Origin of the sequence: Rathayibacter sp. AY1H2 (assembly GCF_002931985.1) — a bacterium.
Lineage (GTDB): Bacteria > Actinomycetota > Actinomycetes > Actinomycetales > Microbacteriaceae > Rathayibacter.
Map to the genome: position 1 here is coordinate 1 of NZ_PSUV01000024.1, position 50,678 is coordinate 50,678.

The window sequence follows — 50,678 nt, forward strand, 5'->3', positions numbered from 1 at the left end:
GTGGCCAGGGGCGTCGGGTCGGTCACGGAGTCCTCCGGTCGGGGCGGCGGAGTCCATGGTCGCGAATCTAGCCCGGACGGCCGACACGGAGGGGCCCGCCGCACCGCTCGCCGGCGCGAGTCGACCCCGCCGGCGGCGCCCGTGTAACGATCTGGTGAACCGTGCGCGACCCGGCGGAGTGGCGGCTCCGGCGCTCGGATACTCTCTCCCCTGGCGGGACCCGAGCCGCCGCAGGGAGAGTGGTGGCGTGCCCAGGGACAGGACCGGCGCCGTCGTGCGGGCTCCCCGTCACAGTGCCGTCCCGCTCCCGCCCGCGGTCTCCCGCGCAGCCGCCTCGAGCGGCGTCCTCGCCGAGACCGGCCCCGTCGAGCCGACCGCCGTCGCACCCTCGCGCCGCCGGCCGATGGGCGACTCCGGCCACGACCTCTTCCCCTTCGTGCTCGACGCGGCGGCCCTCGGCCGCGACGACGGTGCCGCGCTGCTCGAGCGCTACGCGGCGTGGGGCGGCAACGGCGTCGTCGTCACCGACTCGAGCCTCGCGGAGGGCGTCGGCGGCTGGCCCGCCGGACACCGCGACCGGGACCGCTTCCTCCTGATCGGCCGCTTCGCCGCTCCGGTCGGCGCGCCCGCGACGCCGCGTGCGCTGGTGGACCGTGTCGAGGGGGCGCTGCGCCGCCTCCGCACCGATCGCCTCGATGTGCTGGCGGTCCGCCCCGACGGGGCCGGACGCCTCGACGAGCTCCTCAGCGCTGTCGACGTGCTGCTGGCGCGCGGGCTGGTGCGGTCGGTGGTCGCCTCCGGGTTCTCCCCTGAGGAGCTGTTCGAGGCGCGCGTCCTGGCCGCCCACGGGCTGCCCCGCCTCGCCGGCGCGGAGGTCCGCTGGAACCTGCTCGAGCGGCCCGGCTCGGAGGGCGATCTCGGCCTCGTCGCCGCCGGCCAGGGACTCGCCCTGCTCGCGACCGTCCCCCTCGCCCACGGGTTCCTCCGCGGCGCCGAGCGCACCCGCCGCGAGCTCGGCCGCCTGCCCGACGGGGCACTCGCCGCCGCCCACCTCGGGCGCCGCGGACGCCGGGTCCTCGCCGTCCTCGACGCGATCGGTGCCGAGCTCTCGGCCGCTCCCGCCGCCGTCGCCCTGGCCTGGCTGCTCGGCCGGCCGCGGCTGACCGCCGCGACGGTCGCCCCGCGCTCACCCGCCGACGTGGACGCGCTGGTGCGCGCGGTCTCGCTCGAGCTCGACCCCGGACACCTGGCCGCGCTGGAGCGCGCGCGCCGCTGACCGCGCCCGTCCCCGACGCCCCCTGCACCTCTCCCGCCACGGCGCGACAGCCCGGCTCGGGCCGCCGTCGCGGTGGCCTAGGGTGGGCACGATGAATCACGGAGTCGCACTGCCCCTCGACCAGCCGGAGACGTCAGTCCGGGCCGCAGGCGGATCCACGGTCCGCCGCTCCGTCCTCCCGAGCGGTGTCCGCATCCTCAGCGAATCGGTGCCCGGCGCCCGCAGCGCCACGATCGGCTTCTGGGTCGCCGCGGGTTCTCGCGACGAGCGGCCCGGCCGCCCCGCGACCGCGGGCGAGCCCGCCGTGCCCTCCAACGTCGGCTCGACGCACTTCCTCGAGCACCTGCTGTTCAAGGGCACGCAGAAGCGGTCCGCCCTCGACATCGCCGTGTCCTTCGACTCCGTGGGCGGGGAGCACAACGCTCTCACCGCCAAGGAGTACACCTGCTACTACGCCAAGATCCAGGACCGCGACCTCCCGATGGCGGTCGAGGTGATCGCCGACATGGTGACCTCGAGCCTGATCGATCCGGACGAGTTCGAGACCGAGCGCGGGGTCATCCTCGAGGAGCTGGCGATGGCGGACGACGATCCGGCCGACGTGGCGGGCGAGAAGCTGTTCGAGGCCGTGTTCGGCGACCACCCGCTGGGCCGCCCGATCGGGGGCACCGCCGCGACCATCGGCGAGGCCACCCGGGACGCGGTCTGGGCTCACTACCGCGCCGCCTACCGCCCGCGAGACGTGGTGATCACCGTCGCCGGCGCCGTCGACCACGAGGCGCTCGTCGCGCTGCTCCAGCGGGTCCTCGTCGCCGACGGCTGGGACCTCGGCACGGCGGCCCCGCCCGTCGAGCGGCGCGTCGGCGGCCGTGCGTCCTACACCCGCGGCAGCGCCCTGTCGGTGGTGCACCGCCCCACCGAGCAGGCGAACCTGCTGGTCGGCTTCCCCGGTCTCGCCGCGGGCGACGAGCGGCGGATGACGATGGGCGTCCTCAACTCGATCCTCGGCGGCGGCATGTCCTCGCGGCTGTTCCAGGAGGTGCGCGAGAAGCGCGGCCTGGCCTACTCCGTCTACTCCTTCGCCCCGTCCTACTCGGACGCGGGCCTCTTCGGGCTCTACGCCGCGTGCACCCCGGCGAAGGCGGGGACGGTCGCCGAGCTCCTGCTCACCGAGTTCCACCGCCTCGCCGAGGACGGCGTCACCGACGACGAGCTCGCCCGCGCCCGCGGCCAGCTCTCGGGAGCGGCGGCGCTCGCGCTGGAGGACTCCGACACCCGGATGTCGCGCCTCGGACGCGCCGAGCTGACCTTCGGCGAGTTCGTCGACCTCGACGAGAGCCTGCGCCGACTCGCCCTCGTCGGCGCGGAGGACGTCCAGGCACTCGCGGCAGACTTGGCCCGGGGGCCGTCGTCGATCTCGGCCGTCGGCGCGGTCGACGAGTCGGCCTTCGCCGGGATCGCCGGGATCGAGAGCGCCTCCGCGATCTGATCCGATCGTCGAACGCCCGCTGACCGCGCACCGCCGCGCCGCACCAGGGAGGACCCCGTGTCCCACTACATCTACCTCGTCCGCCACGGCGAGCAGCAGGACGCCGAGCACGGCATGCCGGACGGCCCGCTCTCGGCCCGTGGTGAGCGCCAGGCGAGGCTCATCGCCGAGCGGCTCGGCGGAGTCCCCTTCACCGGAGCGTGGCACTCCCCGCTGCGCCGGGCCGAGGAGACGGCCGCACGCTTCCAGACGCTTCTGCCGAGCCTGCCGCTCCAGCCGTCCTCGCTGCTGTTCGACTGCATCCCCTCGGGGCCGACCCCGGACATGCCCAAGGCGTTCGAGCCCTTCTTCGGCAGCGTCACCGCGGCCGAGATCGAGGCGGGGCACGCGCAGATGCAGGACGCGGTGGCCGAGTTCCTGGCGCCGTCGCGCGAGGACCGCCACGACCTCCTCATCACCCATAACTTCGTGATCGGCTGGTTCGTCCGCCACGTGTTCGACGCTCCCGACTGGCGGTGGCTGGGCCTCAACCAGGCCAACTGCGGGCTGACGATCATCCGCGTCCGCTCCCGCAAGCCGCCGGTGCTCGTCGTGCACAACGACCTCTCGCACCTGCCCGTGGAGCTGCGCACCGGCCTGCCCGAGGCCCAGCCGTACTGAGCCGCGGGCTACGCTGAGTCGGTGACTACCTCCGTCGCCGTGGTCGGCGCGTCCGGCCGACTCGGCTCGTTCACCTGCTCGCTCATCGAGGCGTCGAGCGAGTTCTCGCTCGTCGCGCGGCTCGGCTCGCGGAGCGATCCCGCCGAGATGCTCGCGGCCGATGTCGTCGTCGACATGACCGTGCCGGCCGCCAGCCAGCAGATCGTCGACTTCGCCGTGGCCAACGGGAGGAAGGTGCTCGTCGGCACCTCCGGCTGGACCGGCGACCGGATCGCAGCCCTCCGGCGCAGCGTCGCCGAGCAGCCGGAGGCCGGCGTCGTGATCATCCCCAACTTCTCGCTGGGCTCGGTGCTCGCGACCGCGCTGGCCACCGTGGCCGCGCGCTTCTTCGACGCCGCCGAGATCGTCGAGACCCACGGCGCCCGCAAGGTCGACTCGCCCTCCGGGACCGCGGTCCGCACGGCCGAGCTGCTGCTGCGCGCCCGGGCCGAGCTCGGTCCGGTGCAGGCTCCGCACACCGACCAGCGGGCCCGCGGCCAGCAGGTCGCGAGCGTCCCGGTCCACAGCCTCCGCCTGCCCGGAGTGGAGGCGCGCCAGGAGGTCGTCTTCGGCGGCACCGGCGAGACGGTCACCATCCGGCACGACACCACCTCGCAGGCGTCCTACGAGCAGGGCGTCCTGCGCGCTCTCGACGCGGTCCGGACGACCACGGGCGTGGTGGTGGGCCTCGACGCGCTGATCGACCTGCGCGCCGCCTTCGACGCCGCGCCTCTCGCCGAGCGGCCGGTCGACGAGCAGCCCGTCATCGACCGGGCTCCGTCCGGCCAGGCCGCCGCAGCGACGAGCACCCCGTGAGGACCCGCGTCGGTGTCGTCCTGATGGCGGTCCTGCTCGCCCTCTACCTGTTCGTCTGCCTGCAGTACTCCGTCGTCGCCTTCGCCGCGGCGACGGTGCCCGGCATCGTGATGGGCGTCGGCCTGCTGATCCTCGGCGCCGTCGGCGTCTGGGGGCTCGTGCGCGAGCTGCTGTTCGGGCTCCGCGCCGAGAAGCTGGCCCGTCGGCTGGAGGGCGAGAACGCGCTGCCGCAGGAGGTCCTCGACTCGCGGGCCAGCGGGCGTCCGCTCCGGGAGGAGGCGGACGCGCTGTTCCCGCAGTACGCGGAGGAGGTCGACGCGCAGCCCGGGAGCTGGCGTGCCTGGTACCGCCTCGGCCTCGCCTACGACGCCAGTGGCGACCGCAAGCGCGCCCGAGGCGCCATCCGCCGGGCCATCGCGCTGGAGCACGAGGCTCCGGCCTGACCGCTCGGCCGCGACCCGAGCGCGGCTCTCCGGGCGAGGACCGCTCGGGCGGCCGGGATCAGGCGAGCACCCACTCCAGCGCCGCGCCGACCGTGCGGTGGCGGAACTCGAAGCCGTCGTCGAGCAGCCGCTGGGGGACCAGGCGCTGGCTCGAGAGCAGGAGCTCGTGCCCGGCGTCGCGCAGCGCGAGCTCGATGATCTTCTCGGGGACGGCCAGCTTGAACGGGCGGTGCAGCTGCTCGGCGAGGGTGCGCATCACGTCGTTCGCGGTCGCCGGCACCGGTCCGGCGAGGTTCACCGGGCCCGAGAGCGAGGACGTGAGCAGGTGGCGGATCGCCGCGGCCTCGTCGTAGAGGCTGATCCAGGGCCAGGCCTGGTTGCCGCTGCCGAGGGGTCCGCTGAGGCCGAGCTTCGTCAGGGGCAGGAGCGGCTTGAGCGCGCCGCCGTCGCCGAGGACGAGCCCGGTGCGAGCGGTGACCACCCGCGTGGCCTCGGGCGCGAGGTGAGCGGCCTTCTCCCAGCGGTCGACGACGTCGGCGAGGAACCCGTCGCCGCGCGAGGACTGCTCGGTGAGCTCCTCGCCCGGGCGGTCTCCGTAGTAGCCGACCGCGGAGGCGTTGATCAGCGTCGTCGGCGGGGTCGAGGACATCCGCATCGCGTCGGTGAGGGTCTGCGTGGACTGGATCCGCGAGTCGAGGATCTCCCGCTTGTAGGACGCGGTCCACGGCAGGCGGCTGATCGAGGCGCCGGAGAGGTTGATCACGGCGTCGACGCGGTCGAGCACGCTGAAGTCGAGCATGTGCGAGGTGGGCGCCCAGTGGAACTCGTCCGGGCTCGACGGCGCGTGGCGCACCAGGCGCAGGATCTCGTGCCCCTCGGCGCGCAGCTGGCGGGTCAGCTCGGAGCCGATCATCCCGCTGGCGCCCGAGATCAGGACGCGGAGCCGGGGAGCGGACGCGTCCGGCCGGGCCGAGGGCAGCTCGGACGGCGTCGACACGTGCTCGCCCGGCGTGCGCGCGGCGCGTCGCGGCGAGCCGGAGTCCGTGGTCCCGTCGTGGTCGGAGTGCCGTGCGGATGAGTCGCTCATGGTGCCTCCCGGAGCCGGTCGCGGGCCGCCCGCGAAGCGGACCCAGCCTAGAGCCTCACGCCCGGGAGCCGGCCGAGCGCCCGACCAGGCCGGCCCGCGCGAGCACGAGGTAGAGCTCGCAGCCCAGGCAGAGGCCGAACACGGCGTTGAGGAAGGCGGCGAGGAAGGCGACGGCCGCGGCGACCGGAACCGATCCCGGGACGCCGGCGACGTGCAGGAGGACGCCGGTGCCGGTCACCACCAGGCCGATCAGCTGGGCGAAGCGCGGCGGGCGGGCGTCCTCCCACTCGCGCGGCGGTGCCAGGTGCGGCCGGACCACCCGGCGGAACAGCACCGCCCAGGGGCCGGAGCCGACGCCGCGCGCGGCCGACCAGGCGAAGAGGGCGGCGAGCGCGAGCAGCAGGAGGAAGCCGGGCTGGGAGAGCCGGCCGTCGAGGTCGGCCCGGGCCGGGGCCGCGAGCCCGAGGCCCACGGCCGTGAGGAGGAGTGCGGCGGTGACTCCGGCGGCGACCCTCGGGCCGCGGGGATCGACTGTGCCGGACGGGGGAGTGGCGCCGGTGGTGGAGGGGGAGCGGGTGCTCATCATGTCTCCTGGAGTCGGTCGAGCTCGATGGTCAGGGCGGCCCGGGTCGGAGCGCCGCCGACGCGGCTGCGCGGCACTCCGTCTCGATCGAGCAGGAGGAGCGTGGGCGTCTGCCGGACGCGGAAGCGCGCCGCGAGGTCGGGGCGGTGCGTCAGATCGACGTCGAGGTGCGCCAGCCCGGGCCGCTGCTGGGCGAGCTCCCCGAGCATCCGTCGCACTGCAGGGCACCGCGTGCAGACGTCGGTCGAGAACTGCACGACTGTGGCCCGGGTCCCGAGCACTGCGCCGGGGACGAGCTCGCCGGGGTCGATCGCGGGGTCCTGGCGCGAGGGGGCGCTCGCGACGCGCCCGGAGCGGGCCCGATGGACAGCCCCGAGGACGACGCCCAGCACGACGAGGCCGAGCAGTGCGGCGAGGATCGTCACGGGCTCCATCCGGGAAGCGTAGGTCGGCGCGGGCGCTGCGCGGACGACTGTTTCGGGATGTGACGACGGCCGCGGTCGGAGCGTGGTCTAGGTTCGATCCGTGACCGAACAGAGCAGCCTCAGCGCAGACCCGAGTAGTCCCGTCTTCCGCAGTGATGTCGTCGTCGAGCTGGTCCGCGCGAGCGCCCACGACTCCGACGTGCTGTTCGCGGCCCGCGTCTCGACCCAGGGCGAGAAGACGCTCGCCGAGGCGCTCGACGGCGAGGAGTCCGACGCCGAGCTGCAGCGCAAGCGCGACCGCGGCCTGATCAACTACCTCATGCGCGACCGCCACGGCTCGCCGTTCGAGCACAACTCGATGACCTTCTACGTGCAGGCGCCGATCTTCGTCTTCCGCGAGTTCATGCGGCACCGCATCGCCTCCTACAACGAGGAGTCGGGCCGCTACCGCGAGCTCCGTCCGGTCTTCTACGTGCCCGGCCCCCGCCGCAACCTCGTGCAGGTCGGCAAGCCCGGCGCCTACTCCTTCGAGCCCGGCACCGCGGAGCAGGCCGAGCTCGTCGCCGAGGAGACGCGCCGCGTCAGCACGCAGGCCTACGAGTCGTACCGGCGGATGCTCGGCGAGGGCGTCGCCCGCGAGGTCGCCCGGATCGTCCTCCCGCTGAACATCTACTCGTCGATGTACGTCACGCTCAACGCCCGCTCGCTGATGAACTTCCTCTCCCTGCGCACCAAGCGCGAGGACTCGACGTTCCCCTCCTTCCCGCAGCGCGAGATCGAGATGGCGGCCGAGCAGATGGAGACGCACTTCCAGGAGCTGATGCCCCTCACGGCCGCCGCCTTCACAGCGAACGGCCGCGTCGCTCCGTAGCCCGCCGCCCGGCGAGGACGAGCGGGCCGTCCCGCCCGATCCGCCTGCTGCCGTCCGCGCGGGCGGCTCCGGGAACCTCCTCCCGGCGGCGCGGCGGCGACCCGCTACCCTGGCAGCGTGTCAACTCCGGAGAATCCCTTCGGCCAGGTCCTGGTCGCCCTGGTCACCCCGTTCACCGCCGACGGCGAGGTCGACTGGCCCGGTGTCGAGAAGCACATCGACGACTGCATCGCAGCGGGCGCGGACGGCATCGTGGTCACCGGGACCACGGGCGAGACCAGCACCCTGACCGACCCGGAGAAGATCCGCCTCGTCGAGGTCGGCCGCTCGGTCGCCGGGGGCCGCGCCAAGATCATCACGGGAGGCGGCTCGAACGAGACCGCCCACGCCATGCAGCTCGCCCGTCAGAGCGAGAAGGCCGGCGCCGACGGCAACATGATCGTCACCCCGTACTACAACAAGCCCACGCAGGCGGGCGTGCTCACCCACTTCCGGATGATCGCGGATGCGACGGACCTGCCGGTGATCCTCTACGACATCCCCGGCCGCACCGGCGTGCCGATCCGCTACGAGACGATCCTGCGGGCGGCCAAGCACCCGAACATCCTGGCCGTGAAGGACGCGAAGGGCGATCTCTCCGAGGTCAGCCGCGTGCTCAACCAGACCGACCTGATGTACTTCTGCGGCGACGACGCGAACGTGCTCCCCGAGCTCGCCATCGGCGCCACGGGGCTCATCGGCGTCACCGCGAACATCGCCGCCGCGCCGTACCGCACGATCGTCGACGCCGTGAACGCGGGCGACCTCCACGCGGCCACCCGCGCGCACCAGCAGCTCGAGCCGCTCGTGCGCGCCGTGATGACGCACGTCCCCGGGACCGTCGCCGCGAAGTACATCCTGCACGGCCTCGGCCGCATCTCCTCGCCGCGCGTGCGGCTGCCCCTGGTCGGCCCGGAGGAGTCGGAGGCGGCGCTCATCGAGGACGAGCTCGGCCTGGTCCGCGACATCCCGGGCGTCGACTTCCGCAACTTCCGGCCCGACCGCAACGCCGCGGCCGGCGGCGCCCTCCCGAAGGTCGCCGGCACCACCCGCTGAGCCCGAGCGGCACGTCCCGAGAAAGCACCGCTGGAGAAGGAGGGCGCATGCCCGGTCCCGTGATCATCCCCGCCCCGCTCGCTCCGGGAACGCTCCGGATCATCCCCCTCGGCGGCCTCGGCGAGATCGGCCGCAACATGACCGTCTTCGAGATCGACGGCAGGCTCCTGGTCGTCGACTGCGGCGTGCTCTTCCCGGAGGAGGACCAGCCGGGCGTCGACCTGATCCTCCCGGACTTCACGCCCATCCGGGACAGGCTCGACGACATCGTCGGAGTGGTCCTCACCCACGGCCACGAGGACCACATCGGCGCCGTCCCCTACCTGCTCCGCCTGAAGCGCGACATCCCGCTGATCGGGTCCACCCTCACGCTCGCCCTCGTCGAGGCGAAGCTCAAGGAGCACCGGATCACGCCGTACACGCTCACGGTGAAGGAGGGCGACGTCGAGAACCTCGGGCCCTTCGAGCTCGAGTTCGTCGCCGTGAACCACTCGATCCCGGACGCGCTGGCCGTGTCGATCGTCACCGACGCCGGCTCGGTGCTGCACACCGGCGACTTCAAGATGGACCAGCTGCCGCTCGACGGCCGGATCACCGACCTGCGCGCCTTCGCCCGCCTCGGCGAGGAGGGCGTCGATCTGTTCATGGTCGACTCCACCAACGCCGACGTCCCCGGCTTCACGCCGAGCGAGCGCGACATCGGCCCGGTCATCGAGAGCGTCATGGCCAGGGCGACCCGCCGCGTCATCGTCGCGAGCTTCTCCAGCCACGTGCACCGGGTGCAGCAGGTGCTCGACGCGGCCCACGCCACGGGCCGCCGCGTGGCGCTGCTCGGCCGCTCCATGGTCCGCAACATGCGCATCGCCGCGGATCTCGGCTACCTGCACGTCCCTCCGGGAGTCCTGGTCGACATGAAGAAGTCGGGCGATGTCCCCGAGGACAGGATCGTCTACATGTCCACCGGGTCGCAGGGCGAGCCGATGGCCGTCCTCAGCCGGATGGCCAACCTCGATCACCAGATCGAGCCGGGGGAGGGCGACACCGTGATCCTCGCCTCCAGCCTCATCCCCGGCAACGAGAACGCGGTGTACCGGGTCATCAACGGGCTCACCCGGCTCGGAGCGACCGTCGTGCACAAGGGCAACGCGAAGGTGCACGTGTCCGGGCACGCCGCGGCCGGCGAGCTCCTCTACTGCTACAACATCCTCAAGCCGCTGAACGTGATGCCGGTGCACGGCGAGTACCGGCACCTGGTCGCGAACGCGCAGCTCGCGCGCGAGACCGGGATCGCGGAGGAGAACACGATCATCGCCGAGGACGGCACCGTGATCGACCTGCTCGACGGCAGGGCGACCGTCGTCGGACGGCTCGACCTGGGGTTCGTCTACGTTGACGGATCGTCGGTGGGCGAGATCACGGACGCCGACCTCAAGGACCGGCGGATCCTCGGCGAGGAGGGCTTCATCTCGATCATCGTGGTGGTCGAGGCGGGCACGGGGCGGATCGTCGTCGGCCCCGAGATCCACGCGAAGGGCTTCGCGGAGGACGACAGCGTCTTCGACGAGGTCAAGCCGCGGATCGCGGCCGCGCTCGAGGAGGCGGTGCGGAACGGGGCGAGCGACCAGCACGCGCTGTCGCAGGCCGTCCGTCGCGTCGTCGGCCGCTGGGTCAACACCTCCTACCGCCGCCGGCCCATGATCGTGCCGCTCGTCATCGAGGCCTGAGCCTCCCGGCCGGCGGCGGATCGGCGCCGGCCGTCGCGGCGCGGGTCACCGGCCCTGACGGGGGCGGCGGGTACGGTGGCCTCATGGCGACCAGTACCAAGACGACCTCGCGCGGGCGCGGCAGCGCGACTCCGCGCTCCGGCGCGCCGCGATCCGGCCGGGGCTCGGGCAAGGCGGCCGCCGAGACGAAGGCGGTGGCCTTCGAGTCCGCCCCGCGCACCAACCCCGCCGTGCGGCTCTGGATGGCGCTGGCCCACCTCGCGGGCGGCGCCGCGCGCGCCCTCGGTCCCGAGCGGCTGGCGAAGGAGGAGCGCCGCGACGGCGTCCCCTTCCTGCTGCTGCTGCTGGCCGTCGCGGGCGCGGTCGTCGAGTGGTTCCTCGCGACCGACCCGGTCGCCCTGGTGCTCGACGCGTGGAGCTTCGGCGGCTTCTTCGGCCGGGTCGCCTACGTGCTGCCGGTCGTCCTTCTCCTCTTCTCCCTCTGGCTCTTCCGGCACCCCCGGTCCGTCGACGACAACGGGCGGATCGGCGTGGGCGTCATCACGCTGCTCGTCGCCTCCGCCGGCATCTGCCACGCGCACCTCGGCCTGCCGCAGCCCGGCCAGGGAATCGAGACCATGGCGGCAGCGGGAGGCGTCCTCGGCTGGCTGGTGGGCGCCCCGCTCGCGGCGATCGCCACCGTCCCCGGCGCGACCGTGCTGCTGTCGCTCGTGATCCTGCTGTCGCTGTTCATCATCACCAAGACCCCGCCGAACCGCATCGGCGCGCGCTCGCGGGAGCTCTACGGCTACCTCTTCGGCGCCCCCGTGCTCGACGACGAGGAGCGCGCCCGCCTCAAGGCCGAGCGGGCCGCCGCGAAGGCCGCGGCGAAGGCGGAGGCCGAGCAGGAGGAGGACGCGCAGCAGGACGGCGGAGAGCTGCCCTGGTGGCGGCGCACCGAGTCCGGGCGCGAGGACGAGCCGACCGTGCAGACCGAGCTCCCGATCGACTCCTTCACCGAGGTCATCGAGGGCGCCGCGCCGGCCCGCGGCCGCGCGAAGGGCTTCGACACCGCGCTCGAGGAGCGCGACGACGAGGCCCACCCGCCGACCCGCTCCTACGCCACCGAGGTGCTGGCCGAGGCCGAGACCGCCGAGGCGGCGCTCGCCCGCTTCGAGCAGACGGGCGCTCCCCGCGGCGCGACCGGCGTGGTCGACGACGACGCGACCGAGGTCATCCGGCTCGACCGCCTCGACGTGGCGCCCGCCGTCCCGATCCCGCCCGTCATCGAGACCGGCCCGATCGCGCCCCTCGCCGAGGAGGACCCGACCGCCGGTTTCGACTCCTCGTTCGAGGACGACGCGCCGTACCGCCTCCCTTCGGCGGCCGCCCTCTCGACGGGCACGCCCTCCAAGGCGCGCTCGGCGGCCAACGACGAGATGGTCCGCGCCATCACCGAGGTGCTGCAGCAGTTCAACGTGGACGCGACGGTCACCGGCTTCTCCCGCGGCCCGACCGTCACCCGCTACGAGATCGAGCTCGGCCCCGGCGTCAAGGTCGAGCGCGTCACCGCGCTCAGCAAGAACCTCTCCTACGCCGTCGCCAGCAACGAGGTCCGGATCCTCTCCCCGATCCCGGGCAAGAGCGCGATCGGCGTCGAGATCCCCAACACGGACCGCGAGATCGTCTCGCTGGGCGACGTCCTCCGCTCGCCGGCCTCGACGACGTCCACGCACCCGATGACCATCGGCGTCGGCAAGGACGTCGAGGGCGGCTACGTCGTGGCGAACCTCGCCAAGATGCCGCACCTCCTGGTCGCCGGCTCCACCGGCTCCGGCAAGTCCAGCTTCGTCAACTCGATGATCACGAGCCTGCTGATGCGCGCGCGCCCGCAGGACGTGCGGATGGTCCTGATCGACCCCAAGCGCGTGGAGCTCACCATCTACGGCGGAGTGCCGCACCTGATCACTCCGATCATCACGAACCCCAAGAAGGCCGCCGAGGCGCTGCAGTGGGTCGTGAAGGAGATGGACATGCGCTACGACGACCTGGCGTCGTTCGGGTTCCGTCACATCGACGACTTCAACGCGGCCGTCCGCGCGGACGAGATCAAGCTCCCCGCGGGCAGCAGCCGCGTCCTCAAGCCGTACCCGTACCTCCTCGTGGTGGTCGACGAGCTCGCCGACCTGATGATGGTCGCCCCGCGCGACGTCGAGGACTCGATCGTGCGCATCACCCAGCTCGCGCGCGCCTCGGGCATCCACCTCGTGCTGGCCACGCAGCGGCCGAGCGTCGACGTGGTGACCGGCCTCATCAAGGCGAACGTGCCCAGCCGCCTCGCCTTCGCGGTGACCAGCGTGACGGACTCGCGGGTCATCCTCGACCAGCCGGGAGCCGACAAGCTCATCGGGCAGGGCGACGGCCTCTTCCTCCCCATGGGCACCAACAAGCCGATGCGCGTCCAGGGCGCCTGGGTCCGCGAGGACGAGATCGCGAAGGTCGTCGAGCACGTCACCCGTCAGGCGCAGCCCGAGTACCGCCAGGACATCACCGTGCAGGCGCAGCGCAAGGAGATCGACTCCGACATCGGGGACGACCTCGAGCTGCTGGTCGCGGCGGCCGAGCTCGTCGTCAGCACGCAGTTCGGCTCGACCTCGATGCTGCAGCGCAAGCTCCGCGTCGGCTTCGCCAAGGCCGGCCGGCTGATGGACCTGCTCGAGTCGCGCGAGGTCGTCGGCCCCTCCGAGGGGTCGAAGGCCCGCGACGTGCTGGTCACCGCCGAGCAGCTGCCGGGCGTCCTCGCGCGGATGCGCGGCGAGGACCCGGGCGAGGCGCCGGCCGCGCCGTCCTCGGTCGCCCCGGACCCGTACGCGGATCCGCTGGCCGAGCCGACCGGGCCCGCCGCCACCGACTACCACGACGACGACGAGGGGTCCGGCGAGGACGCCTGGACGCTGACGGGACGCGAGTGACCGTCCCGGTCGCCCGCACTGCGAGGAACGGCGGAGCACGATGACGAACCCCACCGCACCGGCTCCGGCCGCGTCGGGCAACTGGAACCTGCCGAACGCGATCACGGTCGTCCGGATCCTGCTGGCGCCCGTCTTCTTCTGGCTCCTGCTGGCCGACGGGGGGCAGGACGGCGGGATCCGGATCGCCGCGGCGCTCCTCTTCATCGTCGCGATCGCCACGGACGGCATCGACGGGCACATCGCCCGGAGCCGGGGCCTCGTGACCGATCTCGGCAAGCTCCTGGATCCGATCGCCGACAAGGTGCTCACCGGCGCGGCGCTCGTCGGGCTCTCGATCCTCGCGGAGCTGCCGTGGTGGGTGACGATCGTCATCCTGGTGCGCGAGATCGGCATCACCGTGTTCCGGATGGCCGTGCTCTCGGACCGGGTGATCCCCGCGTCGCGGGGCGGCAAGCTCAAGACGATCGTGCAGTCGATCGCGATCTCCCTCGCTCTGCTGCCGCTCTGGGCCGTCCTCGGCGAGTGGGTCCACTGGCTGAACGGGATCACGATGACGGCCGCGGTGGTGCTCACGGTCGCCACCGGGATCGACTACCTCGCCGACGCCGCCCGCCAGAGCCGGGCCGCCCGGTCGACGCGGTGACGGCCGCGCAGCTGATCGCCGAGCTCCGGCGGCGGGGTGTCGACCTCGCCGTCGCGGAGTCGCTCACCGGCGGCGCGCTCAGCTCCGCCCTCGTGGAGGTGCCCGGCGCCTCCGCCGTGTACCGCGGGGGAGTGGTGAGCTATGCCACCGACCTCAAGGACCGGCTCCTCGGGGTCGACGCGCGCGTCCTCGGCGAGCGGGGGCCCGTCGATCCCGGAGTCGCCGTGCAGATGGCGCGCGGAGCGTCCTCGCGGCTCGCAGCCGACGGGCGTCCGACGCTCGGCCTGGCGACGACGGGGGTCGCCGGTCCGGATCCGCAGGGGGATGCGGCCGTCGGCACCGTCTTCGTGGCGGCCGTCCTCGGCGAGGACGAGCTCGTCCGTGAGCACCGGTTCGACGGCGACCGCGCCGCGATCCGCGCCGCCTCGGTCGACGCGGCTCTCGCCCTCGGCGCGGAGCTGATCTCCCGCGGCGCATGAGGCGGATACCCAGCGAGGGCCCTCCGGGAATCGGAATGCGCCGCATTGCGGCCCGGTTACAACTGGTGTCGCTCACACGCAAAGTCCAGTCATCCGGTATTAGAGTCGACACCATACGAACCGGGTAGTGAACAGCTATCCGGTTCTCTCGTCCCAGCCCCCCGATCACCCGCTCCGGAATCTCCGGCGCTCGTGCTCGCGGTGCAGGTGCACGACATGCGGTTGACGTGGAGAAGGAGGGTCCAGTGGTTCTAGTTCGTCAGGAGATCGGCGATGTCCTCAGGGACTTTCGCCTGCAGAAAGGTCGTACGCTCCGTCAGGTGGCGAGCAAGGCGAGCGTTGCGCTCGGCTACCTGAGCGAGGTCGAACGCGGTCAGAAGGAGGCCTCCTCGGAGATCCTCGCCTCTGTCGCCGACGCCCTCGACACCCCCATCTCGGTGATCATGCGCGAGGTCGGCGATCGTCTCGCCGTCATCGAGGGCATCGACACCATCCCCGACACCATCCCGGCCGACATGGTCGCCGGCTTCGACGCGGACCTCGTCACGCAGTAGTCGGCCCCCGTCCCCTCCACTCACCGCACCCGTTCCACGCGAAGGGCGCCCAGGCTCCGGCCGGGCGCCCTTCGGCGTTCCCGGGGGAGTGCGGCCTCCGGGCAGCGGCTACCGTGGACGCATGCGCTTGAGCGAGTTCCGGCAGCTGGTAGACGACGAGTTCGGCGGCGCCTATGCCCGTGTCCTGGTCTCGGACCTCGTGCTGACCGAGCTCGGGGGCCGCACCGCCGAGCGCGCCCTCGCGGACGGAGCGGAGCCGCGCGAGGTCTGGCTCGCCCTCTGCCGCGCCAACGACATCCCGGAGGCCCGGTGGCACGGCGTGGATCCGCGAAAGCGCCACCGCTGACGCTCCCGTCGCCGAAGCCGTGTTCGACACGCCGACGGCTCGTGCTCGAATCCGTGTTCGAACGGGACTAGGCTCCTCCACAGAAGCAGGAACGGCCCCGTCTCCACGGAGTCGCTCTCGCTCGGCCCCGATGTCGGTGGTCGGGCGTACCGTCGGAGACACCTGAACGGACCTGCTTCACCGCCTTGTCGCAGCCGGCCGGCACTGTCACTCCGACAGCCACCGGCATGTCGCGACAGCCTGTAGGCGACACCACCACGAACACGAGAGCGAGACGGCCATGCCCAGTTCCTCCGACCGCGAGAAGTCCCTCGAGACCGCACTCGCCCAGATCGACCGCCAGTTCGGCAAGGGCGCCGTCATGCGCCTCGGCAGCGACGACCGCGCTCCCGTCGAGGTGATCCAGACCGGTTCGATCGCGCTCGACGTCGCGCTCGGGATCGGCGGGCTCCCCCGCGGCCGCATCGTCGAGATCTACGGCCCCGAGTCCTCCGGAAAGACCACCCTCACGCTGCACGCGATCGCGAACGCGCAGCGCAACGGCGGCATCGCCGCCTTCATCGACGCGGAGCACGCGCTCGACCCCGAGTACGCCAAGAAGCTCGGCGTCGACATCGACTCCCTCCTCGTGTCGCAGCCCGACACCGGAGAGCAGGCGCTCGAGATCGCCGACATGCTCGTGCGCTCGGGCTCGATCGACCTCATCGTGATCGACTCCGTCGCGGCCCTCGTGCCGCGTGCCGAGATCGAGGGCGAGATGGGCGACTCCCACGTCGGCCTGCAGGCGCGCCTCATGTCCCAGGCGCTGCGCAAGCTGACCGGCGGACTGAACACCACGAACACCACGATGATCTTCATCAACCAGCTGCGCGAGAAGATCGGCGTCTTCTTCGGAAGTCCCGAGACCACGGCGGGCGGCAAGGCGCTCAAGTTCTACGCGTCGGTCCGCCTCGACATCCGCCGCATCGAGACGCTGAAGGACGGCACCGACGCGGTCGGCAACCGCACCCGCGTCAAGGTCGTGAAGAACAAGATGGCCCCGCCCTTCAAGCAGGCCGAGTTCGACATCCTCTACGGCGTCGGCATCTCCCGCGAGGGCAGCCTGATCGACTTCGGTGTCGAGCACGAGATCGTCCGCAAGTCGGGCGCCTGGTACACCTACGACGGCGACCAGCTCGGCCAGGGCAAGGAGAAGGCGCGCCAGTTCCTCATCGACAACGCCGATGTGGCCGCTGAGATCGAGAAGCGCATCCTGGTGAAGCTCGGCGTGATCGTCGACCCGAACGCGGCCGTCGAGGCCGCGCCGGTCGCGATCGAGACCAAGCAGCCCGTGCGCAAGGGCGCCTAGCCCGTGGCGGAGAAGGCCGCGGAGGGGGCGGAGGGCCGCCCCGTGGCCTTCCTGCCCTGGGTCGACCGGGGTGCGGCGGGCGACGAGGGCTGGGCTCCGGCGGCGCCGGCCGCCGACGGGGCCGGGTCGCTTCCGGATCCGTCCGGAGCCGGGACGCCGCGTACCAGTGCTCCCGGGGCGGCCGCAGGCGAGTCGGGAGGCTCCTCCGTCGGCGGCGCCGCGTCTCCGGCCTCCGAGCGGATCGCCGAGCTCTCGGCTCATGTCGCCCGGCGCGCGCCGGCGTTCGTCGAGAACGCGGACGACGAGGACGACGACGACGCGATCGAGATCCCGGAGGAGATCGATCCCGAGCAGGTCGCGGATCGGATCGTACGGGGGCTCTCCCGCAAGAGCCTCTCGGTCGCCGAGGTCGAGGCGCGCCTCTACACGGAGGGCGTCGCCGAGAAGGACGCCCTCGAGATCCTCGAGCGCTTCACGCGCTTCGGCTACCTCGACGACCTCCGCATGGCGGAGCAGCTGGTCGTCTCGCTCCGCGACCGCAAGAAGCTCGGCCGCTCCTCCATCCAGCAGGAGCTGCGCGCGCGGAAGATCGACCCCGAGGCGATCGCGTCAGCGCTCGACGAGCTGGACGGCGACGACGAGTACCGCACGGCGCTCGAGCTCGCGCGCAAGCGCCTGCCGAGCCTGCGCTCGCTCTCCGACGAGGTCGCCGAGCGCCGACTCACGGGATTCCTCGCGCGCCGCGGCTACGCCGGCGGACTCGTGCAGCGCGTCGTCCGCGAGACGATCCGGAAGCCGGGGTCGAGCGTCCGCTTCCGCTGACACGGCGGCCCGGGAGCGGTCCGACCGGAGCGTAGAATCCCACACCATGAGCACGCTCGGTACCGCCCCGTCCCCCGTCGCCGAGACCCGGCCGAGGACCTACGAGGTCCGTACGTTCGGATGCCAGATGAACGTGCACGACTCCGAGCGGCTGAGCGGTTCGCTCGAGGCGGCGGGCTACGTGTCCGCCGATGGAGCCGAGGCCGACGTCGTCGTGATCAACACCTGCGCGGTGCGCGAGAACGCCGACAACAAGCTCTACGGCAACCTCGGCCACCTCGCGTCGGTGAAGCGCCGACACGAGGGGATGCAGATCGCGGTCGGCGGCTGTCTCGCGCAGAAGGACAAGAACGTCATCCTCGACCGTGCCCCGTGGGTCGACGTGGTCTTCGGCACGCACAACATGGGCGCCCTCCCGAGCCTGCTCGAGCGCGCCCGCCACAACGACGAGGCGCAGCTCGAGATCCTCGAATCGCTCGATGTCTTCCCCTCCACGCTCCCCACGAAGCGCGACTCGACCTACAGCGGCTGGGTCTCGATCTCGGTCGGCTGCAACAACACCTGCACGTTCTGCATCGTCCCCTCGCTCCGCGGCAAGGAGAAGGACCGGCGTCCCGGCGACGTGCTCGCCGAGATCCAGGCGCTCGTGGACGACGGCGCGATCGAGGTCACCCTTCTCGGCCAGAACGTGAACTCCTACGGCGTCGAGTTCGGCGACCGCCAGGCGTTCTCGAAGCTGCTCCGCGCGGCGGGCACCATCGACGGGCTCGAGCGGATCCGCTTCACGAGCCCCCATCCCGCGGCCTTCACCGACGACGTGATCGACGCCATGGCCGAGACGCCGGCGGTGATGCCGCAGCTGCACATGCCGCTCCAGTCCGGCTCCGACCGCGTCCTCAAGGCGATGCGCCGCTCCTACCGCTCCGAGAAGTTCCTCGGGATCCTCGACCGGGTGCGCGATCGCATCCCGCACGCGGCGATCAGCACCGACATCATCGTGGGCTTCCCCGGCGAGACGGAGGCCGACTTCCAGGAGACCCTGCGGGTGGTCGAGGCGGCCCGCTTCGCCTCCGCCTTCACCTTCCAGTACTCCATCCGGCCCGGCACCCCGGCCGCGACGCTGCCCGACCAGATCCCCAAGGCGGTCGTCCAGGAGCGCTACGAGCGGCTCGTCGCCCTGCAGGACGCGATCAGCGAGCAGGAGAACCGCACGGTCGTCGGCCGAGAGGTCGAGGTCCTCGTCGCGACCGGCGAGGGCCGCCGCGACACGGAGACGCACCGGCTGAGCGGACGCGCCGAGGACAGCCGTCTGGTGCACTTCGACGTGCCCGAGGGCTCCGAGCAGCCGCGTCCCGGAGACCTTGTCTCCGTCCGGGTCACCCGTGCCGCCCCCTTCTACCTCCTGGCGGATTCGCCCGACGGCGCGCCGCTCCGCATCCGCCGCACCCGCGCGGGCGACGCCTGGGACCGGGCGCAGACCGAGTCCTGCGGAGTTCCGGCCGCCCCGGGCGGGAGCGGGGCGCCCCGGGTCTCGCTGGGCCTGCCGTCGCTGCGCGTGCGCGACGCCGGCACGCTGACGACGCCGATCTACGACGCCCTCGATGGCGAGCGCTGAGACCGGAGCCCCCGATACCGCGCCGGAGCTCATCGCGGTCGTCGGCGCGACCGGCACGGGCAAGTCCGACCTCTCGCTCGAGCTCGCCGAGGCGATCCGGCAGGACGGCGGCGCCGCTGAGATCGTGAACGCCGACGCGATGCAGCTCTACCGCGGGATGGACATCGGCACCGCGAAGCTGCCCGCCGACGAGCGTCGGGGCGTCCCGCACCACCTGCTCGACGTCCTCGACGTGACGGAGGAGGCGTCGGTCGCCCGCTACCAGAGCGAGGCGCGGCGCGTGATCGAGAGCGTGCTGGCGCGCGGGGCGACGCCGATCCTCGTCGGGGGCTCCGGTCTGTACGTCTCCAGCGTCGTCTTCGAGTTCTCGTTCGCGGGCACCGACCCGGCCGTCCGGCGCCGGCTCGAGGAGACCGCCGAGCGGGAGGGCCTGGGCGCCCTCGTCGAGCGGTTGCGCCGGATCGACGCCGGAGTGGCCGAGCGGATCGGTCCGCACAACGCCCGGCGCATCGTCCGCGCGCTCGAGATCGCGGAGCTCACCGGCGGGAGCACGCACAGCGCGCTGATGTCCGACGAGCCGGTTCGGTGGCGCCCCGCCTCGATCCTGTTCCTCGAGGCTCCGCGGGAGGAGCTGGTGCAGCGCCTCGACCGGCGGGTGGAGCGGATGTGGGCGACCGGGATGCTCGACGAGGTCGAGCGGCTCGTCCCCTTCGGCCTGGAGCGCGGCGTCACAGCCGGGCGGGCCATCGGGTACGCCCAGGCGCTCGCCCAGCGTGCCGGCGTCCTCCGCGAGGAGGAGGCGATCGCGGCGACGCAGGCGCTCACGCGCCGCTACGCACGTCGGCAGAACAGCTGGTTCCGGCGCTACGCCGGCGCCCACCGGCTCCCGTACGACGCGCCGGACCTGGTGTCGCGGGCGCACGCCGCCGCCCAGGCCGCCGCTCCCGCTCCTCGCTAGGCTGTGCGCCATGACGATCGAGCTGCACTTCACCAAGGGCCAGGGCACCGGCAACGACTTCGTGCTCTTCAGCGACCCGGACGGTGAGGTCGACCTCTCGCCCGCGCAGATCGCGATGATCTGCGACCGCCACTTCGGCGTCGGCGCCGACGGCGTCATCCGTGCCGTCCGCTCCCGCGCGATCCCGGAGGGCGCCGCGGCTCTGGCCGAGGAGAGCGAGGCGGAGTGGTTCATGGACTACCGCAACGCCGACGGCTCGATCGCCGAGATGTGCGGCAACGGCATCCGCGTCTACGCCGCGTTCCTGCTCGCGGGCGGCCTCGCGGCGCTCGAGCCCGGCGACACCCTGCCGATCGGCACCCGCGCCGGCGTCCGCGACGTCACCCGCAGCGGTGCCGGGTTCCAGGTCGACCTCGGCCGCTGGGAGCTGGCGGGCGGCGAGCCCCTGGTGCGGGCGAAGGAGCTCAAGGTCGCGCGCCCCGGTCTCGGGATCGACCTCGGCAATCCGCACGTGGTCGTCGCCCTCAGCAACGACGAGGAGCTCGACTCCGCCGACCTCTCCTACATCCCGCAGCTCGACCCGGAGCTCGAGGACGGCGCGAACGTCGAGTTCGTGGTTCCCGGCGAGCCCCTGGTCCACGACGGGATCGGGCGGATCCGGATGCGCGTGCACGAGCGCGGCAGCGGCGAGACCCTGAGTTGCGGCACGGGTGCCGCGGCGGCGGCACTGGCGGTGCGCTACTGGGCGGGAGCGCGCGCTCCGCAGGCCTGGCGCGTGGAGGTCCCGGGCGGCACGCTCGGCGTGACGATGTTCGCGGCGGAGGAGGGCGAGCACGTCGGGCTCTCCGGCCCGGCCGACCTCGTCTTCACCGGGACGATCCGGATCGACTGAGGACCCGGTCAGGCCAGGCGGGTCGTCCGCAGCACGCGGAAGCCCTTCGCCGAGGAGACGCGCTCCACGTCGAGCCGCCCGGCGAACGCGGCGCCCAGCCAGGTCTGGAGCGAGTCGGAGCCGAGGTTGCGCTGCACGACGAGCCAGGCGTCCGCGCCCTCCTCGAGCCGCGGCAGCCAGCGTTCGAGCAGGAGGTGCAGCTCCTCCTTGCCGATGCGGATCGGCGGGTTCGACCACACGGTGCGGAAGCGGACGTCGTCGGGAACATCCTCGGGCAGCACGGCGTTGACATTGAGGACGCCGAGTTCCTCGCAGTTGCGACGGACCAGCTCGAGCGCCCGCTGGTTGACGTCGACCGCCCACACCCGGGCGTCGGGGGAGGCGAGGGCGAGCGCGAGGGCGATCGGGCCCCAGCCGCAGCCGAGGTCCAGCAGGTCCCCGTCAGCGGGGGCGTCGGGCACCGCGTCCAGCAGGACGCGTGTGCCGAGATCGACGTGACCGGGGCTGAACACCCCTCCTGCCGTCGTGACCTCGAGGTCGCGGCCGGCCAGGCGGGCCTGGATCCTGCGGGGCCGGAGGTCGCCGTCGGGAGTACTCGAGAAGTAGTGCTCGGCGGCCATGAGAAGTGAACCTATCAAGACCTGAGGAGTTAGTGTTATCCGGATGACGGAAGACCTGAACGAGACCGACACGACCGAGGCCGTGGACGTCGTCTCGAGGGTCCTGGCGAACGCGCAGTCGCGTTCGGCAGGGTACTCGCGCTTCGTCGCGGGTGGAGCCCAGGCGCTGCAGAGCGCCGGCCACGAGGGCGAGAACAGCGACGGCGAGCAGTTCGACCGCGACGACCGGCAGGCGCTGCGACGCGTCGCCGGACTCTCGACCGAGCTCGAGGACGTCACGGAGGTCGAGTACCGCCAGCTGCGCCTGGAGAACGTCGTGCTCATCGGCGTGTACTCGCAGAATTCGCTGGAGGACGCGGAGAACTCGTTGCACGAGCTCGCCGCGCTCGCGGAGACGGCGGGAGCGACGGTCCTCGACGGCCTGCTCCAGCGCCGCCCGCGCCCCGATCCGAGCACCTACCTCGGCAAGGGCAAGGCCCAGGAGCTCGCGGGGCTCGTCGCGGCCCTCGGCGCGGACACGGTCGTCGCCGACACCGAGCTCGCACCGAGCCAGCGGCGTGCGCTGGAGGACGTGGTGAAGGTCAAGGTGATCGACCGCACCGCGGTGATCCTCGACATCTTCAGCCAGCACGCGAAGAGCCGTGAGGGCAAGGCGCAGGTCGAGCTCGCGCAGCTCGAGTACCTGCTCCCGCGACTGCGCGGCTGGGGCGAGTCCATGTCCCGCCAGGCCGGCGGCCAGGTGGGCGCGGGAGCCGGAATGGGCTCGCGCGGTCCGGGTGAGACGAAGATCGAGCTCGATCGTCGCCGCATCCACACCCGCATGGCGCGCCTGCGCAAGCAGATCACGGCGATGAAGCCCGCCCGCGAGGCCAAGCGCGCGAACCGCAAGCGCAACGCCGTCCCCTCGGTGGCGATCGCGGGGTACACGAACGCTGGCAAGTCGAGCCTGCTGAACCGGATGACGCACGCGGGCGTCCTCGTCGAGAACTCGCTCTTCGCGACCCTCGACGCCACCGTTCGCAAGGCCCAGACGAAGGACGGGCGCCTCTACACGCTCGCCGACACGGTCGGCTTCGTGCGAGCGCTTCCGCACCAGCTCGTCGAGGCCTTCCGGTCGACGCTCGAGGAGGTCGCGGACTCCGATGTGATCGTCCACGTCGTGGACGCCTCCCACCCCGATCCGGCCGGGCAGATCGCCACCGTGCGCGACGTGATCGGCGAGATGGGCGCCCGCAGCATCCCCGAGATCATCGCCTTCAACAAGGCCGATCTGGTGGACGAGGGCACGCGGCTGGTGCTGCGCGGTCTCGCTCCCGACGCGGTCTTCGTGTCGGCGCGCAGCGGCGAGGGCATCGACGAGCTGGAGGCGCGGATCGCCGAGATCCTGCCCGAGCCGGACGTCGAGATCGACCTGCTCGTGCCGTACGACCGTGGCGACGTGATCTCGCATCTGCACCGCAGCGGCCGGATCCTGTCGACGCAGTACGTCGAGGGCGGCACCCACGTGGTCGCCCTCGTGCACGCCGATTTGGCGGGCTCGCTCACCGAGTTCGCGGTTCCGCGCGCGGCCGTTCAGGCCTGATCGCCACCACCCGAGCGCCCGTCTCCCCGTCAGGGAGGCGGGCGCTCGGCGCATCCGGGAGGGGGTGCGGCGACCCGCACCACCGACCGGCGGCGGCCGGAGGGTTCGGCGACGGGGTTTCGGCGGCCCTCCTCCGCCTTCCCGTGACCGCGACGGAGGGGCGCGCGCCCCGATCGCCGGTGCCCGTCGAACGCAGGAGGGGCCCGGCCGGCTGCAAGCCGGTCGGGCCCCTCCTGCGTTCCCGGTGTCAGACCGAGCGGAGGACCGCCACGATCTTCCCGAGCACCTCGGCCTCGTCGCCGAGGATCGGCTCGAAGTTGGAGTTGCGGGGCAGCAGCCAGGTGTGGCCGTCGCGCTGGCGCAGCACCTTGACGGTGGCCTCGCCGTCGAGCATGGCCGCTACGATCTCGCCGTTCTCGGCGGTGCGCTGCGAGCGGACCACGACCCAGTCACCGTCGCAGATCGCGGCGTCGATCATCGACTCGCCGACGACCTTGAGCATGAAGAGCTCGCCCTTGCCGACGAGCTGCCGGGGAAGCGGGAACACCTCGTCGATCTGCTGGTCGGCCATGATCGGCACACCCGCCGCGATCCGGCCGACGAGGGGGACCATCGCCGCGTCGCCGACCGTCGCGGTCGACTCGAACGACCCGTCGTCCTCCGTCGAGCTGGGGACGTCGATGAGGATCTCGAGGGCGCGGGGCCGGTTCGGGTCACGGCGCAGGTAGCCGCTGAGCTCGAGCTGGTTGAGCTGGTGGGTGACGCTCGACAGCGAGGCGAGGCCGACCGCGTCGCCGATCTCGCGCATGCTCGGCGGGTAGCCGCGGCTCGACACCGAGCGCTGGATCGCGTCGAGGATCGCGAGCTGCTTGGCGCTCAGGCTCTTCCGGCGCCGGCCCGCGGCCGCCTTCGTCTTGGCTGCCGGGGTCCCGGCCCTCTGCGCGTCGCTCACGATGCTCCCTCTTCCCGGTGCGCACGCCGCGTGCGCGCCCGCCCGGTCGCGACCCGACAAGGAATGTCGGTGGTCGCTGCTCTACTACGACCAGGCTCTCGAAACTGTATCCGCCGGAACTCACGACTCGGAACATTCGTTCGAGTGTGTCGCGCGCGAGTCCGCCCGCGGATCAGCCGGAACGGTCCCTTGACCGCTCCGGCGTTCGAAGATATGTTCGGTACAGGCGTTCGGGGCGGCCCTCCCGGCCGAGGGCCTCCCCGAATCCCTGTTGAAAGGAGCGATCCCATGACCGCACAGCTCACCTCCCGCCCGCTCCAGCGCTCGTCCGCGGCTCGGCCCGTCGAGGTACTGCCGTCCGCTCCCGAGCCGATGAACGCGTTCGGCGAAGTGCGGATCGTTCGCACCCGTCTGCGCCTCACGCGCCGCGGCCGCGCCGTGGTGGCCGCTCTGGGGGCCCTGCCGATCGTGGCGGGCGCCTTCGCCTTCGGGCTCAACGGCGGTGGAGCGGTCGCGTCGAGCGATGCCGCTGCGGTCGAGTTCCAGTACGTCACCGTTCACGCGGGCGAGTCGCTCTGGTCGCTCGCCGAGGAGCTCGCCCCGCAGGCGGACCCGCGCGACGTGGTCGACGACATCCTCTCCCTCAACCAGCTCTCGAGCGCGGGCGTCGAGCCCGGGCAGCGCCTCGCGGTCCCGGCCGAGTACGACACCGCTCGCTGAGCCGGGCTGCCCGGACGTCCGCGCCGGGTGCTTCGCTACCATTCCCTGGTGACGACTCTCGATGACCTGCCCCTCCGCGACGACCTCCGAGGCAGGCACCCGTACGGTGCACCCCAGGCGGTCGTGCCCGTCGCCCTCAACGTCAACGAGAACACCCACCCGGTCCCGGACGACGTGATCGCCGACATCGTCGGGCGGGTCACGGAGGCGCTGCGCACCGTCAACCGGTATCCCGACCGCGAGTTCCGAGAGCTGCGCGACTCCCTCGCCGGCTACCTCGGTCACGGGCTCACCGCGGACGGCGTGTGGGCTGCGAACGGATCGAACGAGGTGCTCCAGCACGTCCTTCAGGCGTTCGGCGGTCCCGGGCGCTCGCTGCTGGGGTTCGCGCCCACCTACTCGATGTACTCGATCCTCGCGTCGGGGAGCGGAACGGAGTGGATCCCCGCTCCGCGCGAGGCGGAGTTCGAGATCGGAGCCGAGTACGCCGCGGAGCAGGTGCGCCGGGCCCGGCCCGACATCGTCTTCCTCTGCGCTCCGAACAACCCGACCGGGACGCCGCTCGACCTCGCCGTGATCGAGGCGGTCTGCGACGCGACCGACGGCATCGTCGTCGTCGACGAGGCGTACGCCGAGTTCGCGGGCAGGGGCGCGCCCACCGCGCTGAGCCTTCTCCCCGGGCGACCGCGCCTGCTCGTGTCCCGCACCATGAGCAAGGCCTTCGCCTTCGCCGGCGTCCGCCTGGGCTACCTCGCCGCCGACCCCGCGGTGATCGACGCGCTCCGCCTCGTCCGCCTCCCGTACCACCTGTCGGCCCTCACCCAGGCCGCCGCGACCGCCGCCCTCGCTCACGCCGACGAGATGCTCGCCATGGTCGGCGAGATCATCGTGCAGCGCGACCGGATGATCGACGGCCTGCGCGCCCTCGGCTACCGCCCGTACGCGACCGGCAGCAACTTCGTCCTCTTCGGCGGTGTCGCGGATCCGGCCGCCGTGTTCGAGGGCCTGCTCGCCCGCGGCGTCCTCATCCGCGACGTCGGCATCCCGAACCACCTCCGTGTCAGCGCCGGCACCGAGGAGGAGACGACCGCGTTCCTCGAGGCGCTCGCCTCCCTCCCCGCACCGTCGGCCGACCCCGCGGTGGCGCTTTCGCGCGAGTAGAGGTCCGCCCTGGGTCGGTGACGCGGCGCGAATAGACTGGGAGGCATGACCTCCCCGAGCGCCGCACCCGGGCGCACCGCCTCCCTCAGCCGTGCCACCAGCGAGTCGAGCATCGAGCTCTCCCTCGACCTCGACGGCACGGGCGTCGCCGATCTCGAGACCGGCGTGCCCTTCTTCGACCACCTGCTGACGGCGTTCGCGAAGCATTCGCTCACGGACCTGCGCGTCCGGGCCCGCGGCGACATCGAGATCGACATCCACCACACCGCGGAGGACATCGGCATCGTGCTCGGCACGGCCATCCGACAGGCTCTCGGCGACAAGGCCGGGATCTCCCGCTTCGGCGACGCGCTCGTCCCCCTCGACGAGGCGCTCGTGCAGGCCGTCGTCGACATCTCGGGGCGCCCCTACCTCGTGCACACCGGCGAGCCGGAGGGCTTCGCGCTGCACCTGATCGGCGGCCACTTCACCGGGTCGATGGTGCGCCACGTCTTCGAGGCGATCGCGTTCAACGCCGGCCTCACCGTGCACGTCACGGTGCTCGGCGGCAGGGACCCGCACCACATCGCCGAAGCGGAATTCAAGGCGTTCGCCCGCGCCTTCCGTCAGGCCAAGGCCCTCGACCCGCTCGTCTCCGGCGTGCCGTCGACGAAGGGCGCGCTGTGAGCTCGGCCCGCCCCTCCGTCGTGGTCTACGACTACGGCTCGGGGAACGTGCACTCCGCCGTCAAGGCGCTCGAGCTCGCCGGGGCCGACGTCGAGCTGACGGGGGACCGGCAGCGGGCGCTGGAGGCGGACGGCCTCCTCGTGCCCGGCGTCGGCGCCTTCGACGCCGTGATGTCGGCGCTGACCCGCGCCCGCGGCGGCGAGATCATCGAGAAGCGCCTCGCCGGCGGGCGCCCCGTCCTGGGCATCTGCGTCGGGATGCAGGTGCTCTTCGAGCGCGGCGTCGAGCGCGGGGTCGAGAGCGAGGGCCTGGGCGAGTGGCCGGGGACGGTCGACCTCCTCCCGGCCGAGGTCGTCCCGCACATGGGCTGGAACACCGTCTCCGCTCCCGAGGGCTCGGTGCTCTTCGACGGCATCGCCGAGGAGCGCTTCTACTTCGTGCACTCCTACGGCGCCCGCGAGTGGTCGCTCGACGTGATGCCCCCGTTCCCGCGTCCCGCGGTCACCTGGGCCGATCACGGAGGCCCCTTCATCGCCGCGGTCGAGAACGGGCCGCTCTCGGCCACGCAGTTCCACCCCGAGAAGTCGGGGGCCGCCGGGCTCCGGCTGCTGGCCAATTGGCTGGGCACCCTCCGCACGAACTAGGATCGGCCGGTGGTCGGCGCCTCCAGGGGCCGGCACCGGCTCCGAGACTGAGGATGACGATGAGCGAGTTCACCAAGGCCCCGGGCCTGGTCCTCCTGCCCGCGATCGACGTGGCGGGCGGCAGGGCCGTGCGGCTCACGCAGGGCGAGGCCGGGACCGAGACCAACTACGGCGACCCGATCGACGCCGCGGGCGACTGGGCCGACCAGGGCGCGGAGTGGATCCACCTCGTCGACCTCGACGCCGCCTTCGGCCGCGGCGACAACCACGGCATCATGAAGAAGGTCATCCGGCAGGTGAAGGGCGTCAACGTCGAGCTCTCCGGCGGGATCCGCGACGACCGCAGCCTCGAGTCCGCGCTGAGCGCCGGCGCGAAGCGCATCAACCTCGGCACCGCGGCGCTCGAGAACCCCGAGTGGGCCGCGAGCGTTATCGCGCAGTACGGCGACCAGATCGCCGTCGGTCTCGACGTCCGGGGCACCACGCTCGCCGCGCGCGGCTGGACCAAGGAGGGCGGCGACCTCTGGCAGGTCCTCGACCGCCTGGAGGAGGCCGGCTGCACCCGCTACGTCGTCACCGACGTCACGAAGGACGGCACGCTCAAGGGCCCGAACCTCGAGCTCCTCGAGCAGGTCATGGCCCGCACCCACCGCCCCGTGATCGCCTCGGGCGGCATCTCGAACCTCGACGACATCGCCGCTCTGCGCGACCTCGTGCCCCAGGGGCTCGAGGGCGCGATCGTCGGCAAGGCGCTGTACGCGGGCGCATTCACGCTCGCGGAGGCCCTGGATGTCGCATCCGAGTGAGCCCCGCCCGCTCCCGGCGCATCTGACCGACTCGGCCGGCACCCCCTGGGCGGGCCGGCACTTCGAGCCGAGCGCAGCGCCGGAGGACGACGGAAGCGCCCCGGAGGCGCTGGTCGCCGCGCTCGAGTCCTTCGCCGGTGGCACTCGCGGCCCGGAGGCCGTGGTCGACGCGATCCGCACGTCCCGCCTGCTCATCCCGCTGGTCGCCCGCCTCGGCGAGGAGGCGGAGGGGGTCGGGGGACTCCGGGCGGACAAGACGCAGGAGCTCGCGATCGTCACGGTCGCCGGACCCGACGGCCGCACGGTGCTCCCCGTCTTCAGCGGCGTCGAGAGCATGCGCCGATGGGACCCGGCCGCCCGTCCCGTCCCGGTCGACGGGCGCCGTGCGGCCCTGGCGGCCGTCGCGGAGGGCACCGAGGTGATGGTCCTCGACCCCGCGTCCGAGCGGGAGTTCGCGGTCCGGCGCCCGGCGCTCTGGGCGATCGCGGAGGGCGGCGACTGGCGGCCGGCCCCCGCCGATGCGGAGGTGCTCCGGGCTCTGCGCGCGGCTGCGGAGGGGGAGCGGGCGGTCGCCTCGCTCGAGGTGCGCGCGGGAGACCCGGAGCAGCGCCTCGCGGGCCCCGAGCTCGTGGTGGTCCTGAGCCTGCGCCCGGGGCTCGATCAGGACGCGCTCGGCGCCCTCGTCGCGCGCCTGGGGGAGCGGTGGGCGGCCGACGAGACCGTCGCGCAGCGCGTCGACTCGATGACGTTGCAGCTCGCCGCCGCCCACTGACCCCCGATCAGGTGACCGGGCCGGTCCACTTCTCGCCCGGGCCCTTGCCGATCGGGTCGGCGATGGGGGACGCCTCACGGAACGCGAGCTGGAGGGTGCGGAGGCCGTCGCGCAGGCTCCGGGCGTGCATGTCGCTGATGTCGGGCGCCCCGGCCGTGACCAGGCCCGCGAGCGCGTTGATGAGCTTGCGCGCCTCGTCGAGGTCGACCTGCGCTCCGGGCTCGTCGGCGAGTCCGCACTTGACGGCGGCCGCGCTCATCAGGTGCACGGCGGCGGTGGTGATGATCTCCACCGCCGGGACCTCCGCGATGTCGCGGGCGGCCTCCACGTCGGAGGCTCCGCCGTCCTCGCCGAATCGTCGCGTGTAGTCGTCGTCGTACTGGGCCATGGGTCCTTCGTTCGTCGTCCGTGGTGGAGGGGCGCGGCCGCCGGAGCAGAGGATCGAGGGGCGGCCGGATCCGGTCTGTCGGGCGGGCCGCCGGTCTGCTATGGTTGTCCGGGCTCCGAGGCATGTCCTCGGTTCGAAAGTGGAGATTCTCCCACCCGCGCTTGACCGCTTCACAAGGTTACCGGGTCTGAAGCACTCCGCCCCCGAGGGTCGTCAGACCACCGGAGGCAGGGCTGCGGCTCTCGAGGTCCGCCTCGGGAACCGCGTCACAGGGTGCGAGCGCCGTGCTGCAGGCACGACGTGGACGGGACGATCACCTCTCTCGGGTGCGCTGGAGAAGACTCCGGCAGCGCAGCTGCACTCACCGAGATCAGAGGAGAAACGCAATCAGCGATCCCCGTACCAACGACCGTATCCGCGTCCCCGAGGTCCGCCTCGTGGGTCCCGCAGGAGAACAGGTCGGCGTCGTCAAGATCGAGGTCGCCCTGCGACTCGCGCAGGACGCAGACCTGGACCTGGTCGAGGTCGCCCCCAACTCCAAGCCGCCCGTGGCCAAGATCATGGACTACGGGAAGTTCAAGTACGAGCAGGCTCAGAAGCTCAAGGAAGCCCGTCGCAACCAGGCGAACACGATCCTCAAGGAGGTCCGTTTCCGCCTGAAGATCGACAAGCACGACTACGAGACCAAGCGCAAGCGCGCCGAGGGCTTCCTCAAGGCCGGCGACAAGGTCAAGGCGATGATCCTCTTCCGCGGTCGCGAGCAGTCGCGCCCCGAGATGGGCGTCCGCCTGCTCCAGCGCTTCGCGGAGGACGTCGCCGAGTTCGGCCAGGTCGAGTCCACCCCGACCATCGACGGTCGCAACATGGTGATGGTCATCGGCCCGCTGAAGAACAAGTCCGAGGCGAAGGCCGAGGCCAATGCGGTCCGCGCCGCTCGTCGCGAGGCCAACACCCCCGAGGACACGGCCGAGGCCGAGTCCGTCTAGTACTTCGCCGCCCCGGCCTCGGGGCCGGTGGACGCCCCGCTCGCGGGGCACCGGTTTCGCCCCGCCGAGCGCGGAGTGACGTTCACAAGGAGAGAACATGCCCAAGATGAAGACCCACTCGGGTGCCAAGAAGCGCTTCAAGGTGACCGGCTCCGGCAAGGTCATGAAGCAGCAGGCCGGCATGCGGCACAACCTGGAGTCCAAGTCCAGCGTTCGCACGCGCCGCCTCAACCAGGACCAGGTCCTCGCCCCGCAGGACGCCAAGGTCGCCAAGAAGCTTCTCGGTCTGTAGCCCACCGCCGGCGCAGCCCGCTGCGCCGCGTGGTCGCTACTCAGCCGACACGGATCGATAGGAAGAAACAGCAATGGCAAGAGTGAAGAGGGCCGTCAACGCCCACAAGAAGCGTCGCGTCATCCTCGAGCGCGCCTCGGGCTACCGCGGCCAGCGGTCGCGCCTCTACCGCAAGGCGAAGGAGCAGGTCACCCACTCCCTCGTCTACTCGTACCGCGACCGCCGCGCCAAGAAGGGCGAGTTCCGTCGTCTCTGGATCCAGCGCATCAACGCCGCGTCCCGCGCGAACGGTCTGACCTACAACCGCTTCATCCAGGGCCTCGCCCTGGCCGGCGTGCAGGTCGACCGCCGCATCCTCGCGGACCTCGCGATCACCGAGCCGGCCACGTTCGCCTCGCTCGTCGCGACCGCGAAGAGCGCGCTGCCCGCCGACACCTCGGCGCCCAAGGCCGCAGCGTAGTCAGCACGGCTTCCCGGAGGGGGTCGCGACCGAGAGGTCGCGGCCCCCTCCGTCGTTCGCGGGCCCTCCCGCGCCGTGTCTGCGGGGGCGGCGATCACCGCGCCGATAGGCTCGCCGCATGCTCGACAACCCCCGCTCTCCCCGTGTCCGCTCCGTGGCGAAGCTCACCCGCCGCCCGGCCCGGCTCGAGACGGGGCTCTTCCTCCTCGAGGGCCCGCAGGCACTCTCCGAGGCGCTGCAGTACCGCCCGGAGCTGATCGTTGAGTCGTTCGCGACTCCGACCGCTCTGGAGCGGCACCCCGAGATCGTCGCCGCGGCCGCCGAGGCGGAGGTGGACATCGAGTACGTGACCGAGGACGTCCTCGACGCGATGGCCGACACCGTCACTCCGCAGGGCTTCGTCGCGGTCTGCCGTCAGTTCCCCACATCGCTCAAGGACGTCGTCGCCTCCGAGCCGCGTCTCGTGGCGGTGCTCGAGGAGGTCCGCGATCCGGGCAACCTCGGCACGATCATCCGTGCCGCCGACGCCGCCGGTGCTGACGCGGTCGTGCTGTCCGGCCGCTCGGTCGACCTCTACAACCCCAAGGTCGTGCGCTCCACGACGGGTTCGCTCTTCCACCTCCCGGTCGCGGTCGGCGCCGACCTCGCCGACGTGCTGGGCCGGCTCCGCGGCGTGGGACTGCGCTCCGTCGCGGCCGACGTGAAGGGGGAGGACCTGCTCGACGTCCGCGCCCGCGGGGACCTCGCCCAGCCGACCGTCTGGGTCTTCGGCAACGAGGCGCGCGGCCTCGAGGACGAGTCGCTCGCCCTCGTCGACGGCGTGGTCGCGGTGCCCATCTACGGGGCGGCGGAGTCGCTCAACCTCGCGACCGCGGCCTCCGTCTGCCTGTACGAGAGCGCCTTCGCGCTGCGTTCCTGAGAGGAACCGGGCCGAGGGGGCCGCGAACCTGGAGAACAGGGCGCGTTGTTACCCTTCGGTTAAGAATTCCCTCATGATTTGACCGGCCCATCCCCGTGTGCTTCTCTGACGGCATGGTCACAGCCCCGCAAGACGAGCGCGCCGCCGCTCCCGCCGGTGAACCCCTCGTCGTCCTCTCCGGGGTGCAGAAGCACTACGGCGACTTCCAGGCTCTGAAGGACATCGATCTGACGGTGCACCGGGGCGAGGTCGTCGTGGTCCTCGGCCCCTCCGGGTCCGGCAAGTCGACGCTCTGCCGCACGGTCAACCGGCTCGAGACGATCTCGGGCGGCACCATCACCATCGACGGGCAGAAGCTCCCGGAGGAGGGCAAGGGCCTCGCCGCGCTCCGCGCCGACGTCGGGATGGTCTTCCAGTCGTTCAACCTCTTCGCGCACAAGACGATCCTCGAGAACGTCACCCTCGGCCCGATCAAGGTCCGCGGGCTCTCCCGCAAGGACGCGGAGGCCCAGGCCACGGCGCTGCTCGACCGGGTCGGCGTCGGCCACCAGGCCGCCAAGACCCCGGCCCAGCTCTCCGGCGGGCAGCAGCAGCGCGTCGCGATCGCGCGGGCGCTGGCGATGAAGCCCAAGGTGATGCTGTTCGACGAGCCGACCTCGGCGCTCGACCCCGAGATGATCAACGAGGTCCTGGACGTGATGGTCGGGCTCGCCAAGGACGGGATGACGATGATCGTCGTCACCCACGAGATGGGCTTCGCCCGGAAGGCCGCCGACCGCGTCGTGTTCATGGCCGACGGCGAGATCCTCGAGGACACCGACCCGGAGTCGTTCTTCACCGCGCCCCGCACCGACCGGGCCAAGGACTTCCTCTCCAAGCTCATCACGCACTAGAAGCGCGATCCGCAGCCACCAGGCAGGTCGGACCCGTGACCCGGGAGCCGACCCGACATCGCCCGCTCCGGCGGGCCGAACCCCAGGAAGGACGATCATGCGCATCAGGCTCATGTTCATGACCGCGGGACTCGCAGCAGCGACCCTCGCCCTCGCCGGCTGCTCCGGCGACTCCGGAACCGCCGGCGGCGGCGCCGGTGGAGGCTCCGAGGGAGGGACCTCCGCGTACGAGGTCGCCTCCGACGTCACTCTCGACGGCAGCCCGACCTTCGACGCGATGACCGCGGACGGCAAGGTCGTCATCGGCGTCAAGGAGGATCAGCCCGGGCTGGGCTACCTCGACGCGGCGACCGGCGAGCGCTCCGGGTTCGACATCGAGATCGCGAAGTGGACCGCCGCCTCGCTCGGCTTCGCGGCCGACGCCATCGAGTTCAAGGCGATCCCGTCGGCCAACCGCGAAGCGTCGATCGTGAACGGCGACATCGACTACTACGTCGGCACCTACTCGATCACCGACAAGCGCAAGGAGCAGGTCGGCTTCGCCGGACCCTACTTCGAGACCGGCCAGCAGCTGCTCGTCGCGGCCGACAACGACACGATCACCGGACCGGACGACCTCACCGCCGACACCACCGTGTGCTCGGCCACCGGCTCCACCCCGATCCAGAACATCCGCACCAACTACCCCGAGGTGAAGACCGAGGAGTTCGACACGTACTCGCAGTGCGTGGACGCGCTCGCCGACGGCACCGTCGACGCCGTCACCACCGACGGCGCGATCCTGATCGGCTACGCCGCTCAGCGGCCCGACGAGCTCAAGGTCGTCGGAGAGCCCTTCAGCACCGAGCTGTACGGCATCGGCCTGCCCAAGGACGACGACGCCCTGCGCCACTTCGTCAACGGCATGCTGACCGACGGCGGCGAGACCTGGAGCGCGATCTACGACGAGACGCTCGGCCAGTCCGGCACGACCGTCACCCAGCCGGCGGTGAACGACTACTAGGAGGCGCCCCGGGCGGCCCGACCGCCGCCCGGGGGTCCCCTCTCCTCGACCACCACCACCGCTCCGACAGAAGGGCCAGCCGCATGGATGTCCTGTTGAACAACCTCGACGTCTACGTCCCGGCCTTCGGCAACACCCTGATCCTCTTCAGCGTCTCGCTCGTGTTCGCCCTGCTGATCGGCACGGTGGTCGGCGCGATGCGCGTCTCGCCCGTCCCGATCGCCCGCGCGGTCGGCACGGTGTACGTGAACACCATCCGGAACACCCCGCTCACGCTGGTGATGTTCTTCTTCGCCTTCGGCTACCCCAAGCTCGACCTGCCGCAGGTGGACTACACGAACCTGGCGATCTGCGCCCTCAGCCTCTACACCGCGACCTACGTCGCGGAGGTGCTGCGCTCGGGCATCAACACCGTGCCGATCGGCCAGGCCGAGGCCGCCCGCGCGATCGGCCTCGACTTCGGCCTCACGATGACGCAGGTCGTCCTGCCCCAGGCCTTCCGCTCCGTGATCCCGCCGCTCATGAGCGTCCTGATCGCGCTGCTGAAGAACACCACCGTCGCCGCCGGCTTCTCGGTCGCGGAGGCGGGCACCATCGTCCGCGTCCTCAACGAGCGCGGCGAGAACAGCCTCATCGTCGTCCTCTGGGTGGCCCTGGTCTTCGTGGTCCTGGTCACCCTGCTCTCGCTCGTCCAACGTCAGCTCGAGAAGAAGTGGAGGGTCGCCCGATGAGCTCCGTCCTCTTCGACAACCCCGGCCCCCGGGCCGTCGTGCGCAACCGCGTCATCGGCGTCGTCGTCGTCCTGCTGATCGCGGCGTTCCTCGGCTTCGTGGTCTGGCGCTTCGCGGAGTCCGGCCAGTTCGACGCCTCCAAGTGGCGCGCGTTCGGCTACCCGCTGGTCTGGCAGAGCATCGGCGGCGCCCTCGGCCGCACGCTCGCGGCCTTCGCCACGGCGGGCGTCGCCAGCCTCGTCCTCGGCCTCCTCCTGGCGATCGGCCGGCTCTCGGACCGGCGCTGGATCAACGTCCCCGTCACGCTCTTCATCGAGCTGTTCCGGGCGATCCCCGTCCTGATCCTGATGATGCTGATGTACTACGGCCTGCCGTTCGCTGGCCTCAAGCTCAGCCCCTACCTCGCCGTCGTCATCGCCCTGACCCTCTACAACGGCTCCGTCTTCTCCGAGATCTTCCGCGCCGGCATCGAAGCCCTCCCGCGAGGACAGAAGGAGGCGGGCTACGCGATCGGCCTGCGCAAGTCCGGCGTGATGCGGCTCATCCTGTTCCCCCAGGCGATCCGCTCGATGCTGCCCGTGATCATCGCCCAGCTCGTCGTCGCCCTCAAGGACACGGCGCTCGGCTCGATCATCACCTACAACGAGCTGCTGTACTACGCGCGCTACCTGGGCAACCAGTCGAGCCTCGACAGCCCGATCATCCCGGCGGCGATCGTCATCGGAGCGATCTACATCGGCATCTGCCTCCTCCTCTCGGGGCTGGCGAAGTGGATCGAGATCCGCACGAAGAGCGGCGGACGCGGCGGCCGCACCATCGGCGGCCACCCCGCAGTCCGCGCGCAGACGGACACGCAGCTGATCGCTGTGCAGGATTGAACTGTGAGGATCGCCCGAGGGCGATCCTCACCGCGGTCGGCTTCCTGACGGGGTCGGGTTCCGCAGAGCGTCCTGCGTCCGGCTAGGAGGAATCGCTCGCACGCGATTCCTCCGTTCGCCTCGAGGGTCCGGCGATCGCTCAGCGCATCGAGCGGTGGTGCTCCGCTCCGGCGTCGTCGACGCGGAGGCGGTGGTGATCGGGGAGTCGCGATCGGTCCGGGCGTCTTCTCGTCCTCCCGCCCGGCGGTGCCCCCCCTCCTGCCGGTCGAGCAGCCTCCGACCCCGGCGTAGCGAGAACCCGCCCCTGCTGGTCGAGCAGCGCCGGTGGCGGGGCTTCGAGAGCCGTCGGCGCAGACGGGGGCCTGGCCGCGGGCGAGCGCGACGAGCACCGCGCGCGGGCGGCGGGAGGGGGCGGAGGCCCTCGCCTACACTGGGGGATCGTGTCAGACAGCAACCCGATCACCGACGAGGCCGTCTCCGCGGCGGTCGCCGACGCCCTCGCCGCCATCGGCGCGGCGGGCGACTCCGCCGCTCTGAAGTCCGCCCGAGCCGCCCACCTCGGCGAGGGGTCCGCCCTCGCCCGCCTCAACGCGCAGATGCGCTCCGTCCCGCCCGAGCACAAGGCGGCGTCCGGCAAGCTCGTCGGCGGTGCCCGCAAGCAGGTGGGCGACGCCTACGCGGCCCGCGAGGCCGAGCTCGTCGAGGCCGAGGACGCGGCCGCGCTCGAGGCCGAGCGCGTGGACGTCACCGCCGGCGCCAGCTTCGTGCGCCGCGGCGCCCGCCACCCCCTCTCGCTCCTCCAGGAGTCGATCGCCGACGTGTTCGTCGGGATGGGCTGGGAGATCGCGGAGGGGCCGGAGCTCGAGAACGAGTGGTTCAACTTCGACGCCCTGAACTTCGACGAGGACCACCCGGCCCGCGCCATGCAGGACACCTTCTTCGTCGACCCCGTCGACTCGCACCTGGTGCTGCGCACGCACACCTCGCCGGTGCAGATCCGCTCGATGCTCGAGCGCCCGCTGCCGCTCTACGTGATCGCTCCCGGACGGGTGTACCGCACCGACGAGCTCGACGCGACGCACACGCCCGTGTTCACGCAGTTCGAGGGTCTCGCCGTCGACCGCGGCCTGACCATGGCGCACCTGCGGGGCACCCTCGAGCACGTCGCGCGGATCCTCTTCGGCGACGACGCGCGCATCCGCCTGCGCCCGAACTACTTCCCCTTCACCGAGCCCAGCGCCGAGCTGGACGTCTGGCACCCGACCTTCGTCGGCGGTGCCCGCTGGATCGAGTGGGGCGGCTGCGGCATGGTCAATCCGAACGTGCTGCGCGCGGCCGGGATCGACCCGGAGGAGTACTCCGGGTTCGCCTTCGGCATGGGGATCGAGCGGACCCTGATGTTCCGCAACGACGTGAAGGACATGCGCGACATGGTCGAGGGCGACGTCCGCTTCAGCGAGCAGTACGGGATGGTGATCTGATGCGCATCCCGCTGAGCTGGCTGGGGGAGTACGTCGACCTCGAGCAGGACGTCACGACGGAGTCCGTGCACGCGGCCCTGGTGTCGGTCGGCCTGGAGGAGGAGGACGTCCACCGGTTCGAGGTGACCGGGCCCGTCGTCGTCGGTGAGGTGCTCGACCTCGCTCCGGAGCCGCAGAAGAACGGCAAGACCATCAACTGGTGCCACGTCCGCGTGGCCCCGGAGGGCGCGCGTGCCGCCGACGGCGGAGAGGACGTCCGCGGCATCGTCTGCGGAGCCCACAACTTCGCGGCCGGCGACAAGGTCGTCGTGTCACTGCCGGGCGCGGTCCTGCCCGGGCCGTTCCCGATCTCCGCGCGGAAGACCTACGGGCACGTGTCCGACGGGATGATCGCCTCGAGCCGCGAGCTCGGCCTCGGGGACGACCACGACGGCATCCTCCGCCTCGCCTCACTCGGGCTCGACCCGGAGCCGGGCACGGACGCCGTCGCGCTCCTCGGTCTCGACGACGCCGCGGTCGAGGTCAACGTGACGCCCGACCGCGGCTACGCCTTCTCGATCCGCGGCATCGCCCGCGAGTACGCCCACGCCACCGGAGCCGCCTTCCGCGACCCCGCTCGGGCGCTCCCTCCGCACGAGCGCACGGAGACGGCGCCCGTCTTCCCCGTGTCCGTGGCCGACGAGGCGCCGATCCGCGGCCGTGTCGGCGCCTCCGTGTTCGTCACGCGCGTCGTCCGGGGCGTCGACGTCTCGCGACCGACGCCGCCGTGGATGCTCGCGCGACTGCGCCTGGCCGGCGTCCGCTCGATCTCGCTCGTCGTGGACATCACCAACTACGTGATGTTCGAGCTCGGCCAGCCGCTGCACGGCTACGACCTGGCGACCCTGCAGGGAGGCATCGTGGTGCGCCGCGCCGCACCGGGGGAGACCCTCGAGACGCTCGACGGCCAGACCCGGCGCCTGCACGCGGAGGACCTCGTCATCGCCGACGACGGCGGGGCGATCGGCCTCGCCGGAGTGATGGGGGGCGCGCGCACCGAGATCTCGGACGCCACGTCCGACGTCCTGCTCGAGGCGGCGAACTTCGACCCGGTCTCGATCGCCCGGACGGCTCGCCGGCACAAGCTGCCGAGCGAGGCGTCGCGGCGCTTCGAGCGCGGCGTCGACCCCGAGGTGGCTTCGGTCGCCGCGGCCCGCGCGGTGCAGCTGCTGGTAGAGCTCGCCGGCGGCACGGCGGACGAGCTCGGCTCGGTCCTGGCCGACCCGCGCACGGCGGAGCCGGTCGAGCTGCCGGACGGCTACGTCGCAGGCCTCATCGGCGTGGAGTACACCCCGGAGGAGATCCGCGGCGCGCTCGTCGAGATCGGCGCCTCCGTCGAGGCCGGCGGAGCGGGCCTGCTGGTGACTCCGCCGAGCTGGCGCCCCGACCTCGTCGACCGCGCCTCGCTCGCGGAGGAGGTCGCCCGCATCACCGGGTACGACCGCATCCCGGCGATCCTGCCCGTGGCGCCTCCCGGCCGCGGGCTGACCCCGGGCCAGCGGCTGCGCCGCACCCTCGCCCAGGCGCTCGCCGCCGCGGGTCTGACCGAGGTGCTCTCGTACCCGTTCCTCTCGCGCTCGATCAACGACCGGCTCGGCTCGGTCGACGGGGAGCCGCAGGAGCAGATCACGCTCGCCAACCCGCTCGACGCGACCGCGGGCCAGCTGCGGATCTCTCTGCTGCCGGGTCTCGTGCAGGTCGCGGCCCGCAACCGCTCGCGCGGCCTGACGGATCTCGCGGTCTACGAGCTCGGCTCCGTCTTCCTCCCGGTTGCCGGCCGCCCGTTCGGCTCGGGGGCGCTCCCTGCGGGCGGGACGCGTCCGTCCGCGGAGGTCGAGGCCGAGCTGAACGCGGGCATTCCGCCGCAGCCGCGGCACCTCGCGGCGCTGCTCACGGGTGCCGCCGTCGTGCGCCAGCCCGGTGTCGCCGGGCGTGACGTCGACTGGCGCGACGCCCTCGACGTGGTCCGCGAAGTCGCCGCGGCGACCGGCACCGAGCTCGTGCTGCGCCAGGGGGCCCACGCCGCGCTGCACCCGGGCCGCACCGCCGAGGTCGTGCTCGACGGCGCGGTCATCGGGCACGCGGGGGAGCTGCTCCCGGCGCTCGCCGAGGAGCTCGACCTCCCGCGCCGCGTCGCCGTGGTCGAGCTCGACCTCGAGCCGCTGCTCGCGCGGGCCGGGAGGGTCGTCGTGGCCCGTCCGGTGGGCGCGCTGCCCGCCGCGACCCAGGACCTCTCGCTCGTCGTGCCGGTCGGCATCGCGGCAGCCGACGTGCGCGCCGCCGTCGCCGAGGGGGCGGGCGAGCTGCTCGAGGCGATCCGCCTGGTCGACGACTACCGCGGCACCGGGCTCTCCGAGGGGACGAAGTCGCTGACCTTCGCGCTGCGCTTCCGCGCGCCGGACCGCACGCTCACCGCGGCCGAGGCGACGGCCGCGAAGGAGAACGGCGTGGCCGTGGCGGCGGAGCGCTTCGGCGCCCGACTCCGCGAGTGAGGCCGGGGGTCCCGTCCGGTTCGGCCGGGCGGGGCCCCGCACCCGCACCGGCTAGGCTCTCGGGCATGACTTTCTCCGTGGCGGTGGCCGGTGCGAGCGGCTACGCGGGCGGCGAGCTGCTGCGACTGCTCGCCGACCACCCCGAGTTCGAGGTGCGCACGGTGACGGCGCACGCCAACGCGGGTCAGCCCCTCATCGCCGTGCACCCGCACCTCCGCTCGCTCCGCGACCTCGTCCTCGTCGACACGACGACCGGGAACCTCGCCGGGCACGACGTCGTCTTCCTCGCCCTCCCGCACGGGAAGTCGGGCGAGATCACCGCGACCCTCCCCGAGGACGTCCTCGTCGTCGACTGCGGCGCCGACCACCGCCTGACCGACCCGCAGGACTGGGCCGACTTCTACGGGGGCGACTTCGCCGGGGCCTGGCCCTACGGGCTCCCGGAGCTGCTGATCGGCGGCGGCGGACGCAAGCAGCGCGAGGCGCTCGCCGGAGTGCGGCGCATCGCCGTCCCCGGCTGCAACGTCACGGCGATCACGCTCGGCCTGGCCCCCGGTCTGCACGCCGGAGTGATCGAGTCGTCGGACCTCGTCGCGGTCCTCGCCGTCGGCCCCTCGGGTGCGGGCAAGAGCCTGCGGACCGACCTCCTCGCCAGCGAGCTCCTCGGCTCCGCGCACGCCTACGGCCTCGGCGGAGCGCACCGTCACAATCCCGAGATCCGGCAGAACCTCCTGCTCGCCGGAGCCGGACCCGTCTCGATCTCGTTCACGCCGGTCCTCGTGCCGATGTCCCGGGGCATCCTGGCGACCTCGACCGCGCGCCTCGCTCCCGGCGTCTCGGCGCAGGACGTGCGCGCCGCGTGGGAGACCGCCTACGGCGACGAGACCTTCGTCCAGCTGCTCCCGGAGGGCTCCTTCCCCCGGACGGCCGACGTGGTAGGGGCGAACACCGCTCTGATCGGACTCGCCGTGGACGAGCGGGCCCGCCGCGTCGTGGTCGTCTCGGCCATCGACAACCTCGTCAAGGGCACCGCGGGCGCAGCCGTCCAGTCCACCAACATCGCCCTGGGACTCCCGGAGTCCCTCGGCCTGAGCGTGAACGGAGTCGCGCCGTGAGCGTCACCGCAGCAGCAGGGTTCCGGGCGGCGGGAGTCGTCGCCGGGCTGAAGTCGACCGGAGCGCGCGACGTCGCGCTCGTGCAGAACCTCGGCCCGCTGCAGAGCGCCGCCGCGGTCTTCACGAGCAACCGCTGCAAGGCGAACCCCGTCCTCTGGAGCGAGCAGGTGATGCGCGACGGCGTCGTCTCGGCGATCGTCCTCAACTCCGGCGGCGCCAACTGCTACACGGGTGCTCAGGGCTTCCAGGTCACCCACCGCACCGCGGAGCTCGTGGGCGAGAGCCTCGAGGTGTCCGCCGGCGACGTGCTGGTGTGCTCCACCGGGCTGATCGGCGACCAGCTCGACCTCGCGAAGCTCACCGCCGGCGTGACCGGCGCCTCCGCCGAGCTCGCCGGGGGACCCGAGGCGGGCGAGGCGGCCGCCCGCGCGATCATGACCACCGACACGGTCCCGAAGCAGGCGGTGGTCCGTTCCGAGCAGGGCTGGAGCATCGGCGGCATGGCCAAGGGCGCCGGGATGCTCGCGCCGGGTCTGGCGACGATGCTGGTCGTGATCACGACCGACGCGGCCCTCGAGTCCGCCGCTCTCGACACCGCCCTGCGTGCCGCGACCCGCGTCACCTTCGACCGCCTCGACTCGGACGGCTGCATGTCGACGAACGACACCGTCGCACTGCTCGCGAGCGGCGCCAGCGGCGTCGAGGCCGACGCCGACGAGTTCACCGAGGCCCTGACCGCGGTCTGCCGCGACCTCACCCTGCAGCTGCAGGCCGACGCGGAGGGCGCCGACCACGACGTCGCGATCCGCGTGCTGAACGCCGCGACCGAGGACGAGGCCGTGGTCGTCGCCCGCGCCGTCTCCCGCAGCAACCTGTTCAAGGCCGCGATCTTCGGCAAGGACCCCAACTGGGGCCGCGTCCTCGCCGCCGTGGGCACGACCGATGCGCAGTTCGACCCGTACGGCATCGACGTCGCGATGAACGGGGTGCAGGTCTGCCTCGCGGGCGAGCCGCACGAGAGCCGCGACCTCGTCGACCTCGCCCCTCGGCAGGTCGCCGTCGACATCGACCTGCACGCCGGCGACGCGACGGCCACGATCTGGACCAACGACCTCACGCACGAGTACGTGCACGAGAACTCCGCGTACTCGAGCTGAGGCGGCCATGAGCGACGACACCACCCTCTCGGCCGAGAGCCGCGCCGAGCGCGACGCCGCGCCCGGGAAGGCCGCGACGCTCATCGAGTCGCTGCCCTGGCTGCAGAGCTTCCACGGGCGCACGATGGTGATCAAGTTCGGCGGCAACGCGATGGTGTCGGAGGAGCTGCAGCGCTCCTTCGCCCAGGACATGGTCTACCTGCGCTACGCCGGGATCCGCCCCGTGGTCGTCCACGGCGGCGGGCCCCAGATCTCGCGGATGCTCGACCGGCTCGGGATCGAGAGCGAGTTCCGGGGCGGCTACCGGGTCACGAGCCCCGAGGCGATGGAGGTCGTGCGGATGGTGCTCACCGGCAGCATCAGCCGCGACATCGTCCGCCGGATCAACGAGCACGGCCCCCTCGCCGCCGGCATCTCCGGTGAGGACGCGGGCCTCTTCGTCGGCCGCCGCCGCGGTGTCGTGATCGACGGCGAGGAGCACGACCTCGGACTCGTCGGAGACGTGATCGCCGTGGACCCCGCCGCCGTCCTCGCTCAGCTCGAGGCCGGCCGGATCCCGGTCGTGTCCTCGATCGCCCCCGACTCGGACGACCCCACGCAGTCGCTGAACGTCAACGCCGACGCCGCCGCCGCCGCGCTGGCCGTCGCGCTCGGCGCCGAGAAGCTCGTCGTCCTCACCGACGTGGCCGGCCTCTACTCCGACTGGCCCGACCGCGAGTCGCTCGTCTCGCACATCCGCTCGGACGACCTCGCGGCTCTGCTGCCCTCGCTCGAATCGGGCATGATCCCCAAGATGACCGCCTGCCTCGACGCCGTGCGCGGGGGAGTGCCCAAGGCCGCCATCATCGACGGCCGCATCCCGCACTCGATCCTGCTCGAGGTGTTCACCTCGGAGGGCATCGGCACCGAGGTCGTCGCCTCGCTCGACCCCCGCGACCGGGAGCGAATGTCGGGCCGCTGATCCTCAGCGGCCCCGGCTCCGAGCGCCCGTCCCGTCCGGGACGCGCGCACCGTCGGCCCTCGCGGCCGGACCGCTCCGATCGAAAGGCCACCATGTCCATCCCCACGACCGCGTCCCGCACCGGCTCGGCGCGCGACCGCTACTCCGCCGCGATGATGCAGACCTTCGCGCCGCCGCTCGCCGTGCTCGAGCGCGGCGAGGGCTGCCGGGTCTGGGACGTCGACGGGCGGGAGTACCTCGATTTCCTCGGCGGCATCGCCGTCAACTCGCTCGGCCATGCGCATCCCGTGTTCGTCGAGGCCGTGACGCGCCAGGCCGGTGCGCTCGCCCACGTCTCCAACTACTTCGCGACCGCCCCGCAGATCGAGCTCGCCGAGACCCTGCGCCGCCTCACCGGGGCCGGGGAGACGGGCCGCGTCTACTTCGCCAACTCGGGCACCGAGGCCAACGAGGCGGCCTTCAAGCTGGCGCGGCTGAACGCGGCCGGCGGCCGGCACCGCGTCCTGGCGCTGCAGAACGCGTTCCACGGGCGGACGATGGGCGCGCTCGCTCTGACCGGCAAGGCGGCCATGCGCGCGCCGTTCGAGCCGATGCCGGGAGGGGTCGAGCACCTCGAGGCGAGCATCGAGGCCCTCGAGGCGGCTCTCGACGAGTCCGTCGCCGCGCTGATCGTCGAGCCCATTCAGGGGGAGGCGGGCGTCATCCCGCTGCCGGCCGGCTACCTCGAGCGCGCGCGGGAGCTCACCCGCGAGCACGGCGCGCTGCTCATCGTCGACGAGATCCAGACCGGGGTCGGGCGGACCGGACGCTGGTTCGCCTACCAGGAGGCGGGGATCCTGCCCGACGCCGTCACCCTGGCCAAGGGGCTCGGCGGAGGCTTCCCCGTCGGAGCGCTGGTGACCTTCGGCGAGGCGTCCGACCTCCTGCAGAAGGGCCACCACGGCAGCACCTTCGGCGGCAATCCGCTCGCGACCGCCGTGGCCGGAGCCGTGCTCGCCGAGATCGAGCGCGCCGACCTTCTCGGCAACGCGCGGGAGCGCGGGGCGCAGATCGTCGACGCGCTGACCGCTCTCGACTCGCCCCTGATCGGAGGGGTCCGCGGCGCGGGCCTCCTCCTGGGCATCGCCCTGACCCGGCCGGTCGCCGCCGAGCTCGCCGCCGCCTGCCTCGACGCCGGCCTGATCGTGAACGCGGCGAACGACTCGAGCATCCGGCTCGCGCCTCCGCTCGTGGTGACCGCCGCCGACGTCGCCGAGTTCGCCGAGCGCTTCGGCCGCGCACTGCAGACCCTCTGACCCCGTACCTCCACCGAAAGCGACCAGCACCGTGACCCGCCACTTCCTCCGCGACGACGACATCACTCCCGCCGAGCAGGCCGAGATCCTCGACCTCGCCCTCGAGCTCAAGCGCGACCGCTTCTCCCGGAAGCCCCTCGCCGGGCCGCAGACCGTCGCCGTGATCTTCGACAAGTCCTCCACGCGCACCCGTGTCTCCTTCGCGGTCGGCATCGCCGATCTCGGCGGCAGCCCCCTGATCATCTCGACCGCGAGCAGCCAGCTCGGCGGCAAGGAGACCGCCTCCGACACGGCGCGGGTGCTGGAGCGCCAGGTCGCCGCCATCGTGTGGCGCACCTACGCGCAGTCGGGCCTGGAGGAGATGGCGCGCAGCACTCGCGTGCCGGTCGTCAACGCGCTCTCGGACGAGTTCCACCCGTGCCAGCTCCTCGCCGACCTGATGACCATCCGCGAGCACCGCGGTCACCTCGCCGGCCTCACGCTCACGTTCTTCGGCGACGGAGCGAGCAACATGGCGCACTCGTACCTCCTGGCGGGGGCCACGGCCGGCATGCACGTCCGCATCGTCTCTCCGGAGTCGTACTCGCCGGACGCGGCGGTCCTGGCCGATGCGCAGCGCATCGCCGCGACCACCGGCGGATCGGCGATCACCACGACCGACCCCGACGAGGGCGCGGCCGGCTCCGACATCGTGATCACGGACACGTGGGTGTCGATGGGCAAGGAGGACGAGAAGGCGGCGCGCGTCGCGACCTTCGGCGCCTACCGGGTCGACGCGGCCACGATGGCCGCCGCCGCTCCCGATGCGCTGTTCCTGCACTGCCTGCCGGCGGATCGCGGCTACGAGGTGACCGCCGACGTGATCGACGGCCCGCAGAGCGTGATCTGGGACGAGGCGGAGAACCGCCTGCACGCGCAGAAGGCCCTGCTCGTGTGGCTCCTGGAGCGCGCCGGCACCGCCGACGCCGCTCAGTAGACTCGACAGCCGAACCCGAGGAGAACCATGACGGAACGACCCTCCGCCCGCGCGGGCGAGGCCGGAGCCCTCTGGGGCGGCCGCTTCGCCGGCGGCCCCTCGCCCGAGCTCGCCGCGCTCTCGAGGTCGACCCACTTCGACTGGCAGCTCGCCCCCTACGACCTCGCCGGCTCCCGCGCCCACGCCCGGGCGCTCGCCGGAGCGGGCTACCTCGACGACGCCGAGCTCACCGCGATGCTCGCGGCGCTCGACCGGCTCGAGGCTGCCGTCGCCGACGGGAGCTTCGCCGCCGACGAATCCGACGAGGACGTGCACGGCGCCCTCGAGCGCGGCCTGATGCTCGAAGCCGGTCCCGAGCTCGGCGGCAAGCTCCGCGCGGGGCGCTCGCGCAACGACCAGATCGCCACCTTCGTCCGGATGTACCTCCGCGACCACGCGGCGCTCGTCTCGGAGCTGGTGGTGCAGCTCATCGACGCCCTCGCCGCGCAGGCGTCGGCGCACCCGACGGCGATCATGCCCGGGCGCACCCACCTCCAGCACGCTCAGCCCGTGCTCCTCGCGCACCATCTGCTCGCCCACGGCTGGGCGCTGCTGCGCGATCTGGAGCGCCTGCGGGACTGGGCCGTCCGGGCGGACGTCTCGCCCTACGGCTCGGGCGCCCTCGCCGGCTCGACCCTCGGCCTGGACGCCGAGGCGGTCGCCCGCGATCTCGGCTTCGCGTCGAGCGTGCCGAACTCGATCGACGGGACGGCCAGCCGCGACCTCGTCGCCGAGTTCGCCTTCGTCAGCGCCATGATCGGGATCGACGTCTCGCGCATCGCGGAGGAGGTCATCCTCTGGAACACGCGGGAGTTCGCCTTCGTCACGCTCGACGACGGCTACTCGACCGGGTCCTCGATCATGCCGCAGAAGAAGAACCCCGACATCGCCGAGCTCGCCCGGGGGAAGTCCGGCCGGCTGATCGGCAACCTCACCGGGCTGCTCGCGACCCTCAAGGCGCTGCCGCTCGCCTACAACCGCGACCTGCAGGAGGACAAGGAGCCGGTCTTCGACTCGGTGACGACCCTCGAGGTCCTGCTGCCCGCGTTCACCGGCATGATCGCGACCCTCACCTTCCACACCGACCGGATGGCGGAGCTCGCGCCCCAGGGCTTCTCCCTCGCGACCGACGTGGCCGAGTGGCTCGTGAAGAAGCACGTGCCCTTCCGGGACGCCCACGAGATCACCGGCGAGCTGGTCAAGCTGGCGGAGTCGCAGGGGAGGGGGCTCGAGGATCTCGACGACGCCGCGCTCGCCTCGGTGTCGCCGCTGCTCACGCCCGACGTGCGCTCCGTTCTCAGCATCGAGGGATCGGTGGCGAGCCGGGACGGTGTCGGCGGCACGGCTCCCGACCGCGTCTCGGAGCAGCTCGCCCGGCTGACCGAGCGCGTCCGGGTCGTGCGCGGATCCCTCCGGGGGGAGCGCCCGTGACCCTTCGAGGAGCGCCGGGCGACGACGGCCGTCCGCCGCTGCGCCCCTGGCAGCAGCGGACTCTGGTGCTCGTCGCCGCAGTCGTCATCGTCGCGGTGATCGTGATCACCCTCGTGTCGGGCCAGAGCTTCTTCTGAGCGCCGACCTCCCCGATCTCTCGCGCTCGGCCCTCGAGGTGGCACCGCAGCTGCTCGGCCGCGTCCTCCTGCACCGCACGCCGGAGGGCGTGGTCGGCGTCCGGCTGACCGAGGTCGAGGCGTACCTCGGAACCGGTGAGGATCCGGGCTCGCATGCGCACCGCGGACCGACACCCCGGACGGCTCCCATGTTCGGTCCGCCCGGGTCCGTGTACGCGTACTTCACGTACGGGATGCACACCTGCGTGAACATCGTCTGCTCCCCGGCGGGCGCGGCGTCGGCGGTGCTGCTGCGCGCAGGCGAGGTCGTATCGGGGGAGGATCTCGCGATGATCCGGCGCGGACCCGTTCGCAGCCGGGATCTGGCCCGCGGACCCGCACGGCTGGCGAAGGCCCTCGGAGTCCGTCTCACCGAGTCGGGCGACCCGCTCGAGGCGGCGTTCGAGCTGCTGCCGGGGGAGAGGCCGTCCTCCGTGGCGGCGGGCCCGCGCACCGGCGTCTCGGGCCCGGGCGGCGGGGACGACTTCCCGTGGCGCTTCAGCATCCCGGGCGACCCCACCGTCTCGCCCTACCGGAGAGCAGTGCCCCGGCGGCGGCCCGGAGCTCAGCCCGCGAGGTAGAGCCGGGCGAGAACGCCGAGAGCCGCCGCCCAGGCGAGGCTCGCCAGCGTGCCGATGATGAACCGCTCGCGCGCCTCCGGGGAGGCGAGCTCGCTGAAGCGGCCGACGCCCTTGATCGCCACCACGACCGCGATCCCCTCGGGGAGACCGCTCATCAGTGCGCCGGCCGTCGCGATCCGCTCGAGGACCCCGATCGTCGTCCCCCCGCGCAGCACCTCGATCGGCTGGCCGATCGCCGAGGGCGCGCTCCCGGCGGCGGGGCGGGAGGTTCCGGCGACCATGATGCCGCCGTGGCTGCCGCTGCGGGAGTCGGCCGTCGCGAGCCGGAGGGTGAGCAGCACGACCGGCCCGCCGCCCGCGATCGCCAGCGCGAAGGCCAGCACCGCCACCAGGACGGAGTGGATCGGGGGCGCGGACGGTCCGGCGACCGCCGTGAGCAGGAAGGCGGCGGCCGCCGCCACGAGGGGGATCCAGGCGAGCTGCGGACGGCGAAGGCGCACGGCGAGCACCGCACCGGCGAGTCCGGCGAGCAGCACGAGCACCACGCCCGTCCACGAGGCGGACTGCAGCGCGGAGGCGAGGAGCAGGGCGGGGGATCCGGGGGGTGCCGTCATCGGGGTGTCCTCTCGTCGGTGGGGTCGAGCGTACGGTCGACCACTGTCAGCAGGCGCGCGAGCGCGTCACGGGCGGGAGCGTCGACTCGAGCACTCGCCGCGCGGACCCGGAGGCTGACCGCCTGCGGGCTGACGGCGAGGCGCTCGGCCGCATCCTTCTGGGAGAGGCCGCTCTCGAGCAGGTCGACGATCTGCCAGCCGGCCTCGGAGCGCGCGTCGCGCAGCAGGAGGAGCGGATCGATCAGCGCCTGGACGTCCGCCGGTGCCGGCGCCGCCGTTCCCGGTGCGTCCGGATCGAGGGAGAAGCGCGTCGGCCGGCCCTTCGCCGCCTCGACCGCCCGGCGCGCCGCGAAGTACGCCTCCCCGGTCGCCGCTCTCGTGGTCGCGGGGAGTGGCCGGTCGACGGGGCCGATCCCGAGGCCGATGCTCCAGTGGCCGGTCCGGTGCAGCTCGAGCACGAGCGCGACGACGGCATCGGCCCGGTCGAGCACGCACTGGAACTCGTCGCCCGCCGTCCGCTCCGGGGGCAGGACGAACGACGCCCGACCGTCGTCGATCAGGCTCGCGATCGCCTGGTCCACGCGGTCGTGGTCGTGCCTGCTGTCGCGCTGATCCACGGTGATGACGAACATCGGACCTCCTCGATCAAGTATCGGCACTTGATCGCCCCGGATCAAGCCTGTGCGCTTGACTCCCGGAGACCGGCTCCTTCCCGCCGCGGTAGCCTGGTCGGGTGATCGACCAGCACCTCCCCGGGTCCGCGACGAGCCCGCGGCTCGACCCCGCCTTCGACTCCGTGTGGGACGAGCTGGTCTGGCGAGGCTCGGTGCACGTGTCGACCGATGCGGGAGCGTTGCGCGAGCTGCTGTCGGGGGAGCCGATCACCTACTACTGCGGGTTCGACCCGACCGCGCCCAGCCTCCACCTCGGGAACCTGGTGCAGCTGATCGTCATGCGCCGGCTCCAGCTGGCCGGGCATCGGCCGCTCGGGCTCGTCGGCGGCTCGACCGGGCTGATCGGGGATCCGCGTCCGACGGCCGAGCGGACGCTGAACTCGCGCGAGACGGTGACGGCGTGGGTCGAGCGCCTCCAGGCGCAGGTGTCCCGGTTCGTTCCCGCGGGCGGCGACAACGGGCTGCGCCTGGTCAACAACCTCGACTGGACCGCTCCGCTGTCGGCGATCGACTTCCTGCGGGAGATCGGGAAGCACTTCCGTGTGGGGACGATGCTCAAGAAGGACGCGGTCAGCGCCCGCCTCAACTCCGACGCGGGGATCAGCTACACCGAGTTCAGCTACCAGATCCTGCAGGGACTCGACTACCTGGAGCTCTACCGGCAGTACGGGTGCGTCCTGCAGACCGGCGGCAGCGACCAGTGGGGCAACCTGACGAGCGGGACCGACCTGATCCACCGCACGGAGGGCGTGTCGGTCCACGCGATCGGCACACCGCTGGTGATGAACTCCGACGGCACCAAGTTCGGCAAGAGCGAGGGCAACGCCGTCTGGCTCGACTCCGAGCTCACCAGCCCATACGCGTTCTACCAGTTCTGGGTCAACACGGACGACCGTGACGTCGCCGACCGCCTGCGGATCTTCACCTTCCTGCCGCGCACGGAGATCGAGCGCCTGGAGAAGGCCGCTGCCGACGAGCCGTTCCGCCGGGAGGCGCAGCGCGCGCTCGCCTGGGAGGTCACGTCGCTGGTGCACGGAGCGGAGGCGACGCGCTCGGTGATCGACGCCTCGGCCGCGCTCTTCGGCAAGGGCTCGCTCGAGGGGATCGACCCGGTCATCCTCCGCGGCGCGCTCGAGGCGGTGCCCTCGATGGAGGCGACCCCGGAGACGCCGGCGCTGCAGGCGTTCGTCGAGACCGGACTCGTCGCCAGCACGGGGGAGGCGCGGCGGGCTCTCGCCCAGGGCGGGCTCTCGGTGAACAACACCGCCCTCCCGTCCGAGACCGTCACGCTCGGCGAGCTCCCGTTGATCGACGGGATCGCCGTCCTCCGTCGCGGCAAGAAGAGCTTCGCCGGGGCCTTCGTCCGCTGACCGCGTGCCCGCTGTCCTCGAGCGGACGCGGGCGATGACGGCGTCGGCGGTCTCATCAGCTCGGTGTCCGGTAGCCGGTAGCCGGTAGCCGGATGTCCGGTGTCGGGTACCGAGTCGGACACTCAGCGACGCAGAGCCCTTGAATCGCGACACGCCCGGGACGCAGGCGATTTGCCGCTCGGCCGAGGCCCGACGTAATGTAACTCCTCGTCACCCCAAAGGAGCGGCAAGCGGGAGTCAGGCGCAGAGCGTCGAGACCAGCTGGCCCACCTCAAGCGGGGACCATCCCCTCGCTCCCAGGCCTGTTAGAGATTCGTCTCTTGAAGACTGCGGGATCGCGAGCGTAAGATGCAAAGCCTCCACGGGACACGGTCCCGGCTTCGTTGCAAGGCCTCACGGCCGAGCCCGGTGCAGCGGTGCGGTCCTCGATCGCGCAGCGAACACCACGAAGAAGCCGGACTTGACACGGCCTGCGGATGTGCTAAGTTAGTCGAGTTGCCACGGAGGCGATCGGGACTTCGGTTCTGACAAGCCTAACCGGTCTCGGCAAGTAAGACAAATCGAGTGGCTCACGCCCTCGTACAGCAAACTTCGATCACTTTCGTTGTGAAGCACCGTTCTGGTGTGGAGGCGGGATGTGTCCGATTCTTGAGAACTCAACAGCGTGCACTATGTTCAATGCCAATTT

The 50,678-nt window shown here is 72.3% G+C and carries 52 protein-coding genes; 44 read left to right on the top strand and 8 right to left on the bottom strand.

What is annotated here, in order from left to right; translation table 11 throughout:
- Positions 1–247 precede the first annotated feature (247 nt).
- From C5C29_RS14715 to C5C29_RS14735, 5 genes are all read left to right on the top strand, one after another.
- Complete coding sequence (locus tag C5C29_RS14715) at positions 248–1,276, top strand: aldo/keto reductase (protein ID WP_181065686.1); 1,029 nt, start codon at positions 248–250, stop codon at positions 1,274–1,276.
- Positions 1,277–1,367: 91 nt separating this feature from the next.
- Complete coding sequence (locus C5C29_RS14720; RefSeq protein WP_104224504.1) at positions 1,368–2,765, top strand: pitrilysin family protein; 1,398 nt, start codon at positions 1,368–1,370, stop codon at positions 2,763–2,765.
- 57 nt (positions 2,766–2,822) lie between these two features.
- Positions 2,823–3,425 carry a histidine phosphatase family protein gene (locus C5C29_RS14725; protein ID WP_104224462.1) on the top strand — a complete coding sequence of 201 codons (603 nt, stop codon included), beginning with the start codon at positions 2,823–2,825 and terminating at the stop codon, positions 3,423–3,425.
- A gap of 21 nt (positions 3,426–3,446) precedes the next feature.
- Entirely contained in the window at positions 3,447–4,280 is an 834-nt protein-coding gene (gene dapB / locus C5C29_RS14730; RefSeq protein WP_104308513.1) for a 4-hydroxy-tetrahydrodipicolinate reductase, read from the top strand.
- Positions 4,277–4,723: a tetratricopeptide repeat protein gene (locus C5C29_RS14735; protein ID WP_104233263.1), complete on the top strand. Its 447-nt coding sequence runs from the start codon at positions 4,277–4,279 to the stop codon at positions 4,721–4,723. Before dapB ends, C5C29_RS14735 begins: the two co-directional genes overlap by 4 nt.
- A gap of 58 nt (positions 4,724–4,781) precedes the next feature.
- On the opposite strand, the gene C5C29_RS14740 is transcribed toward C5C29_RS14735, so the two are convergent.
- From C5C29_RS14740 to C5C29_RS14750, 3 genes are read right to left on the bottom strand one after another with little or no spacing between them, the layout of a single operon-like run.
- Positions 4,782–5,810: a TIGR01777 family oxidoreductase gene (locus tag C5C29_RS14740; RefSeq protein ID WP_104238626.1), complete on the bottom strand. Its 1,029-nt coding sequence runs from the start codon at positions 5,808–5,810 to the stop codon at positions 4,782–4,784.
- 55 nt (positions 5,811–5,865) lie between these two features.
- Entirely contained in the window at positions 5,866–6,393 is a 528-nt protein-coding gene (locus C5C29_RS14745) for a DUF4395 domain-containing protein (RefSeq protein ID WP_104224466.1), read from the bottom strand.
- Entirely contained in the window at positions 6,393–6,827 is a 435-nt protein-coding gene (locus C5C29_RS14750; RefSeq protein ID WP_104233266.1) for a thioredoxin family protein, read from the bottom strand. The genes C5C29_RS14745 and C5C29_RS14750 overlap by 1 nt, the downstream gene beginning before the upstream one ends.
- A gap of 91 nt (positions 6,828–6,918) precedes the next feature.
- On the opposite strand from C5C29_RS14750, the gene thyX reads away from it, so the two are divergent.
- The 13 genes from thyX (at position 6,919) to dapF (ending at position 21,116) form a co-directional block, all read left to right on the top strand.
- Complete coding sequence (gene thyX / locus C5C29_RS14755; protein ID WP_104226301.1) at positions 6,919–7,689, top strand: FAD-dependent thymidylate synthase; 771 nt, start codon at positions 6,919–6,921, stop codon at positions 7,687–7,689.
- 117 nt (positions 7,690–7,806) lie between these two features.
- A complete protein-coding gene (gene dapA / locus C5C29_RS14760) occupies positions 7,807–8,784 on the top strand; it encodes a 4-hydroxy-tetrahydrodipicolinate synthase (protein ID WP_104224469.1) in 978 nt (325 codons plus the stop codon).
- 47 nt (positions 8,785–8,831) lie between these two features.
- The gene (locus C5C29_RS14765) at positions 8,832–10,508 is read left to right on the top strand and encodes a ribonuclease J (RefSeq protein ID WP_104224470.1); all 1,677 of its coding nucleotides are present in this window, start codon (positions 8,832–8,834) and stop codon (positions 10,506–10,508) included.
- 83 nt (positions 10,509–10,591) lie between these two features.
- On the top strand, positions 10,592–13,459 hold the full coding sequence (locus tag C5C29_RS14770) for a DNA translocase FtsK (RefSeq protein WP_104308514.1): 2,868 nt from the start codon (positions 10,592–10,594) through the stop codon (positions 13,457–13,459).
- A gap of 40 nt (positions 13,460–13,499) precedes the next feature.
- Complete coding sequence (gene pgsA / locus C5C29_RS14775; protein WP_104224472.1) at positions 13,500–14,102, top strand: CDP-diacylglycerol--glycerol-3-phosphate 3-phosphatidyltransferase; 603 nt, start codon at positions 13,500–13,502, stop codon at positions 14,100–14,102.
- On the top strand, positions 14,099–14,581 hold the full coding sequence (locus C5C29_RS14780; protein ID WP_104224473.1) for a CinA family protein: 483 nt from the start codon (positions 14,099–14,101) through the stop codon (positions 14,579–14,581). The genes pgsA and C5C29_RS14780 overlap by 4 nt, the downstream gene beginning before the upstream one ends.
- A 245-nt stretch (positions 14,582–14,826) precedes the next feature.
- Complete coding sequence (locus C5C29_RS14785) at positions 14,827–15,135, top strand: helix-turn-helix domain-containing protein (RefSeq protein ID WP_068207524.1); 309 nt, start codon at positions 14,827–14,829, stop codon at positions 15,133–15,135.
- Positions 15,136–15,256: 121 nt separating this feature from the next.
- Positions 15,257–15,481 (top strand): DUF3046 domain-containing protein, encoded by a 225-nt coding sequence (locus C5C29_RS14790; protein WP_104267091.1) that lies wholly within the window; start codon positions 15,257–15,259, stop codon positions 15,479–15,481.
- 280 nt (positions 15,482–15,761) lie between these two features.
- Positions 15,762–16,829 (top strand): recombinase RecA, encoded by a 1,068-nt coding sequence (recA, locus tag C5C29_RS14795; protein WP_104262713.1) that lies wholly within the window; start codon positions 15,762–15,764, stop codon positions 16,827–16,829.
- Between the two features lie 42 nt (positions 16,830–16,871).
- Positions 16,872–17,651 (top strand): regulatory protein RecX, encoded by a 780-nt coding sequence (locus tag C5C29_RS14800; protein ID WP_181128837.1) that lies wholly within the window; start codon positions 16,872–16,874, stop codon positions 17,649–17,651.
- A 46-nt stretch (positions 17,652–17,697) separates the two neighbouring features.
- On the top strand, positions 17,698–19,266 hold the full coding sequence (miaB, locus tag C5C29_RS14805) for a tRNA (N6-isopentenyl adenosine(37)-C2)-methylthiotransferase MiaB (protein WP_104308516.1): 1,569 nt from the start codon (positions 17,698–17,700) through the stop codon (positions 19,264–19,266).
- Complete coding sequence (gene miaA, locus C5C29_RS14810; RefSeq protein WP_104262716.1) at positions 19,253–20,224, top strand: tRNA (adenosine(37)-N6)-dimethylallyltransferase MiaA; 972 nt, start codon at positions 19,253–19,255, stop codon at positions 20,222–20,224. The genes miaB and miaA overlap by 14 nt, the downstream gene beginning before the upstream one ends.
- 10 nt (positions 20,225–20,234) lie before the next feature.
- The gene (dapF, locus tag C5C29_RS14815) at positions 20,235–21,116 is read left to right on the top strand and encodes a diaminopimelate epimerase (RefSeq protein WP_104250184.1); all 882 of its coding nucleotides are present in this window, start codon (positions 20,235–20,237) and stop codon (positions 21,114–21,116) included.
- A gap of 8 nt (positions 21,117–21,124) precedes the next feature.
- Here the strand turns inward: dapF and C5C29_RS14820 are convergent, their stop codons facing one another.
- Positions 21,125–21,736, bottom strand: a complete 612-nt coding sequence (locus C5C29_RS14820) for a class I SAM-dependent methyltransferase (protein WP_104224480.1) — start codon at positions 21,734–21,736, stop codon at positions 21,125–21,127.
- 43 nt (positions 21,737–21,779) lie between these two features.
- On the opposite strand from C5C29_RS14820, the gene hflX reads away from it, so the two are divergent.
- Positions 21,780–23,318: a GTPase HflX gene (gene hflX / locus C5C29_RS14825; RefSeq protein ID WP_104308517.1), complete on the top strand. Its 1,539-nt coding sequence runs from the start codon at positions 21,780–21,782 to the stop codon at positions 23,316–23,318.
- Positions 23,319–23,565: 247 nt separating this feature from the next.
- On the opposite strand, the gene lexA is transcribed toward hflX, so the two are convergent.
- On the bottom strand, positions 23,566–24,270 hold the full coding sequence (gene lexA / locus C5C29_RS14830) for a transcriptional repressor LexA (RefSeq protein ID WP_104224482.1): 705 nt from the start codon (positions 24,268–24,270) through the stop codon (positions 23,566–23,568).
- Between the two features lie 288 nt (positions 24,271–24,558).
- Between lexA and C5C29_RS14835 the strand changes: the two genes are divergently transcribed.
- The 6 genes from C5C29_RS14835 to C5C29_RS14860 are packed head-to-tail and all read left to right on the top strand — an operon-like array spanning position 24,559 to position 29,039.
- Entirely contained in the window at positions 24,559–24,990 is a 432-nt protein-coding gene (locus C5C29_RS14835) for a LysM peptidoglycan-binding domain-containing protein (protein ID WP_308470871.1), read from the top strand.
- Positions 24,991–25,035: 45 nt separating this feature from the next.
- Positions 25,036–26,151, top strand: coding sequence for a histidinol-phosphate transaminase (locus C5C29_RS14840; RefSeq protein WP_104308524.1), 1,116 nt, complete (start codon positions 25,036–25,038; stop codon positions 26,149–26,151).
- Positions 26,152–26,196: 45 nt separating this feature from the next.
- A complete protein-coding gene (gene hisB / locus C5C29_RS14845; RefSeq protein WP_104224484.1) occupies positions 26,197–26,817 on the top strand; it encodes an imidazoleglycerol-phosphate dehydratase HisB in 621 nt (206 codons plus the stop codon).
- Entirely contained in the window at positions 26,814–27,461 is a 648-nt protein-coding gene (gene hisH, locus C5C29_RS14850) for an imidazole glycerol phosphate synthase subunit HisH (protein ID WP_104224485.1), read from the top strand. Before hisB ends, hisH begins: the two co-directional genes overlap by 4 nt.
- 59 nt (positions 27,462–27,520) lie before the next feature.
- Positions 27,521–28,267, top strand: a complete 747-nt coding sequence (gene priA, locus C5C29_RS14855; RefSeq protein WP_104224506.1) for a bifunctional 1-(5-phosphoribosyl)-5-((5-phosphoribosylamino)methylideneamino)imidazole-4-carboxamide isomerase/phosphoribosylanthranilate isomerase PriA — start codon at positions 27,521–27,523, stop codon at positions 28,265–28,267.
- Complete coding sequence (locus C5C29_RS14860; RefSeq protein ID WP_104224486.1) at positions 28,251–29,039, top strand: SseB family protein; 789 nt, start codon at positions 28,251–28,253, stop codon at positions 29,037–29,039. Before priA ends, C5C29_RS14860 begins: the two co-directional genes overlap by 17 nt.
- Positions 29,040–29,046: 7 nt before the next feature.
- Here C5C29_RS14860 and C5C29_RS14865 read toward each other — a convergent pair whose 3' ends face one another.
- Positions 29,047–29,427 (bottom strand): DUF1844 domain-containing protein, encoded by a 381-nt coding sequence (locus tag C5C29_RS14865; protein ID WP_104313470.1) that lies wholly within the window; start codon positions 29,425–29,427, stop codon positions 29,047–29,049.
- Positions 29,428–29,864: 437 nt separating this feature from the next.
- Between C5C29_RS14865 and infC the strand changes: the two genes are divergently transcribed.
- The 18 genes from infC to C5C29_RS14950 all read left to right on the top strand — a co-directional run bounded on the left by infC (position 29,865) and on the right by C5C29_RS14950 (position 47,332).
- A complete protein-coding gene (infC, locus tag C5C29_RS14870; protein WP_374952931.1) occupies positions 29,865–30,413 on the top strand; it encodes a translation initiation factor IF-3 in 549 nt (182 codons plus the stop codon).
- Positions 30,414–30,510: 97 nt separating this feature from the next.
- Positions 30,511–30,705: a 50S ribosomal protein L35 gene (gene rpmI, locus C5C29_RS14875; RefSeq protein WP_055793295.1), complete on the top strand. Its 195-nt coding sequence runs from the start codon at positions 30,511–30,513 to the stop codon at positions 30,703–30,705.
- A 73-nt stretch (positions 30,706–30,778) separates the two neighbouring features.
- Positions 30,779–31,165, top strand: coding sequence for a 50S ribosomal protein L20 (gene rplT / locus C5C29_RS14880; RefSeq protein ID WP_104224487.1), 387 nt, complete (start codon positions 30,779–30,781; stop codon positions 31,163–31,165).
- Between the two features lie 118 nt (positions 31,166–31,283).
- Positions 31,284–32,084 (top strand): RNA methyltransferase, encoded by an 801-nt coding sequence (locus C5C29_RS14885; RefSeq protein ID WP_104233279.1) that lies wholly within the window; start codon positions 31,284–31,286, stop codon positions 32,082–32,084.
- Between the two features lie 113 nt (positions 32,085–32,197).
- A complete protein-coding gene (locus C5C29_RS14890) occupies positions 32,198–32,977 on the top strand; it encodes an amino acid ABC transporter ATP-binding protein (protein ID WP_104224489.1) in 780 nt (259 codons plus the stop codon).
- Between the two features lie 97 nt (positions 32,978–33,074).
- Positions 33,075–33,980, top strand: a complete 906-nt coding sequence (locus C5C29_RS14895; RefSeq protein ID WP_104308518.1) for a glutamate ABC transporter substrate-binding protein — start codon at positions 33,075–33,077, stop codon at positions 33,978–33,980.
- Between the two features lie 83 nt (positions 33,981–34,063).
- Entirely contained in the window at positions 34,064–34,711 is a 648-nt protein-coding gene (locus C5C29_RS14900; protein ID WP_104224491.1) for an amino acid ABC transporter permease, read from the top strand.
- Entirely contained in the window at positions 34,708–35,589 is an 882-nt protein-coding gene (locus C5C29_RS14905; RefSeq protein WP_104308519.1) for an amino acid ABC transporter permease, read from the top strand. The genes C5C29_RS14900 and C5C29_RS14905 overlap by 4 nt, the downstream gene beginning before the upstream one ends.
- Positions 35,590–36,029: 440 nt before the next feature.
- On the top strand, positions 36,030–37,070 hold the full coding sequence (gene pheS, locus C5C29_RS14910) for a phenylalanine--tRNA ligase subunit alpha (protein WP_104226313.1): 1,041 nt from the start codon (positions 36,030–36,032) through the stop codon (positions 37,068–37,070).
- Positions 37,070–39,601 (top strand): phenylalanine--tRNA ligase subunit beta, encoded by a 2,532-nt coding sequence (pheT, locus tag C5C29_RS14915; RefSeq protein WP_104308520.1) that lies wholly within the window; start codon positions 37,070–37,072, stop codon positions 39,599–39,601. Before pheS ends, pheT begins: the two co-directional genes overlap by 1 nt.
- Before the next feature lie 65 nt (positions 39,602–39,666).
- On the top strand, positions 39,667–40,716 hold the full coding sequence (gene argC, locus C5C29_RS14920) for an N-acetyl-gamma-glutamyl-phosphate reductase (protein ID WP_104226315.1): 1,050 nt from the start codon (positions 39,667–39,669) through the stop codon (positions 40,714–40,716).
- Complete coding sequence (gene argJ, locus C5C29_RS14925) at positions 40,713–41,873, top strand: bifunctional glutamate N-acetyltransferase/amino-acid acetyltransferase ArgJ (RefSeq protein ID WP_104308521.1); 1,161 nt, start codon at positions 40,713–40,715, stop codon at positions 41,871–41,873. Before argC ends, argJ begins: the two co-directional genes overlap by 4 nt.
- A 7-nt stretch (positions 41,874–41,880) precedes the next feature.
- Positions 41,881–42,834 (top strand): acetylglutamate kinase, encoded by a 954-nt coding sequence (argB, locus tag C5C29_RS14930; RefSeq protein WP_104224497.1) that lies wholly within the window; start codon positions 41,881–41,883, stop codon positions 42,832–42,834.
- 92 nt (positions 42,835–42,926) lie between these two features.
- The gene (locus C5C29_RS14935) at positions 42,927–44,129 is read left to right on the top strand and encodes an acetylornithine transaminase (RefSeq protein WP_104257206.1); all 1,203 of its coding nucleotides are present in this window, start codon (positions 42,927–42,929) and stop codon (positions 44,127–44,129) included.
- Between the two features lie 31 nt (positions 44,130–44,160).
- The gene (gene argF / locus C5C29_RS14940) at positions 44,161–45,105 is read left to right on the top strand and encodes an ornithine carbamoyltransferase (protein ID WP_104308522.1); all 945 of its coding nucleotides are present in this window, start codon (positions 44,161–44,163) and stop codon (positions 45,103–45,105) included.
- 27 nt (positions 45,106–45,132) lie between these two features.
- Positions 45,133–46,575, top strand: coding sequence for an argininosuccinate lyase (gene argH, locus C5C29_RS14945; protein WP_104224500.1), 1,443 nt, complete (start codon positions 45,133–45,135; stop codon positions 46,573–46,575).
- Positions 46,572–46,712 (top strand): hypothetical protein, encoded by a 141-nt coding sequence (locus C5C29_RS17245; RefSeq protein WP_160034127.1) that lies wholly within the window; start codon positions 46,572–46,574, stop codon positions 46,710–46,712. Before argH ends, C5C29_RS17245 begins: the two co-directional genes overlap by 4 nt.
- Entirely contained in the window at positions 46,709–47,332 is a 624-nt protein-coding gene (locus tag C5C29_RS14950) for a DNA-3-methyladenine glycosylase (RefSeq protein ID WP_104224501.1), read from the top strand. The genes C5C29_RS17245 and C5C29_RS14950 overlap by 4 nt, the downstream gene beginning before the upstream one ends.
- Here the strand turns inward: C5C29_RS14950 and C5C29_RS14955 are convergent.
- Positions 47,317–47,946 (bottom strand): hypothetical protein, encoded by a 630-nt coding sequence (locus C5C29_RS14955; protein ID WP_258059401.1) that lies wholly within the window; start codon positions 47,944–47,946, stop codon positions 47,317–47,319. The two genes, C5C29_RS14950 and C5C29_RS14955, sit on opposite strands and share 16 nt — an antisense overlap.
- Positions 47,943–48,578: a DNA-binding protein gene (locus tag C5C29_RS14960; RefSeq protein ID WP_104224502.1), complete on the bottom strand. Its 636-nt coding sequence runs from the start codon at positions 48,576–48,578 to the stop codon at positions 47,943–47,945. Before C5C29_RS14960 ends, C5C29_RS14955 begins: the two co-directional genes overlap by 4 nt.
- Before the next feature lie 101 nt (positions 48,579–48,679).
- Between C5C29_RS14960 and tyrS the strand changes: the two genes are divergently transcribed.
- Complete coding sequence (gene tyrS, locus C5C29_RS14965) at positions 48,680–49,990, top strand: tyrosine--tRNA ligase (RefSeq protein WP_104224503.1); 1,311 nt, start codon at positions 48,680–48,682, stop codon at positions 49,988–49,990.
- Positions 49,991–50,678 lie beyond the last annotated feature (688 nt).

Coding starts and splice junctions, on each gene's coding strand:
- C5C29_RS14955 (WP_258059401.1), bottom strand. CDS start 47,946: ATGACGGCACCCCCCGGATCCCCCGCCCTGCTCCTCGCCTCCGCGCTG.
- argC (WP_104226315.1), top strand. CDS start 39,667: ATGACTTTCTCCGTGGCGGTGGCCGGTGCGAGCGGCTACGCGGGCGGC.
- C5C29_RS14750 (WP_104233266.1), bottom strand. CDS start 6,827: ATGGAGCCCGTGACGATCCTCGCCGCACTGCTCGGCCTCGTCGTGCTG.
- hflX (WP_104308517.1), top strand. CDS start 21,780: ATGACGGAAGACCTGAACGAGACCGACACGACCGAGGCCGTGGACGTC.
- C5C29_RS14720 (WP_104224504.1), top strand. CDS start 1,368: ATGAATCACGGAGTCGCACTGCCCCTCGACCAGCCGGAGACGTCAGTC.
- hisB (WP_104224484.1), top strand. CDS start 26,197: ATGACCTCCCCGAGCGCCGCACCCGGGCGCACCGCCTCCCTCAGCCGT.
- C5C29_RS14765 (WP_104224470.1), top strand. CDS start 8,832: ATGCCCGGTCCCGTGATCATCCCCGCCCCGCTCGCTCCGGGAACGCTC.
- pgsA (WP_104224472.1), top strand. CDS start 13,500: ATGACGAACCCCACCGCACCGGCTCCGGCCGCGTCGGGCAACTGGAAC.
- C5C29_RS14820 (WP_104224480.1), bottom strand. CDS start 21,736: ATGGCCGCCGAGCACTACTTCTCGAGTACTCCCGACGGCGACCTCCGG.
- C5C29_RS14835 (WP_308470871.1), top strand. CDS start 24,559: ATGACCGCACAGCTCACCTCCCGCCCGCTCCAGCGCTCGTCCGCGGCT.
- miaB (WP_104308516.1), top strand. CDS start 17,698: ATGAGCACGCTCGGTACCGCCCCGTCCCCCGTCGCCGAGACCCGGCCG.
- C5C29_RS14905 (WP_104308519.1), top strand. CDS start 34,708: ATGAGCTCCGTCCTCTTCGACAACCCCGGCCCCCGGGCCGTCGTGCGC.
- C5C29_RS14900 (WP_104224491.1), top strand. CDS start 34,064: ATGGATGTCCTGTTGAACAACCTCGACGTCTACGTCCCGGCCTTCGGC.
- dapF (WP_104250184.1), top strand. CDS start 20,235: ATGACGATCGAGCTGCACTTCACCAAGGGCCAGGGCACCGGCAACGAC.
- rpmI (WP_055793295.1), top strand. CDS start 30,511: ATGCCCAAGATGAAGACCCACTCGGGTGCCAAGAAGCGCTTCAAGGTG.
- C5C29_RS14895 (WP_104308518.1), top strand. CDS start 33,075: ATGCGCATCAGGCTCATGTTCATGACCGCGGGACTCGCAGCAGCGACC.
- pheT (WP_104308520.1), top strand. CDS start 37,070: ATGCGCATCCCGCTGAGCTGGCTGGGGGAGTACGTCGACCTCGAGCAG.
- priA (WP_104224506.1), top strand. CDS start 27,521: ATGAGCGAGTTCACCAAGGCCCCGGGCCTGGTCCTCCTGCCCGCGATC.
- argH (WP_104224500.1), top strand. CDS start 45,133: ATGACGGAACGACCCTCCGCCCGCGCGGGCGAGGCCGGAGCCCTCTGG.
- C5C29_RS14935 (WP_104257206.1), top strand. CDS start 42,927: ATGTCCATCCCCACGACCGCGTCCCGCACCGGCTCGGCGCGCGACCGC.
- C5C29_RS14745 (WP_104224466.1), bottom strand. CDS start 6,393: ATGAGCACCCGCTCCCCCTCCACCACCGGCGCCACTCCCCCGTCCGGC.
- miaA (WP_104262716.1), top strand. CDS start 19,253: ATGGCGAGCGCTGAGACCGGAGCCCCCGATACCGCGCCGGAGCTCATC.
- C5C29_RS14770 (WP_104308514.1), top strand. CDS start 10,592: ATGGCGACCAGTACCAAGACGACCTCGCGCGGGCGCGGCAGCGCGACT.
- rplT (WP_104224487.1), top strand. CDS start 30,779: ATGGCAAGAGTGAAGAGGGCCGTCAACGCCCACAAGAAGCGTCGCGTC.
- recA (WP_104262713.1), top strand. CDS start 15,762: ATGCCCAGTTCCTCCGACCGCGAGAAGTCCCTCGAGACCGCACTCGCC.
- C5C29_RS14960 (WP_104224502.1), bottom strand. CDS start 48,578: ATGTTCGTCATCACCGTGGATCAGCGCGACAGCAGGCACGACCACGAC.
- C5C29_RS14890 (WP_104224489.1), top strand. CDS start 32,198: ATGGTCACAGCCCCGCAAGACGAGCGCGCCGCCGCTCCCGCCGGTGAA.
- C5C29_RS14885 (WP_104233279.1), top strand. CDS start 31,284: ATGCTCGACAACCCCCGCTCTCCCCGTGTCCGCTCCGTGGCGAAGCTC.
- C5C29_RS14860 (WP_104224486.1), top strand. CDS start 28,251: ATGTCGCATCCGAGTGAGCCCCGCCCGCTCCCGGCGCATCTGACCGAC.
- argB (WP_104224497.1), top strand. CDS start 41,881: ATGAGCGACGACACCACCCTCTCGGCCGAGAGCCGCGCCGAGCGCGAC.
- C5C29_RS14865 (WP_104313470.1), bottom strand. CDS start 29,427: ATGGCCCAGTACGACGACGACTACACGCGACGATTCGGCGAGGACGGC.
- C5C29_RS14740 (WP_104238626.1), bottom strand. CDS start 5,810: ATGAGCGACTCATCCGCACGGCACTCCGACCACGACGGGACCACGGAC.
- C5C29_RS14790 (WP_104267091.1), top strand. CDS start 15,257: ATGCGCTTGAGCGAGTTCCGGCAGCTGGTAGACGACGAGTTCGGCGGC.